This is a genomic window from Kitasatospora sp. NPDC085895 (assembly GCF_040702125.1).
GTDB lineage: Bacteria > Actinomycetota > Actinomycetes > Streptomycetales > Streptomycetaceae > Kitasatospora > Kitasatospora arboriphila.
The window spans coordinates 54,620-108,261 of sequence record NZ_JBFBJY010000021.1 but is presented as its reverse complement, the minus strand read 5'-3'; the positions used below and the strand labels follow the sequence as shown (position 1 = coordinate 108,261).

At 74.7% G+C, this 53,642-nt stretch carries 54 protein-coding genes (1 of these 54 cut by a window edge); 35 read left to right on the top strand and 19 right to left on the bottom strand.

What is annotated here, in order from left to right; translation table 11 throughout:
• Positions 1 to 246 precede the first annotated feature (246 nt).
• The 8 genes from AB0442_RS16355 to AB0442_RS16320 all read left to right on the top strand — a co-directional run bounded on the left by AB0442_RS16355 (position 247) and on the right by AB0442_RS16320 (position 8,903).
• Positions 247 to 813, top strand: coding sequence for a hypothetical protein (locus AB0442_RS16355; RefSeq protein WP_366163386.1), 567 nt, complete (start codon positions 247 to 249; stop codon positions 811 to 813).
• A 183-nt stretch (positions 814 to 996) separates the two neighbouring features.
• A complete protein-coding gene (locus AB0442_RS16350) occupies positions 997 to 1,242 on the top strand; it encodes a hypothetical protein (RefSeq protein ID WP_344621783.1) in 246 nt (81 codons plus the stop codon).
• Positions 1,243 to 1,401: 159 nt separating this feature from the next.
• A complete protein-coding gene (locus AB0442_RS16345; RefSeq protein ID WP_366163385.1) occupies positions 1,402 to 1,935 on the top strand; it encodes a hypothetical protein in 534 nt (177 codons plus the stop codon).
• A 372-nt stretch (positions 1,936 to 2,307) separates the two neighbouring features.
• Positions 2,308 to 3,960 carry an APC family permease gene (locus AB0442_RS16340; RefSeq protein WP_366163383.1) on the top strand — a complete coding sequence of 551 codons (1,653 nt, stop codon included), beginning with the start codon at positions 2,308 to 2,310 and terminating at the stop codon, positions 3,958 to 3,960.
• 371 nt (positions 3,961 to 4,331) lie between these two features.
• Positions 4,332 to 5,360: a phosphotransferase family protein gene (locus AB0442_RS16335; RefSeq protein ID WP_366163382.1), complete on the top strand. Its 1,029-nt coding sequence runs from the start codon at positions 4,332 to 4,334 to the stop codon at positions 5,358 to 5,360.
• A 3-nt stretch (positions 5,361 to 5,363) separates the two neighbouring features.
• Complete coding sequence (locus tag AB0442_RS16330; protein WP_366163381.1) at positions 5,364 to 6,587, top strand: acyl-CoA dehydrogenase family protein; 1,224 nt, start codon at positions 5,364 to 5,366, stop codon at positions 6,585 to 6,587.
• 1 nt (position 6,588) lies between these two features.
• Complete coding sequence (locus AB0442_RS16325; RefSeq protein WP_366163380.1) at positions 6,589 to 7,773, top strand: acyl-CoA dehydrogenase family protein; 1,185 nt, start codon at positions 6,589 to 6,591, stop codon at positions 7,771 to 7,773.
• The gene (locus tag AB0442_RS16320; RefSeq protein ID WP_366163379.1) at positions 7,770 to 8,903 is read left to right on the top strand and encodes an acyl-CoA dehydrogenase family protein; all 1,134 of its coding nucleotides are present in this window, start codon (positions 7,770 to 7,772) and stop codon (positions 8,901 to 8,903) included. The genes AB0442_RS16325 and AB0442_RS16320 overlap by 4 nt, the downstream gene beginning before the upstream one ends.
• A 246-nt stretch (positions 8,904 to 9,149) precedes the next feature.
• On the opposite strand, the gene AB0442_RS16315 is transcribed toward AB0442_RS16320, so the two are convergent.
• The 3 genes from AB0442_RS16315 to AB0442_RS16305 are packed head-to-tail and all read right to left on the bottom strand — an operon-like array spanning position 9,150 to position 11,661.
• Complete coding sequence (locus AB0442_RS16315; protein ID WP_366163394.1) at positions 9,150 to 10,115, bottom strand: NADPH:quinone oxidoreductase family protein; 966 nt, start codon at positions 10,113 to 10,115, stop codon at positions 9,150 to 9,152.
• Positions 10,116 to 10,120: 5 nt separating this feature from the next.
• Positions 10,121 to 10,909, bottom strand: coding sequence for an SDR family oxidoreductase (locus tag AB0442_RS16310; protein ID WP_366163378.1), 789 nt, complete (start codon positions 10,907 to 10,909; stop codon positions 10,121 to 10,123).
• On the bottom strand, positions 10,906 to 11,661 hold the full coding sequence (locus AB0442_RS16305) for an SDR family oxidoreductase (protein WP_344621773.1): 756 nt from the start codon (positions 11,659 to 11,661) through the stop codon (positions 10,906 to 10,908). The genes AB0442_RS16310 and AB0442_RS16305 overlap by 4 nt, the downstream gene beginning before the upstream one ends.
• A 126-nt stretch (positions 11,662 to 11,787) precedes the next feature.
• On the opposite strand from AB0442_RS16305, the gene AB0442_RS16300 reads away from it, so the two are divergent.
• Positions 11,788 to 12,402 carry a TetR/AcrR family transcriptional regulator gene (locus tag AB0442_RS16300; RefSeq protein ID WP_344621772.1) on the top strand — a complete coding sequence of 205 codons (615 nt, stop codon included), beginning with the start codon at positions 11,788 to 11,790 and terminating at the stop codon, positions 12,400 to 12,402.
• 109 nt (positions 12,403 to 12,511) lie between these two features.
• Entirely contained in the window at positions 12,512 to 13,276 is a 765-nt protein-coding gene (locus AB0442_RS16295) for a DUF2470 domain-containing protein (RefSeq protein WP_366163376.1), read from the top strand.
• A 23-nt stretch (positions 13,277 to 13,299) separates the two neighbouring features.
• Here the strand turns inward: AB0442_RS16295 and AB0442_RS16290 are convergent, their stop codons facing one another.
• The gene (locus AB0442_RS16290) at positions 13,300 to 14,085 is read right to left on the bottom strand and encodes a VOC family protein (RefSeq protein WP_366163374.1); all 786 of its coding nucleotides are present in this window, start codon (positions 14,083 to 14,085) and stop codon (positions 13,300 to 13,302) included.
• A gap of 207 nt (positions 14,086 to 14,292) precedes the next feature.
• Between AB0442_RS16290 and AB0442_RS16285 the strand changes: the two genes are divergently transcribed.
• The gene (locus AB0442_RS16285; RefSeq protein ID WP_366163372.1) at positions 14,293 to 15,504 is read left to right on the top strand and encodes an FAD-dependent oxidoreductase; all 1,212 of its coding nucleotides are present in this window, start codon (positions 14,293 to 14,295) and stop codon (positions 15,502 to 15,504) included.
• A 94-nt stretch (positions 15,505 to 15,598) separates the two neighbouring features.
• Complete coding sequence (locus AB0442_RS16280) at positions 15,599 to 16,864, top strand: MFS transporter (RefSeq protein WP_366163370.1); 1,266 nt, start codon at positions 15,599 to 15,601, stop codon at positions 16,862 to 16,864.
• A 17-nt stretch (positions 16,865 to 16,881) separates the two neighbouring features.
• Here the strand turns inward: AB0442_RS16280 and AB0442_RS16275 are convergent, their stop codons facing one another.
• Positions 16,882 to 17,154 carry a DUF1876 domain-containing protein gene (locus AB0442_RS16275; RefSeq protein ID WP_363548236.1) on the bottom strand — a complete coding sequence of 91 codons (273 nt, stop codon included), beginning with the start codon at positions 17,152 to 17,154 and terminating at the stop codon, positions 16,882 to 16,884.
• Between the two features lie 171 nt (positions 17,155 to 17,325).
• Here AB0442_RS16275 and AB0442_RS16270 point away from each other — a divergent pair, with 171 nt between their 5' ends.
• Positions 17,326 to 17,853 carry a DUF1990 domain-containing protein gene (locus AB0442_RS16270; RefSeq protein ID WP_366163369.1) on the top strand — a complete coding sequence of 176 codons (528 nt, stop codon included), beginning with the start codon at positions 17,326 to 17,328 and terminating at the stop codon, positions 17,851 to 17,853.
• A gap of 85 nt (positions 17,854 to 17,938) precedes the next feature.
• Positions 17,939 to 19,570 carry an FAD-dependent monooxygenase gene (locus AB0442_RS16265; RefSeq protein ID WP_366163368.1) on the top strand — a complete coding sequence of 544 codons (1,632 nt, stop codon included), beginning with the start codon at positions 17,939 to 17,941 and terminating at the stop codon, positions 19,568 to 19,570.
• 92 nt (positions 19,571 to 19,662) lie between these two features.
• On the opposite strand, the gene AB0442_RS16260 is transcribed toward AB0442_RS16265, so the two are convergent.
• From AB0442_RS16260 to AB0442_RS16250, 3 genes are all read right to left on the bottom strand, one after another.
• Positions 19,663 to 20,337 carry a zf-HC2 domain-containing protein gene (locus AB0442_RS16260; RefSeq protein ID WP_363548242.1) on the bottom strand — a complete coding sequence of 225 codons (675 nt, stop codon included), beginning with the start codon at positions 20,335 to 20,337 and terminating at the stop codon, positions 19,663 to 19,665.
• The gene (locus AB0442_RS16255) at positions 20,334 to 20,909 is read right to left on the bottom strand and encodes a sigma-70 family RNA polymerase sigma factor (RefSeq protein ID WP_344621760.1); all 576 of its coding nucleotides are present in this window, start codon (positions 20,907 to 20,909) and stop codon (positions 20,334 to 20,336) included. The genes AB0442_RS16260 and AB0442_RS16255 overlap by 4 nt, the downstream gene beginning before the upstream one ends.
• A 305-nt stretch (positions 20,910 to 21,214) precedes the next feature.
• Entirely contained in the window at positions 21,215 to 21,787 is a 573-nt protein-coding gene (locus AB0442_RS16250; protein WP_366163366.1) for a hypothetical protein, read from the bottom strand.
• A gap of 176 nt (positions 21,788 to 21,963) precedes the next feature.
• Here AB0442_RS16250 and trxA point away from each other — a divergent pair, with 176 nt between their 5' ends.
• Positions 21,964 to 22,359 (top strand): thioredoxin, encoded by a 396-nt coding sequence (gene trxA, locus AB0442_RS16245; protein ID WP_363548248.1) that lies wholly within the window; start codon positions 21,964 to 21,966, stop codon positions 22,357 to 22,359.
• An 81-nt stretch (positions 22,360 to 22,440) separates the two neighbouring features.
• Here the strand turns inward: trxA and AB0442_RS16240 are convergent, their stop codons facing one another.
• Positions 22,441 to 23,043, bottom strand: a complete 603-nt coding sequence (locus tag AB0442_RS16240) for a TetR/AcrR family transcriptional regulator C-terminal domain-containing protein (protein ID WP_366163365.1) — start codon at positions 23,041 to 23,043, stop codon at positions 22,441 to 22,443.
• A 160-nt stretch (positions 23,044 to 23,203) separates the two neighbouring features.
• Here AB0442_RS16240 and AB0442_RS16235 point away from each other — a divergent pair, with 160 nt between their 5' ends.
• From AB0442_RS16235 to AB0442_RS16220, 4 genes are all read left to right on the top strand, one after another.
• Positions 23,204 to 24,721: an APC family permease gene (locus tag AB0442_RS16235; RefSeq protein WP_366163364.1), complete on the top strand. Its 1,518-nt coding sequence runs from the start codon at positions 23,204 to 23,206 to the stop codon at positions 24,719 to 24,721.
• Positions 24,722 to 24,844: 123 nt separating this feature from the next.
• Entirely contained in the window at positions 24,845 to 26,293 is a 1,449-nt protein-coding gene (locus AB0442_RS16230) for an NAD(P)/FAD-dependent oxidoreductase (RefSeq protein ID WP_366163363.1), read from the top strand.
• Positions 26,294 to 26,389: 96 nt separating this feature from the next.
• Entirely contained in the window at positions 26,390 to 27,478 is a 1,089-nt protein-coding gene (locus AB0442_RS16225; RefSeq protein ID WP_366163362.1) for a sialidase family protein, read from the top strand.
• A 44-nt stretch (positions 27,479 to 27,522) separates the two neighbouring features.
• The gene (locus AB0442_RS16220; protein WP_366163360.1) at positions 27,523 to 27,945 is read left to right on the top strand and encodes a TOBE domain-containing protein; all 423 of its coding nucleotides are present in this window, start codon (positions 27,523 to 27,525) and stop codon (positions 27,943 to 27,945) included.
• 507 nt (positions 27,946 to 28,452) lie between these two features.
• Here AB0442_RS16220 and AB0442_RS16215 read toward each other — a convergent pair.
• The gene (locus tag AB0442_RS16215) at positions 28,453 to 28,917 is read right to left on the bottom strand and encodes a MarR family transcriptional regulator (protein WP_366163359.1); all 465 of its coding nucleotides are present in this window, start codon (positions 28,915 to 28,917) and stop codon (positions 28,453 to 28,455) included.
• A gap of 104 nt (positions 28,918 to 29,021) precedes the next feature.
• Between AB0442_RS16215 and AB0442_RS16210 the strand changes: the two genes are divergently transcribed.
• Positions 29,022 to 29,804, top strand: coding sequence for a class III extradiol ring-cleavage dioxygenase (locus AB0442_RS16210; protein ID WP_366163357.1), 783 nt, complete (start codon positions 29,022 to 29,024; stop codon positions 29,802 to 29,804).
• Between the two features lie 28 nt (positions 29,805 to 29,832).
• Here the strand turns inward: AB0442_RS16210 and AB0442_RS16205 are convergent, their stop codons facing one another.
• Positions 29,833 to 30,477: an NAD(P)H-binding protein gene (locus tag AB0442_RS16205; protein WP_366163355.1), complete on the bottom strand. Its 645-nt coding sequence runs from the start codon at positions 30,475 to 30,477 to the stop codon at positions 29,833 to 29,835.
• Positions 30,478 to 30,674: 197 nt separating this feature from the next.
• Here AB0442_RS16205 and AB0442_RS16200 point away from each other — a divergent pair, with 197 nt between their 5' ends.
• Positions 30,675 to 32,207, top strand: coding sequence for an AMP-binding protein (locus AB0442_RS16200; RefSeq protein ID WP_366163354.1), 1,533 nt, complete (start codon positions 30,675 to 30,677; stop codon positions 32,205 to 32,207).
• A 21-nt stretch (positions 32,208 to 32,228) separates the two neighbouring features.
• On the opposite strand, the gene AB0442_RS16195 is transcribed toward AB0442_RS16200, so the two are convergent.
• Complete coding sequence (locus AB0442_RS16195) at positions 32,229 to 32,963, bottom strand: LuxR C-terminal-related transcriptional regulator (protein ID WP_366163353.1); 735 nt, start codon at positions 32,961 to 32,963, stop codon at positions 32,229 to 32,231.
• A 107-nt stretch (positions 32,964 to 33,070) separates the two neighbouring features.
• On the opposite strand from AB0442_RS16195, the gene AB0442_RS16190 reads away from it, so the two are divergent.
• Both AB0442_RS16190 and AB0442_RS16185 read left to right on the top strand, forming a co-directional pair.
• Positions 33,071 to 33,856 carry a TIGR03084 family metal-binding protein gene (locus AB0442_RS16190; protein ID WP_366163352.1) on the top strand — a complete coding sequence of 262 codons (786 nt, stop codon included), beginning with the start codon at positions 33,071 to 33,073 and terminating at the stop codon, positions 33,854 to 33,856.
• Between the two features lie 183 nt (positions 33,857 to 34,039).
• Positions 34,040 to 35,737, top strand: coding sequence for a hypothetical protein (locus tag AB0442_RS16185; RefSeq protein WP_366163351.1), 1,698 nt, complete (start codon positions 34,040 to 34,042; stop codon positions 35,735 to 35,737).
• 4 nt (positions 35,738 to 35,741) lie between these two features.
• Here the strand turns inward: AB0442_RS16185 and AB0442_RS16180 are convergent, their stop codons facing one another.
• Complete coding sequence (locus AB0442_RS16180; protein ID WP_366163350.1) at positions 35,742 to 36,323, bottom strand: GNAT family protein; 582 nt, start codon at positions 36,321 to 36,323, stop codon at positions 35,742 to 35,744.
• 70 nt (positions 36,324 to 36,393) lie between these two features.
• On the opposite strand from AB0442_RS16180, the gene AB0442_RS16175 reads away from it, so the two are divergent.
• The 3 genes from AB0442_RS16175 (at position 36,394) to AB0442_RS16165 (ending at position 38,615) form a co-directional block, all read left to right on the top strand.
• Positions 36,394 to 37,191, top strand: coding sequence for a YwqG family protein (locus AB0442_RS16175; protein WP_366163348.1), 798 nt, complete (start codon positions 36,394 to 36,396; stop codon positions 37,189 to 37,191).
• Between the two features lie 55 nt (positions 37,192 to 37,246).
• Positions 37,247 to 37,936 (top strand): aspartate/glutamate racemase family protein, encoded by a 690-nt coding sequence (locus AB0442_RS16170; RefSeq protein ID WP_366163347.1) that lies wholly within the window; start codon positions 37,247 to 37,249, stop codon positions 37,934 to 37,936.
• A gap of 274 nt (positions 37,937 to 38,210) precedes the next feature.
• Positions 38,211 to 38,615, top strand: coding sequence for a VOC family protein (locus AB0442_RS16165; protein WP_366163346.1), 405 nt, complete (start codon positions 38,211 to 38,213; stop codon positions 38,613 to 38,615).
• Between the two features lie 42 nt (positions 38,616 to 38,657).
• On the opposite strand, the gene AB0442_RS16160 is transcribed toward AB0442_RS16165, so the two are convergent.
• A complete protein-coding gene (locus AB0442_RS16160; protein WP_366163393.1) occupies positions 38,658 to 39,722 on the bottom strand; it encodes a PP2C family protein-serine/threonine phosphatase in 1,065 nt (354 codons plus the stop codon).
• Between the two features lie 243 nt (positions 39,723 to 39,965).
• Between AB0442_RS16160 and AB0442_RS16155 the strand changes: the two genes are divergently transcribed.
• Complete coding sequence (locus tag AB0442_RS16155) at positions 39,966 to 40,874, top strand: oxygenase MpaB family protein (RefSeq protein ID WP_366163392.1); 909 nt, start codon at positions 39,966 to 39,968, stop codon at positions 40,872 to 40,874.
• Positions 40,875 to 40,923: 49 nt separating this feature from the next.
• Complete coding sequence (locus AB0442_RS16150) at positions 40,924 to 41,511, top strand: DinB family protein (protein WP_366163344.1); 588 nt, start codon at positions 40,924 to 40,926, stop codon at positions 41,509 to 41,511.
• Here AB0442_RS16150 and AB0442_RS16145 read toward each other — a convergent pair.
• Entirely contained in the window at positions 41,505 to 43,811 is a 2,307-nt protein-coding gene (locus AB0442_RS16145; protein WP_366163342.1) for a transglycosylase domain-containing protein, read from the bottom strand. The genes AB0442_RS16150 and AB0442_RS16145 overlap by 7 nt on opposite strands.
• A gap of 214 nt (positions 43,812 to 44,025) precedes the next feature.
• Here AB0442_RS16145 and AB0442_RS16140 point away from each other — a divergent pair, with 214 nt between their 5' ends.
• From AB0442_RS16140 to AB0442_RS16120, 5 genes are all read left to right on the top strand, one after another.
• On the top strand, positions 44,026 to 45,621 hold the full coding sequence (locus AB0442_RS16140; protein ID WP_366163340.1) for an AMP-binding protein: 1,596 nt from the start codon (positions 44,026 to 44,028) through the stop codon (positions 45,619 to 45,621).
• A gap of 286 nt (positions 45,622 to 45,907) precedes the next feature.
• Positions 45,908 to 46,978, top strand: coding sequence for a 2-oxoglutarate and iron-dependent oxygenase domain-containing protein (locus tag AB0442_RS16135; protein ID WP_366163339.1), 1,071 nt, complete (start codon positions 45,908 to 45,910; stop codon positions 46,976 to 46,978).
• A 179-nt stretch (positions 46,979 to 47,157) separates the two neighbouring features.
• Complete coding sequence (locus AB0442_RS16130; RefSeq protein ID WP_366163338.1) at positions 47,158 to 48,159, top strand: hypothetical protein; 1,002 nt, start codon at positions 47,158 to 47,160, stop codon at positions 48,157 to 48,159.
• Complete coding sequence (locus AB0442_RS16125; protein WP_363540230.1) at positions 48,144 to 48,533, top strand: GntR family transcriptional regulator; 390 nt, start codon at positions 48,144 to 48,146, stop codon at positions 48,531 to 48,533. The genes AB0442_RS16130 and AB0442_RS16125 overlap by 16 nt, the downstream gene beginning before the upstream one ends.
• A 137-nt stretch (positions 48,534 to 48,670) precedes the next feature.
• The gene (locus tag AB0442_RS16120) at positions 48,671 to 49,648 is read left to right on the top strand and encodes an ALF repeat-containing protein (protein ID WP_366163335.1); all 978 of its coding nucleotides are present in this window, start codon (positions 48,671 to 48,673) and stop codon (positions 49,646 to 49,648) included.
• A gap of 107 nt (positions 49,649 to 49,755) precedes the next feature.
• Here AB0442_RS16120 and AB0442_RS16115 read toward each other — a convergent pair whose 3' ends face one another.
• Positions 49,756 to 50,226, bottom strand: a complete 471-nt coding sequence (locus tag AB0442_RS16115) for a PPOX class F420-dependent oxidoreductase (RefSeq protein WP_344626034.1) — start codon at positions 50,224 to 50,226, stop codon at positions 49,756 to 49,758.
• 181 nt (positions 50,227 to 50,407) lie between these two features.
• On the opposite strand from AB0442_RS16115, the gene AB0442_RS16110 reads away from it, so the two are divergent.
• Both AB0442_RS16110 and AB0442_RS16105 read left to right on the top strand, forming a co-directional pair.
• Positions 50,408 to 51,124 (top strand): MerR family transcriptional regulator, encoded by a 717-nt coding sequence (locus tag AB0442_RS16110; RefSeq protein ID WP_366163333.1) that lies wholly within the window; start codon positions 50,408 to 50,410, stop codon positions 51,122 to 51,124.
• 58 nt (positions 51,125 to 51,182) lie between these two features.
• On the top strand, positions 51,183 to 51,731 hold the full coding sequence (locus tag AB0442_RS16105; RefSeq protein ID WP_366163332.1) for a GNAT family N-acetyltransferase: 549 nt from the start codon (positions 51,183 to 51,185) through the stop codon (positions 51,729 to 51,731).
• 55 nt (positions 51,732 to 51,786) lie between these two features.
• Here AB0442_RS16105 and AB0442_RS16100 read toward each other — a convergent pair whose 3' ends face one another.
• The 3 genes from AB0442_RS16100 to AB0442_RS16090 form a co-directional block, all read right to left on the bottom strand.
• On the bottom strand, positions 51,787 to 52,929 hold the full coding sequence (locus AB0442_RS16100) for an ADP-ribosylglycohydrolase family protein (RefSeq protein WP_366163330.1): 1,143 nt from the start codon (positions 52,927 to 52,929) through the stop codon (positions 51,787 to 51,789).
• A 39-nt stretch (positions 52,930 to 52,968) separates the two neighbouring features.
• Positions 52,969 to 53,478 (bottom strand): GNAT family N-acetyltransferase, encoded by a 510-nt coding sequence (locus AB0442_RS16095; RefSeq protein WP_366163391.1) that lies wholly within the window; start codon positions 53,476 to 53,478, stop codon positions 52,969 to 52,971.
• A gap of 137 nt (positions 53,479 to 53,615) precedes the next feature.
• Positions 53,616 to 53,642, bottom strand: the final stretch of a protein-coding gene (locus AB0442_RS16090; RefSeq protein ID WP_366163329.1) for a 3-hydroxyacyl-CoA dehydrogenase NAD-binding domain-containing protein. Its footprint extends 2,139 nt past the window's final position; 27 of the gene's 2,166 nt are visible here — the last part of the coding sequence; the start codon falls outside the window, past its right edge — the gene reads right to left on this strand; the stop codon is at positions 53,616 to 53,618.

Genomic DNA, 53,642 nt, shown 5'->3' with positions numbered 1-53,642 from the left:
AGCCCGCAGTACCTGATCCTCAACAACGGCGTCGACCAGAACAACACCCTGACCGCCGACACCGACATGCAGGTGGACTACGTCAAGGTCTGGCAGCACTGACCCCCTGCCCCACCCTCGCCAGGGCCCGCACGGGCGCCCCGGTCCCGCCCCGCGGCGGCCCGGAGGCCGCCCGGGCGGGCCCTGCGGCGTCGCCGGGGCGGCGGGAGAATGCCGGGAGGGGGCCGCCCGGCCAGGGAGTACGCCATGGCGCAGCACCACGAGAGCTGCCCGCACTGCGGGCACCCCACCGACTGGCGGGCCGGGCTCACCGAGGAGGAGTTGCGCGGCATCGACCGGCGGCGGCGCCGGGGCCTCGGCGTGCTGGTGGTGTGCTGTGCGGCGCTGCTGCCGTGGATCGGCTTCCTGGCGGCGACGCTGCCGGTGCACTTCGAGGCCCGGCAGTGGCGGCTGGCCTGGGTCGGCTTCGACCTCGGGCTGCTGGTGGCGCTGGCGGCGACCGCCTGGTTCGGCTGGCGGCGGCGCCGGCTGTTGGTGCCGTGGGCGCTGGCGGCGGCCGTCCTGCTGATCTGCGACGCCTGGTTCGACGTGATGCTCTCCTGGGGGACGGACGACGTCTGGGTGAGCGTCGGCGCGGCCCTGCTGGTGGAGCTGCCGCTGGCGGCGCTGCTACTGCTGCGGGTGCGAAGGATCCTGCAGGTCATGCTGCGGCACTACTGGTACCTCGCCGACCTGCCCGGTGAGCCGCCGCCGCTTCACCGTGCGCCGCTGCTCACCGAGGGCGCACCGGAGCGACCGCAGCGGCCGGCCTGAGGACACCGTCGCGGCAGCGGCCGGCCCGAGGACACCGTCGCGGCAGCGGCCGGCCCGGGGGACGTCGTCCGGGCGGGGACCGGGCCGGTCGACGGGCCGCGGTGTGGGCCGGTCGGAGCAACGGGGGGTCCGGCCCGGGGCGCGGCCGGGCCACTCGGGTGCGCGGCGGGTGACACTGGGGGTATGGCAGCGTCACCGGAGCAGAGCGGCGGGGACATCTTCACCCCGCCCGTCGTGGTGCGCCCGCCCACCCGGGGCGTCCGCCCGTACCGCCGGGTCGAGATCTACGGCCGGCTGGTGGGCAGGGCGTACGGCGAGGAGGACGTGGCGGAGTTCATCCGCCACGCGGGGGTGTCCGAGCCGGACCTGGACGACCCGGACCTGGTGGGCTGGCGCGGCGGCGACCGCACCGTCTGGACGGCGGACTGACGCGGGCCGCTCGCGAGCGGGCGTCCACCCGGGCGGAGGCGGCCATCCAGGGCAATCGGGCCACTCCATCCGCCGAGGGGCGGGCCGCTGGAGTGGCCGGGCGGGCGGCGCGGGGCGGTAGTGGTAGCTGACCGCTCACGTCGGGTGAAGGAGTCCGCGATGCCCAAGGTCCGTCCGGCCGCCGCTGTCGTTGCCGCCCTGCTGGCCGCCGTCTGCCTCGGCTGCGCCCCGGGCGACCCGAACCCGGCGCCGCTGCCGGGCCGGCCGGCGCAGCAGGAGCCGTCGACGGAGTCCCCCGCCCCGAGCGCCGAGCCCGAGCCGTCCGCGACCCCGACCCCGGGCACCCAGGTGTCGCTGGCCGACGGTGCGGGGTTCGGGCCGATCCTGGTGGACGCCCGGGGCCGCACCCTGTACCTGTTCGCGGGTGACACCTCCACGCAGTCGACCTGCTACGGCGAGTGCGCGACGCAGTGGCCGCCGCTGACCACCACCGGTTTCCCGGTCGCGGGCGCCGGCGTGGACGACGGGCTGCTGGGGGTCGGGAAGCGGACCGACGGGGTCGGCCAGGTCCTCTACAAGGGGCACCCGCTGTACTACTTCGCGGAGGACGCGGCGCCCGGCGACGCGGGCGGCCAGCAGCTGGACCAGCGGTACGTGGTGGACGCGCTCGGCGACCGGGTGACGGCCGGCTGAACCCCGCGCGGGGCCCGGATCGGCAGCGCCCGAACGGCGCTGAATGGTGGTCTGCACCATTTTCGAGGTCTGCATAGTCTTGCACAACGAGCCCCAGGAATCTCCACCGGTCCGCCTCATCATTATGCACTGCGGCGGGTGGCGATGCCCCGACCGTCAATTCCTCAAGAGAAGCTCAAATTTACAAACCTTTGCCCTACCTGCACATACGCCAACTCCCATGAATTCCAAGGGATTTGACGAACGCTCATGATCATTCCCGTTCGAGCCAGATAACTATTCGGATTCATGGGGTTCTGTTCGACAAATCACTCCGCCTAGCCTTGGGCAACTCTCAACCCCTGCCATTTCATCGAGAGGTCAATCCCACCCATGGCTTCTGTCGACCAGCTCGCCCCGTCCTCCGCCCCGCCGACCGGCTCAGGCAGCCGATCACTGCGGCGCGAGGTCGGGCTGATCGGCCTCCTCTGGGCCTCCGTCGGCTCGATCATCGGCTCCGGCTGGCTGTACGGCGCCAAGAACGCCGTCATGGTCGCCGGCCCGGCGGCCCTCGTCTCCTGGGGCATCGGCGCGGTCGCGATCGTCCTGCTCGCGTTCGTCCACGCCGAGCTCGGCGGCCTCTTCCCGGTCGCCGGCGGCACCGCCCGCTACCCGCACTACGCCTTCGGCGGACTCGCCGGCATGTCGTTCGGCTGGTTCTCCTGGCTGCAGGCGGCGACGGTCGCCCCCATCGAGGTCGAAGCCATGATCGGCTACGCCGGTCACTGGGAGTTCGCCAAGGGCTTCCTGAGCGACAACGGCACCCTGACCCCGAGCGGCTTCGTCGTCGCCGTCCTGCTCATGGGCGTCTTCGTCGCGGTCAACTTCCTCGGCGTCCGCGTGCTGGCGCACACCAACTCGGTGGCGACCTGGCTGAAGATCGCCGTCCCGCTGGCCACCATCCTCGTGCTCGCGGTGACCAACTTCCACGGCGGCAACTTCACCTCGCACGGCTTCGCGCCGTTCGGCATCAAGGGCGTGCTCGCCGCGATCAGCACCAGCGGCATCATCTTCGCGCTGCTCGGCTTCGAGCAGGCCATCCAGCTGGCCGGCGAGAGCAAGAACCCCAAGCGCGACATCCCGCGCGCGGTGCTCGGCTCGGTCGCCATCGGCACCCTGATCTACGTCCTGCTGCAGGTCGTCTTCATCGCCGCGCTGCCCGGCACCGCCTTCGCCAAGGGCTGGGAGAACCTGGACTTCCCCGGCATCTCCGGCCCGTTCGCCGGCCTCGCCACGCTGGTCGGCCTCGGCTGGCTGGCCTGGGTGCTGTACTTCGACGCCATCGTCTCCCCCGGCGGCACCGGCCTGATCTACACCACCTCCACCTCGCGCATCTCCTACGGCCTCAGCAAGAACGGCTACGCCCCGCAGCTGTTCGAGCGGGTCGACAAGCGCGGCGTGCCGTGGTTCGGCCTGGCCATCTCCTTCGTCACCGGTGTCATCTGCTTCCTGCCCTTCCCGAGCTGGCAGGAGCTGGTCGGCTTCATCACCTCCGCCTCGGTGCTGATGTACGCCGGCGCCCCGCTCGCCTTCGGCGCCCTGCGCCGCCGCCTGCCGGACCGTGAGCGCTCCTACCGCCTGCCGTTCGGCGAGGTGATCGCCCCGCTGTCCTTCATCGTGGCGAGCCTGATCATCTACTGGACCGGCTGGCACACCCTGGCCCGCCTCGGCATCGCCATCGTCATCGGCTACGTGCTGCTCGGCAGCTACGCCGCGTACGCCGTCCGCAAGGGCCTGCCGAACGCGCCGCGCCTCGACTGGCGTCCGGCGCAGTGGCTGCCGGCGTACCTGCTCGGCCTCGGCCTGATCTCCTGGCTGGGCGGCTTCGGCGACGGCACCGGCACCATCCCGATGTGGTGGGACATGCTGCTCGTCGCGGCCTTCTCGCTCGGCATCTACCACTGGGCGATCCGCGTGGCGCTGCCCGCCGACGCGATCGACCAGAACATCGAGGACGTCGAGGTCGTCGACGAGGGCGGCCACTGATCCAACCCTCCGGGCAGCACCGGTCGGGTCACCGAACGGACCTGCTGCCCGCCCCACCCGAGGAGCCCGGCCGCCCCACAGCGGCCGGGCTCCGCCGGTCTCCGGGCCGCCCGTCCGCCCTGCGGGCCCCGCCCTCCCCACGAGCCGTCCCGGCAGCGCCGCCGCGGACGGCTCGCGGCGTTCCCGGGGCGCAGCCGGAGCGCGGTCGCCGCACACCCCGGGGCCGTGCGGGCCGTTGACAAGGGGAGGGCGTCGCGGCGAAGCTAAGCAAGCGCTTAGTCAGCACTCTCCGTCAGTGCTTCCCGTCAGTGCTTCCCGTCAGTGCTTCCGTCAGTGCTTGATCCGATCAGTCCTTCTCGAGGCGAGGGCCCATGAGCGACACCCCCGAGACCCCACCCGGTCTCGACCTGGACCGGCTGCGCGAGCGGCTCGACGCAGAGCTGCCGGGCACCGTCACCGGCCCGCTGCGGGCGAAGCTGTTCGAGGGCGGCAAGTCCAACCTGACCTACCTGCTGGAGGACGGCACCGGACGGTGGGTGCTGCGCCGGCCGCCGCTCGGCCACGTCCTCGCCACCGCGCACGACATGACCCGCGAGCACACCGTGCTGACCGCGCTGCACCCCACCCGCGTCCCGGTGCCGCGCCCGCTGCTGCTGGTCGGGGACACCGAGGTGATCGGTGCGCCCTTCTACCTCATGGAGTACGTCGAGGGCACCCCGCACCGGGACGCCGAGGCGCTCGGCGCGCTCGGCCCGGAGCGGGTGCACGCGCTCGGCCTCCACCTGGTCGACACCCTGGTCGACCTGCACGCCGTCGAGCCCGCGGCGGTGGGCCTCGACGCCTTCGGCCGGCCCGAGGGCTTCCTGGAGCGCCAGCTGCGCCGCTGGGGCAAGCAGCTGGACGCCTCCCGCAGCCGCGAGGTGCCCGGCATCGACGAGCTGCACGAGCAGCTCGCCCGCACCCTGCCGGTCTCCCCCGCGCCCGCGCTGGTGCACGGCGACTACCGGCTGGACAACGTCCTGGTCGGCCCGGACGACCGGATCCGCGCCGTCCTCGACTGGGAGATGTCCACCCTCGGCGACCCGCTCACCGACCTCGGCCTGCTGGTGATGTACACCGAGCTGGCCCGCCGCTTCAACGGCGTGCTGCCCGGCGCCGCCCTCGCCGAGGGCTTCCCGCAGACCGCCGAACTGGTCGCCCGGTACGCCGACGGCTCCGGCCGGGACGTCTCGGCGCTCGGCTGGTACACCGGCTTCGCCTCGTTCAAGCTGGCGGTCGTGCTGGAGGGCATCCACTACCGCTTCACCCAGGGCGGCACGGTCGGCGCCGGCTTCGACCGGGTCGGCGAACTCGTCCCGCTGTTCGTGCAGTTCGGCCTCACCGCACTCAAGGAGCGCTGACCCGTGGACTTCTCCTTCGACACCCGTACCGAGGAGCTGCGCTCCCGGCTGCTCGACTTCATGGACGAGCACGTGTACCCGGCCGAGCCGGTGCTCGCCGCACAGCTCGCCGACCCGGCCCGCGAGCCGTGGACGATCCCGCCGGTCGTCGCCGAGCTCCAGGCCGCCGCACGGGAACGCGGCCTGTGGAACCTCTTCCTCCCCGGCGAGGCCGGCGCCGGCCTCACCAACCTCCAGTACGCGCCGCTCGCCGAGATCACCGGCCGCTCGGTGCTGCTGGCGCCCGCCGCGCTCAACTGCGCCGCGCCGGACACCGGCAACATGGAGGTGCTCGACCAGTTCGGCAGCGAGGAGCAGCGCAGGCAGTGGCTGGAGCCGCTGCTCGCCGGCGAGATCCGCTCCGCCTTCGCGATGACCGAGCCGGACGTCGCGTCCTCGGACGCCTCCAACATCACCACCCGGATCGAGCGGGACGGCGACGAGTACGTCGTCAACGGCCGCAAGTGGTACATCACCGGCGCGATGAACCCCAACTGCCGGATCTTCATCGTCATGGGCAAGACCGACCCCGCCGCCGCCAAGCACCGGCAGCAGTCGATGATCCTGGTGCCCCGCGACACCCCGGGCGTCACGGTGAAGCGCGGCATGACCGTCTTCGGCTACGAGGACCAGGACCACGGCGGGCACGCCGAGGTGCTCTTCGAGGACGTCCGGGTGCCGGCCGCCAACCTCATCGGCGAGGAGGGCTCCGGCTTCGCCATCGCCCAGGCCCGGCTGGGACCGGGCCGGATCCACCACTGCATGCGGGCCCTGGGCATCGCCGAGCGGGCGCTGGAGCTGATGTGCCGCCGGGCCGTCGACCGGGTCGCCTTCGGCCGGCCGCTGGCCGACCAGGGCGTGGTGCAGGAATGGATCGCCGAGTCCCGGGTGCGGATCGAACAGGCCCGGCTGCTGGTGCTGAAGACCGCCTGGCTGATGGACACCGTCGGCAACCGCGGCGCCCACACCGAGATCCAGGCCATCAAGATCATCGTCCCGCAGACCGTCGAGTGGATCCTCGACAAGGCCGTGCAGACCCACGGCGCCGCCGGCGTCAGCCAGGACACCCCGCTGGCCCAGCTCTGGGCCGGCAACCGCACGCTGCGGCTCGCCGACGGCCCCGACGAGGTGCACCGCCGCTCGCTCGCCCGCCGCGAACTCGGCCGCTACCAGAAGAAGGAGGGCTGACATGGCCGTCCGTGAAGAGGACCTCCGGCAGCGGGTGGCGGACCTGCTCGCCGCACACGACCCGGCGACCACCGACCGGCTCGACTTCCTGCGGGCCCGGTTCGACGCCGGACTCGCCTGGGTGCACTTCCCCGAGGGGCTCGGCGGCCTCGGCGCACCGCGGCCCCTGCAGGCCGTCGTGGACGCCGAGTTGGCCGCCGCCGGAGCACCCGGCAACGACCCGCGGAAGATCGGCATCGGCCTCGGCATGGCCGCCCCCACCATCCTCGCGTACGGCACCGAGGAGCAGAAGCGGCGCTTCCTGCGGCCGCTGTGGACGGGCGAGGAGGTCTGGTGCCAGCTCTTCTCCGAGCCCGGTGCGGGCTCCGACCTCGCCGCGCTCGGCACCCGGGCCGTCCTCGACGGCGACACCTGGACGGTCGACGGCCAGAAGGTGTGGACGTCCAGCGCGCACACCGCCCGCTGGGCGATCCTGATCGCCCGCACCGACCCGGACGTGCCCAAGCACCGGGGCATCACCTACTTCGTCTGCGACATGACCGACCCCGGTGTCGAGGTCCGCCCGCTGCGGCAGATCACCGGCGAGGCCGAGTTCAACGAGGTCTTCCTCACCGGTGTCCGCATCCCCGACGCGCACCGGCTCGGTGCCGTCGGCGACGGCTGGCAGGTCGCCCAGACCACCCTCAACAACGAGCGGGTCGCCATCGGCGGCCAGGCCGCCCCGCGCGAGGCCGGCATGGTCGGCGTCGTCGCCGAGACCTGGCGCGCCCGGCCCGAACTGCGCACCCACGACCTCCACCAGCGGCTCCTCAAGGGCTGGGTGGACGCCGAGGTCGCCCGGCTCACCGGGGAACGGCTGCGCCAGCAGCTCGCACTGGGCCAGCCCGGCCCCGAGGGCGCCGCCATGAAGCTCGCCTTCGCCCGCCTCGCCCAGGAGTTGAGCGGACTGGAGGTCGAACTCCTCGCGGAGGACGGCCTCGCGTACGACGACTGGACGATGGTCCGTCCCGACCACGTCGACTTCACCGGCCGCGAGGCCGGCTACCGCTACCTCCGCGCCAAGGGCAACTCCATCGAGGGCGGCACCTCGGAGATCCTGCGCAACATCGTCGCCGAGCGCGTCCTCGGCCTGCCCGGCGAGCCGCGCGCCGACAAGAACGTGCCCTGGAAGGAGCTGCCGCGATGACCGACCCCACCGGCCCGGCCGACCTGCTGTACTCCGAGATCGAGGAGGAACTGCGCAGCAGCGTAAGGGCGTTGCTCGCCGACCACTGCCCGCCCGAGGCGATCCTCGCGCGCTGCGAGGGCCCCGTGCCGTACGACCCCGCGCTCTGGCGCAAGCTCGCCGCCGACCTCGGCGCGGCCGGCCTCCAGGTGCCGGAGGCGCTCGGCGGAGCCGGTGCCTCGCTGCGCGAGACCGCCGTCGTCCTGGAGGAGGTGGGGCGCAGCGCGGCACCCGTGCCGTTCCTCGGCAGCGCGGTGCTGGCGACGACCGCGCTGCTCGCCTGCGGCGCCGAGGAGTTGCTCTCCGCGCTGGCCGGCGGGGAGCGGACGGCGGCGCTCGCCGTGCCGCTGTCCACCGCGCCCGGCGCCGGGTTCCCGGCGACCGTCCGGGTCGACGGGGCCGGCACGCTGAACGGGCGGATCACCTCGGTCGCGGACGCGCTGGTGGCGGACGTGCTGCTGGTGCCCGCGGCCGGGCCGGACGGCGCCGCGCTCTACGCGGTCGAGGCCGCCGCGGCCGGACTGGCCGTGGCACGGCGCACCTCGCTCGACCTCACCCGCCCGCTGGCCGACCTGGCACTGACCGGCGTGCCGGCACGGGCCGTCATGGTGGGCGCGGGCGCGGAGGAGGCGGTGCGGCAGGCGCTGCTCACGGGCGCCGGACTGCTCGCCTCCGAGCAACTGGGCATCGCCGAGTGGTGTCTGTCGACGACCGTGGCGTACCTGAAGGACCGCACCCAGTTCGCCCGCCCGGTCGGCTCGTTCCAGGCGCTCAAGCACCGGCTGGCCGACTTGTGGCTGGAGATCGTCGGGGCGCGGGCCGCTGCCCGGTACGCGGCGGACGTGCTGACGCGGGGCGACGCCGACGCGGAGGTCGCGGTGGCGGTGGCGCAGGCGCACTGCGGGGCGGTGGCCGTGCGGGCGGCCGAGGAGTGCGTGCAGCTGCACGGCGGCATCGGGATGACCTGGGAACATCCGGCGCACCTCTACCTCAAGCGCGCCAAGGCCGACCAGATCGCCCTGGGCACCCCCGGCGCCCACCGGGCCGCGCTGGCCCGCCTGGTGGACCTGCCGGCGCCGGTCGCCTGCTGAGACGGATCCCGTAGGGGCGCGTGGAGCAGCGCGAGAGGGAACGGCACATGAAGTGCCCTTCCGTCTCGCGTGGTTCCCGCGCCCCTGCTGCACGTCACCGAGCGGGTACGGCGAAAGCCGAAGCAGGGGCGCGTGGGGGCACCTCCCGGCCGAAGGCCGGGGGAGAACGGCGCGGAGTGGGAGGGCACTGCATGTGCCCTCCCACTCCGCGTCGTTCTCCGCGCCCCTTGCGGGTTTCCCGATGCCCTACGGATGCACCGTGAGGCGGCCGATGGAGGTGCCGTCGGCGACGCGTTGGACGGCTTCGGCGGCGCGGTCGAAGGAGAGGCGTTCGCCGATCAGGGGCTTGACGACGCCCTTGGCGGCGAGGTCGGTGAGTTCGGTGTGGCAGTCGCGGACGGCCTGCGGGTCGTGGGCGTTGTAGAGCCCCCAGTGCAGGCCGAGGATCGCGTAGTTCTTGACCAGGGCGTGGTTGAGGCCGGGCGCCGGGATGGTGCCGCCGGCGAAGCCGACGACGAGGATCCGGCCCTCGAAGGCGATGCACCTGGTGGAGCCGGTGTAGGCCTCGCCGCCGACCGGGTCGAAGACGACGTCGGCGCCGCGGCCGCCGGTGGCGTCCTTGACGGCGGCGATGAAGTCCTCGTGGTGGCGGTCGATCACCAGGTCGGCGCCGAGCGCCTCGGCGGCGGCGGCCTTCTCCGGCCCGCCGACCACGCCGATGACCCGGGCGCCGGCGGCCTTGCCGAGCTGGACGGCGGCGCTGCCGACACCGCCCGCGGCGGCGTGCACGAGGAGGGTCTCGCCGGCCCGGATCCGGGCCCGGCGGTGCAGGCCGAACCAGGCGGTCTGGTAGCCGATGTGGAGGGCGGCGGCCTCGGCGTCGTCGAGGGCGGCCGGGGCGGGGAAGGCGGCCGCCGGATCCATCAGGGCGTACTCGGCGAAGGCGCCGGCGGGCAGCAGCGGGGTGCCGACGACGCGTTCGCCCGCGCGGTCGCCGGAGGCGATCTCGCCGCAGAGTTCGACGCCGGGGGTGAAGGGCAGCGGCGGGCGGACCTGGTAGTGGCCGCGGCACATCAGGGCGTCGGGGAAGTTGACGGCGGCGGCGCGGACCTTGACCAGCAGCTTGCCGTCGCCGGCTCCGGGGCGTTCGGTCTCGGTCTGCCGCATCACTGCGGCGGGTTCGCCGAGTTCGGTGACCTGCCAGGCCTTCATGCCGGTCATGCGGGGCTGCCCTCCTTGGTCTCGATGGCCTGCTGGAGGTGGTTCATGCCGCCGATCCAGCGGTCGGGGGTGGTGGCGCGGGCGGCGTAGTAGTCGGCGACCTCGGGGTGCGGCAGGATCAGGAACCGCTCCTCGGTGATCGCGGCGAGGGTGGCGGCGGCGACCTCGTCGGGCTCGATGGCGTTCGGGGCGAGCAGGACCTGGCCGGCGGCGCCGGTGCCCTCCAGCATCGCGGTGCGGACGCCCTGCGGGCAGAGCGCGTGGACCTTGAGGCCGCGGTGCCGGTAGGTGGCGGCGAGCCATTCGGCGAAGGCGAGGGCGCCGTGCTTGGAGACGGCGTACGGGGCGGAGCCGAGCATGGTGAGCAGGCCGGCCGCGGAGACGGTGGCGAGGAAGCGGCCCTCGCCGCGCTCCAGCCAGTCGGGGAGGAGTTGTTCGGCGGCGCGGACGTGGGACATGACGTTGACGTCCCAGGCGCGGGCCCAGACCTCCGGTCCGGCGTCGGCGCCGCCGACGGGGGCGATGCCGGCGTTGGCGCAGTAGACGTCGATCCGGCCGAGGGCGTCGCGGGCGGTGGAGACCAGGGCGGCGACGCCTTCGGGCGAGGCGGCGTCGCCGGGGACGGGGATGCCGCCGATCCGGGCGGCGACGGCCTCGGTGGCCGCGGTGTCGAGGTCGTTGACGACGACGCGGGCGCCTGCGGCGGCGAAGGCGGCCGCGAGCGCCTCGCCGATGCCGCGGCCGGCGCCGGTGACGACGACGCCCTGCCCGGCGAGGCCGGTCACAGCCCGCCGCCCAGGGTGACGCCGCCGTCGACGACGAGGGTCTGGCCGGTGATCCAGGCGGCGTCCTGGGAGAGCAGGAAGGCGACGGCGCCGGCGATGTCCTCGGGCAGGCCGAGGCGGCCGAGCGGGTAGGCGCGGATCACCTTCTCCTCACGGCCCTCGAACAGCGCCTCGGCGAACTTGGTCTTCACCACGGCGGGTGCGACCGCGTTGACCCGGATGTCCGGGCCGAGGTCGGCGGCGAGCTCCATGGTGAGGCGGATCAGGGCGGCCTTGCTGACGCCGTACATGCCGATGTTGGCGGAGGCGCGGATGCCGGCGATGGAGGCGACGTTGACGACCGCGCCGCCGTGCTCGCCCATCCAGGCGGCGTGGGCGCGGCGGGTCCAGGCCAGCGGGGCGAGGACGTTGACCGCGAGGATCTTGGCGGCGACCGCGGGGTCGGTGTCGAGCACCGGGCCGTAGGAGGGGTTGATGCCGGTGTTGTTGACCAGCATGTCGAGCCGGCCGAAGGTCTCCAGGGTGCGGGCGACGGCCTCCTCCTGGTGGGCCGCGTCGTCCGACTTGCCGGCCACGGCGAGGGCGTGGTCGGGGCCGCCGAGGTCGCGGACGGCCTCGGCGAGCGGCTCGGGGTTGCGGGCGGTGATGCAGACCTTGGCGCCGCGCTGGACCAGTTCGCGGGCGATGCCGAGGCCGATGCCCCGACTGGCGCCGGTGACCAGGGCCACCTGGCCCTTGAAGGAGGGTGTCATCGCCGAACCTTTCGCCGTACGTCTCGACAGGGTGCTGACTAAGCGCTTGCTTAGCATGTTGGCGACGGGCCACACTGTCAACAGCCGGGCGCCTCCGGCCTTGATCCGTCTGCGAGGATTGACGCCATGACCGACCAAGCGACCGCCGACCTGTGGCCCGGGGAGCGCACCGAGGCCGCCCGGCGCCTGCTGCTCGCGGCCGTCGAGTCCTTCGCCCGCCGCGGCTACCACGCCACGACGACCCGGGACATCGCCACCGGCGCCGGGATGAGCCCCGCTGCGCTCTACATCCACTATCCGTCCAAGGCGGCGCTGCTCTCCGAGATCAGCCGCACCGGCCACCGGGCCACCCTCGACCTGGTGGAGGGGGCCGAGGCGGCGAGCGGCGAGCCGGTGGAGCAGATGCGGCGGCTCGTGGAGGAGTTCACCGCCTGGCACGCCCGCGGCCACACGGTGGGCCGGATCGTCAACAACGAGCTGCACGCGCTGCCCGAGGACGCCTTCGCCGAGGTCGCCGAGCTGCGGATCCGGATCGAGGACACCGTCCGCCGGATCATCGAGAAGGGCGTCGCCCGGGGCGAGTTCGAGGTGCCGGACTCGCGGACGGCGGCCCGGGCCGTGACCTCGCTCGGCATCGACGTCGCCCGCTGGTACACCGACCGCTCCACCGAGAGCCCCGAGGAGCTCGGCCGCCGTTACGGCGTCCTGGTGCTGCGGATGCTCGGATCGGCGGCCGCCTGACCGCGGCGACGGCCCGCCGGTCGACCTCGGCCCGCCGGACACGTCCGTACATGCCACTGGCGCCCACCGGAAATCAGGCTAGGCTTACCTAACCTGACGAGGAGGGGCGATGTCCGACGCCGTGCCGAGTGCCGCCGAACGAATCCGTACGCTGCTGGAGTTCGCCTCCTCGGTGGTGCTGGACGTACCCGGGATCGACCTGGTCGAGCGGCCCGGGCCGCCGCCACTGGTGGACTGCGCCGTCCTGCCTGACGGCGCGGTGGCGGTGCTGGTCGAGGACGGCTCGCCGGTGCACCGGATCGCGGCGCCGGCCCGCCGCGACGGCCCGGTCACCGCGGAGCTCGACGCCGTCGACGTGGCCCCCGTCGCGCTGCCGCACCGCATCCGCGGCCGGGCCGCGGTGCAGGGCCGGCTGACCGTGATGTCCCGGGCCACCCCCGCCCGGGTCGCCGCGCTCTTCCCGCGCCGCCGCGCCACCGGCCACGTGCTGCTCCGCCTGGAGCCGGAGCACCTCGCGGTCGAGGACCTGTGGGGCTCGGTCTGCTGCGTCGAGCCGGCCGCGTTCGCCGCCGCCTCCGCCGACCCGCTCGCCGCCGAGGAGGCCCGGCTGCTGCAGCACCTCGACTCCTCGCACGCCGACCGGGTGCGGTCCCTCGGACTGCGGGCCGCCGGCCGGCGCTCCGAGCCGAGCGCCGACGGCGTCCGCGCCGTCCGGCCGGTCGCGCTCGACCGTTTCGGCCTGCGGCTGCGGCTGGTCGGCGAGGACGGCCGGGTGCTGGACGCCCGCTTCGAGTTCGGCCGCCCCGTCCGCTCCGCCGAGGACCTCCCGGAGGCGATGCGCCGACTGTTCGCCCACGCCACCGCTGACCGCTGACCGGCCGGTGACCGAAGGGGCCGTCAGCCGTCGCCGAGGGTGTGGCCCGGGCCGATGACCGAGAAGATGCCGCCCTCGGTGTCCTGGAGGCGCGCCGTCCGACCGTACGGGGTGTCCACCGCGGGCTCGGCGACGCCGCCGCCCAGCTCGACCGCGCGCAGGACGGCCGCGTCGGTGTCCGCCACCGAGAAGAACACCTCCCAGTGCGGCGCCTGGCCGCGGGCCGCGCGCAGCGCGGCCACGTTGCGGCCCTCCGAGCGGAGCACCACCCGCTCGTGCTCGTAGCGGACCTCGAAGTGCTCCCTGTCCCGGGAGTCCCAGCGGAACACCTCGCCGTAGAAGAGCGCCGCGGCGAACGGGTCCGGGGAGCGCAGTTCGATCCAGACCGGGGCGCCCGGCTCCTTCATCCAGGTCTCGACGCCGGGCTCGCCCTCCCAGATGCCGAACACGGCGCCCAGCGGGTCTGCGGCCAGCGCCACCCGGCCGGCGTCGAAGGCGAGCGGCCCGACCGCGAGGGTCCCGCCGCGCTCGCGGACGCCCTCGGCCGCGCGGTCCGCGCTCTCGATGCCGAAGTACGTCGTCCAGGCCACCGGGGGCTGCCAGTCACCGGCCATCACGCCGAGCCCGGCCACCTCGACCCCGTCGACGACGGCCCACAGGTACTCGCCCCAGCGGTCCGGTCCGGGTTCGAAGGTCCACCCGAGCAGCGGGCCGTAGAAGGCCTTGGCGACGCCGAGGTCCCGGGCCATCAGGCTGACCCAGCACGGCACCGCCGGTACGCACCGCACCCTGGCCCTCTGCTCACCCATGCGGGCTTCTCCTTCCGGTTCGTGGCCCTCCTCAGCCTAGGGGCTGACCGGTCGCTCGCGTCGGATCAGCGCGCGGCTGTCGGCAGCTGCCCGTCGTCCCGTCCGGTCCCGCCCGGGGTGTCGCCGGTACTGCGGCGGCCGCGGCCGGGCATGCTCCCTGGTGGCGGGCCCGGACGGCGGGCGGAGCAGTCGAACGAGGGAGCGATCATGGAGCAGCCGTACGTCGTCGTCGGGGCGAGCCTCGCCGGGGCGAAGGCCGTCGAGGCCCTGCGCGCCGAGGGGTACCGGGGGCCGGTCGAGCTGATCGGCGAGGAGCCCGACCTGCCGTACGAGCGGCCGCCGCTCTCCAAGGGCTACCTCCAGGGAAAGACGCCGCGGGCCGAGTTCGAGGTGCACTCCGCCGACTGGTACCGCGGGAACGACGTCGCGCTGCGGCTGGGCACCGCGGTCACCGCGATCGACCCGGACGGGCACACGGTGACCCTGGCGGACGGCGAACGGCTGGGCTTCGCCAAGCTGCTGCTGACCACCGGCGCCGCGCCGCGCCGGCTGCCGGTGCCCGGCGGCGACCGGCCCGACGTGTTGACGCTGCGCCGGGTCGGCGACAGCGAGCGGATCCGGGCCCGGCTGGTGCCGGGGGCGCGGATCGTCGTGGTCGGCGCGGGCTGGATCGGCCTGGAGACCGCGGCGGCGGCCCGGCTGGCGGGCGCCGAGGTGACGGTGCTGGAGGTCGCCGAGCTGCCGCTGCTGCGGGTCCTCGGCCGCGAGGTCGCGCAGGTCTTCGCGGACCTGCACCGGGCGAAGGGCGTCGACCTGCGGTTCGGCGTGCAGGTCGCCGCGGTCGAGGACGGCGGGGTGCGGCTGGGCGACGGCTCACTGGTGCCCGCCGACACGGTGGTCGTCGGCGTCGGCATCAAGCCCAACGCGCAGCTGGCCGAGGCCGCCGGGCTGGAGGTGGACAACGGGGTCCGCACCGACGAGCACCTGCGCACCTCGCACCCGGACGTCTTCGCGGCCGGCGACGTGGCCAACGCCTTCCACCCGCTGTTCGGCCGTCCGATCCGGGTCGAACACTGGGCGAACGCGCTCAACCAGCCCGCCACCGCTGCGAAGTCGATGCTCGGCCGGGACGCGGTGTACGACCGGGTGCCGTACTTCTTCACCGACCAGTACGACCTGGGCATGGAGTACACCGGCTACGTGGAGCCCGGCGGCTACGACCGGGTGGTGTTCCGCGGGGACGTGCCGGGGCGGGAGTTCATCGCCTTCTGGACGTCCGGCGGACGGGTGCTCGCCGGCATGAACGTCAACGTCTGGGACGTGACCGACCCGATCCGCGAACTGGTGCGCTCCGGGCGGACGGTGGACGAGGAGCGGCTCGCCGACCCGGCCGTGCCGCTGCCCGACCTCGCCGGCTGACCGGCGGCCCCCGGCCCGGTGGGCCGCGACCGGCCCCGATTGTCGGTGGCATGACCTAGGGTCGGCTCGGACACCGTCGCCGGGAGGGACCGCCATGCCGCACCGAGGACTGCTGCCGCCGCCGGGCCCGGCCCGCGGGCTGGCCGGCGCCCAGCTGACCAACGCGCTCGGCGACGGCGCCTTCCTGGTCACCTCGGCGCTGTACTTCACCCGGGTGGTCGGGCTGTCCGCCGGGCAGATCGGCCTCGGCCTCACCCTCGGCTGGGCGGCCGGCGCCCTGGCCGGCGTGCCGCTCGGCCACCTCGCCGACCGGCGCGGCCCGCGCGGGGTGGCCGCGCTGCTGGCGGTGGCCACCTCGGCCGCGGTGGGGGTGTTCCTGCTGGCCGGATCCTTCCCGGTGTTCCTGGCGGCCGCCGTGCTGTACGGCTGTGCGCAGAGCGGTCTGGGGGCGGCCCGGCAGGCGCTGCTCGCCGGCCTGGTGGAGCCGGCCCGGCGCACCGAGGTCCGGGCCCACCTGCAGTCCACGGTCAACGCGGGCCTGGCGGTCGGGGCGGCGATGGGCGGCGCCGCGCTGCACCTGGACACCCCGCTCGCGTACCGGGCGGTGCTGGGGGTGGACGCGCTGAGCTTCCTCGCCGCGGCGGTGCTGCTCTCCCGGCTGCCCGGGGTCGCGCCGTCGCCGGCGGTGGCGGGGGAGCCGCGGCTGGCGGTGCTGCGGGACCGGCCGTACGCGCTGCTGGCGCTGCTGAACACGGTGATGCTGCTCTACATGCCGCTGCTGTCGCTGATCGTGCCGCTGTGGATCGTCGGGCGGACGGCCGCACCGGACTGGCTGACCGCGGCGCTGCTGGTGCTGAACACGCTGACGGTGGTGCTCTGCCAGGTGCGGGTGGCCCGCGGGGTGGACTCGCTCGCGGCGGCGGCCCGCTACGTCCGGTGGGCCGGGGTGCTGCTGCTGGCCTGCTGCGCGGCCTTCGCGGTCTCGTCCTCGGCCGGACCGGCGTGGGCGGCCGCGGTGGTGCTGCTGGTCGCGGCGGCGCTGCAGGTGGCCGGCGAGATGATGCTCGCGGCCGGCTCGTGGGAGATCGGCTTCGGCCTGGCGCCGGCCGACCGCCAGGGCCAGTACCAGGGCTTCTTCGGCACGGGCGTGGCGGTGGCCCGCATGGTCGGCCCGGTGCTGCTCACCTCGCTGGTGCTGGGCGGCGGGGCCGGGGGCTGGTTGGTGCTGGGCGGGATGTTCGCGCTGGCCGGTGCGGCAGTCGGGCCGGCGGTGCGGCTCGCCGAACGCTCCCGGCCCGCGGTGGCGCCGGCCGCGGGCACGCCGCTGCCCGCGGAGCCGGTGGCCGGCTCCGCGGGGTAGCGCCCTTCGCGGACGGGCTACATCAGCGGGTGGTCGGGGGCCTTGGCGCTCTCCTTGAGTTCGCCGTGCGCCTTGGTCAGCAGTTGCATGGCGAGGTCGTTGAGGGCGCGCGCGCCGGCGACCTCCTCGCCCACCCTGGGCTGCGGGCTGTCGGCGTGGTGGCGGGTGCTGAAGCCGTGCGAGCGGACCTCGGTGCCGTCCGACAGGCGGACCATCGCGACGGCCTTCGTCCGGTCGCCCTCCTCCTGGAACTCCAACTCGATGTGCCATCCGACGAGTGTGTGCATCATGGCGGCCACCTCCGGGGTTTCCCCTCCAGCGTGCGCCGCGCCCCGGAGCCCCGCCAACTCGGGCCGGGCGGCACCGTCCGGGCCTGCGGCACCCCGGATTCGAACGCGTTCACTTCCACCCGTAGGGTCGGCGGTGACGCGTCCGGACCGCTCCCCTCCCACGGAGGCCCGATGACCCTCAGCTACCCGGAGGTCGGCGCCACCGCCGGCCCGGGACCGCTGCCGGCCGGCTACCACCACCTGCGCCACCGCACGGCGGTCGGCCGCGGGCCCGCGGACTTCGCCGCCGCCGGCCTGGCCGTCACCACCTGGCGGATGCACCGCGCGGCCGGCGTCCTGGTCGGCGCGGACGGGCCGCGGGCCGTCCCCGGCACCCGGGTCACCTGCGGGGTCGGCCCGGGCCGGGCCCGGATCACCGGTCGCTGCGAGGTCGTCCTGGCCGTCGACGAACCCCGCCGCACCGGCTTCGCCTACGGCACCCTGGCCGGCCACCCCGAGTGCGGCGAGGAGTCCTTCGTCGTCGAACTCGCCGCCGACGGCACCGTCTGGTTCACCGTCACCGCCTTCAGCCGCCCCGCCACCCGCCTCACCCGCCTCGCCGGCCCCCTCGTCCCGGTCTTCCAGCGGCTCTACGCCCGCCACTGCGCCCGCACCCTGCGCCGCCTCACCGCCCGCGGGGCCCCGACCGCCACCGTCTGAGGCGCCGTCCCGCGAGTGGCAGGGGTCCGTCCGGGGTGCGCACGCTGGTAGTCGAGGAGACGCCCTCGGCGGACGGGAGCCGGTCATGGTGGACACGGACGTGCTGGTGGTCGGGGCCGGGCCGGTCGGGCTCACCGCCGCGGCGGAGCTGCGGCGGCACGGCGCCGAGTGCCGGATCGTCGACCGGCTGGCCTCGCCGCAGCGCTACGCGAAGGCCGTCGGCGTGCAGCCCCGCACCATGGAGGTCTGGGACACCATGGGCCTGGCCCGGCAGGTGCTCGCCGCGGCCGTCCCGATGCACGGCCAGCTGAGCTGGGTCGACGGCGAGGAGAAGCCGCGGATCGAGCTGGCCCTGCCCACCGACGTGCCGTACGCCTTCGCGGCGCTGCCGCAGTACGCCACCGAGGAACTGCTCGCCGGGCACCTGGAGACGTTCGGCACCCGGGTGGAGCGCGGCTGCGAACTGCTCTCCTTCGAGCAGGACCCGGACGGCGTGGAGGCCGTGCTGCGGACGCCGGGCGGCGGCGCCGAGCGCGTCCGCTGCCGGTACCTGGTCGGCTGCGACGGTGCGCACAGCGCGGTGCGCAAGGGCCTCGGCCTGGACTTCGGCGGCGGCGCCTTCACCGAGTCGTACATGCTCGGCGACGTCGAGATCGACTGGGACATGCCCGCCGGGTACGGGGTGCGGGTGGTGCGCCACCGGCCGGACGGCGCCCCCGACGACGTGCTGGTGGCGATCCCGCTGCCGGGCCGCAACCGCTACCGGATGTCCACGGTCGCCGCGCCGGAGCTCGTCGGCGACGCCGCCGGCCGGGACGGGATCGCGCACGGCCTGGACGCCGGCGGTCTGCCCGGCGTCGAGCATCTGCAGGCCGTCGTCGACCGGCTCTCGCCGCAGCCGGCGACCGTCTCCGCCCTGCGCTGGTCCTCCGTCTTCCGGATCAGTCACCGGCTGGCCGACCGCTACCGGCAGGGCCGGGTCTTCATCGCCGGGGACGCCGCCCACATCCACCCGCCGACCGGCGCCCAGGGTATGAACACCGGCATCCAGGACGCCTACAACCTCGCCTGGAAGCTCGCCCTGGTGCTGCGCGGCGCCGCCGGGGACGCCCTGCTCGACAGTTACGGCGCCGAACGCCGCCCGGTCGGCGAGGAGGTCGTGGGGCGGACCGTCCGACACGCCCGCACGGGCATCGGGCCCGGCGGCGACGGCATGGCGACGCTGCTGCGCCGCGAGGCCCAGTTGCTGGTGGGCTACCCGGACGGCCCGCTGATCGACCCGGCCGCCGCGGCCGACGGCGCCGCGGTGCTCCCCGTCCGGCCGGGCGAGCGGGCGCCGGACTGCCGCGGTCTCGTCCAGCCCCTCGCGACCTTCCCGCAGCGGCTGTTCGACCTGCTGCGCAGCCCGCACCACACCCTGTTGCTCTACCTCGGCCCGGACGCGCCGGCCGACCTGCCGGGCGCCTGCGCGGAAGCGGGCCGCGAGGCGGCCCGCGGCGAGCTGGACGTCTACGCCGTGCTCGCGCCCGGCTCCACTGCGGACACGCCCGGGGTCCCGGCCGTCCGTGACGGGCTGGACGAGTTCCGTGCCGCGTACGGGGCCCGCAGCCCGGAGGCCGTGCTCGTCCGTCCCGACGGCTACCTCGCCGGGCGCGTCCACCCGGCCGACCCGGCGGGGATCACGGCCCTGCTGCGCCGCACCTTCAGCGGCGACTGAGCACGACCACCGGGCCCTGAGCGGCGGCGGGCACGCAGGGACCCGCCTCGGCCGGGTGGGCGCGGTGCCGGCCGGGGCGGGGGACGGGTGGTTCAGGCGGTCTTCGCCGGGACGGAGACCAGCAGGTGGTTGCCGTCGAGGGTGCGGACCTCGAAGTGGTCGATGTCGCCGGGGGCGAGTGCGGCTCCGCCGGTGGTCTGCAGCGCGTCGGTGCCGTAACCGGTCGGCGGCACCGACCAGGTGGTGACGGTCTGGCGCTCGCCGGTGCGGGAGACCGCGACCAGGTCGCAGACCTGCGGCCCGCTGACGTGCGAGAGCGACAGGCTGATGCTGCTGCCCCACTTCTTCGGCTCGACGCCGACCTGGGCGAAGACGCCCGTGCCCGGGTCGGTGGCGGCGAACTGGGCGGTCGCGGCGGGCGGCGTGTGGGTCTCACCGCTGGTCGCGGCCAGGGTGGCCAGCGGGCCGCCGACCACCAGCACCGCCGCGGCGGCGACCAGCGCCAGTCGGCGCACGCGGTTGCGCCTCCGGGTCGCGGAGACCTCGCCGACCAGCCGGTCGAGCAGTTGCGGCGAGGGCGGCGCGGCGACCGGACCGGCCTCCGCGAGTTCGGCGAGCAGCGGTGCCACCCCGGAGAGTTCGTCGATCTCGGCGGCGCAGACCGCGCAGCCGGCCAGGTGCTGCTCGAAGGCTTCGAGGTCCTCCGGGTCCAGGACGCCGAGGATGTACGCGCCGACGTCGACGTGCTGCCCGTGGTGCGACGTCACGATGTCACTCCTCGCTCCTCCAGCGCGATCTTCAGGGCACGCAGCCCGTAGAAGATGCGCGACCTGACCGTACCCGCGGGGATGCCGAGCTCCGCGGCGGCCTCGTTGACGGTACGCCCCTTGAGGTACGTCTCGACGATGACCTCGCGGTGCGCTTCGGTCAGGTCGTCGAGCGCATCGGAGATGGTCATCAGCCGCAGTGCCTTCTCGAGTTCGTCCTCGGCGGGCAGCAGCTCCAGCGGCGCGGGGTCGACCTCGCGCGGCCGGGCCATGCTGCTGCGGTGGCCGTCGATCACGATCCGCCGCGCGACGGTGACCAGCCAGGGGCGCAGCGACCCGGTGGCGGTCTCGTCGAGGCGGTGGATGTTGCGCCAGGCGCGGACCAGCGTCTCCTGCACCACGTCCTCGGCGCGCTGCCGGTCGCCGCCGACCAGGCGCAGCACGAAGCCGAACAGCGGGCCGGCGTGGTCCCGGTAGAGGGCACGCATCAGCTCTTCGTCGGGCGCCGGGGCCGGGCCGCCGGTGGGCGGACCTCCCGCGTCCGCCCTCCGTCGGTACGGATGCTCGGTCACGGCGCCATCCTTGCGCACGTGCACCTCCAGGTCGAGACGTTGCCGGGGTCGGACGGGTGCTGGGACGGGGTCGCGACCGGGCCGGGACGGGTTCGGGACAGTCGGGCCCGGGGCGGGGTGTCCGCCGCGGTGTCCGGGCCTCAAGTCGGGGCCGGATCCTGTCGATATGGGTGGTGGGTGCGGCGCGGGCGCCCGCGCCGCACCCGACCTGCGGGCCGCACCGCCCCCGGTCGGCGCGGCGGTGCCGCCGGGCGGGGCCGCCGACGGGAGCCGGTGTCGGCGACCCCTCGACGGCTCCGGACGGTTCAGTAGCCGTAGCCGCCGGTGGCGGGCGAGGCGGCGGCCGCCGCCTTGCCGCCGGTCGGGGTGACGGCCCACCAGGTGCCCTTGACGCCCTGGCCCTTGGTGTCGCCGGGCTTGGTGTCCGGCGTGTAGCGGTAGAGCGGCCAGCCGTTCAGGGTGACCTGCTTGCTCCCGTCGGCGCGGGTGACGGTGGAGACCAGCTTGGCGTCGATGCCCTTGAGCTGCGGGTTGTCGCTCGCCATCACGGGCGGCCAGAGCTTGGCGCAGTCGCCGTTGCAGTTGGACACCGGCGGCTTGGCGGTGTCCTTGTCGAAGCGGTACAGCGTGTAGCCGCTGCCGTCGGTGACGATGGTGCCGAGCGTCGAGGAGTTCGCGGTCTGCAGCCCGGTGCCGCCGCCCGCGGGCGCCGACGGGGCGGACGAGGCCGGCGCCGACGGGTTGGCGGGCGCGCTCGCGGCGGGGGCGGTGGTGCCGCCCGCGGTGTCGGTGGTGCCGCTCGGGTCGCAGGCGGTGACCAGGGCGATCGCGGCGGCGGCCGAGGCGGCGAGCAGGGCGGTACGGCGGAAGTCGGGCATGGCTGTTTCCCCCACGGTGTGAGTCAGGTTTCGTCGGGCGCTCTCCCCGCGCCCACACCGAGGAGTACGGGCGCGGCGCCGGATCGACTCAACGGGTCGCGAAACTTTTTTGGAATACCTCGGGGCCGGGCGGGGTTGACGCCACCGGACCACTCCCGAAGGGCAGGTAGGACACCATGAGCACGGTCGAGCTGACCACGGCGAACTTCGACGAGATCGTCCCCGGCGCGGAGGGCAAGGACTTCGTGCTGATCGACTTCTGGGCGGCCTGGTGCGGTCCGTGCCGGATGTTCGGTCCGGTCTTCGAGAAGGCCTCCGAGCGTCACCCGGACCTCGTCTTCGCCAAGGTCGACACCGAGGCGCAGCAGGAGCTCGCGGCGGCGTTCGACGTGCAGTCGATCCCCACGCTGGCGATCATCCGCGAGGGCGTGCTGGTGTTCGCGCAGCCGGGCGCGCTGCCCGAGCCGGCGCTGGAGGACCTGATCGGCCAGGCCCGCGGGCTGGACATGGCCGAGGTGCACGCGAAGGTCGCGAAGGCCCGCGCGGAGGCGGAGGCCGCCTCCCGGGCCTGAGCCCCGCCGCTTCCCCGTACGACGGCTGCGCCCCCGGACCGGTGGTCCGGGGGCGCAGCCGTGTCCGTCCGGGGCGGGTGCTCAGCGGGCGGTGCGGGCGGCGAGGCCGTCCAGCAGCAGGCGCAGGGCGAGGTCGAAGCCGCGGTCGTCGAGGCCCGGGCCGCGGGCGGCGGAGGCTTCGAGGGCGCCGGCGAGGGCGGGGTGGCGGGGGCGGTACTCGGCGGCGCCGCGGGTGAAGCCGGCGGTGAAGGTCTCCAGGGCGGAGCCGAGCACCAGGTAGTCGAGGGCGGCGGCGGCCTCGGCGGCGTCCGCCGGGTCGAGGCCGGCCCGGCCGAGGGCCGCGAGCAGGGCGTCGTAGGTGAGCAGCTGGCGGTCGGCCTCGACCCGGCGGCGGGCGAGCAGCGCGATGGTGTTGGGGTGGCGCAGGAAGACGGCCCGGTAGCCGTGGGCGTAGCGGGCGAGGCCGCGGCGCCAGTCGGGGTCGTCGAGCGGGGCGAGGTCGATCTCGGCGTTGACGAGGGCGGCGAGGTCGTCCAGCAGGTCGTCCTTGCCGGAGACGTGATTGTAGAGCGAGGCGGCCTTCACGCCGAGGCGGTCGGCGAGGGCGCGCATGGTGAGGCCGTCGGGGCCGGCGGTGTCGACGACGTCCAGGGCGGCCTCGGCGATCGCCTGCCTGCTGAGCATCGGCCTGGTCGGTCGCCCCACGTGTTCCGTCCCCTGTTCGCGCGTGCCGGTCGAGCGGCCACGTTACAGCCTGGTGTCGAGGCCTTCCGTTACCGCCGGGTCGGGGCTACGGTCCATAACTAACTAAGTTAGTTTTCGGATCGCGAGGCAAGGCGGACGCATGACGACCACTCCCCCACGGGCCGGCAGACCCACCGGAACGAACCGGCCGGACGGGCCGGCGGACGCCGACCGGCTGGCGGCGCTCGGCTACCGGCAGGAGCTGCGGCGCAGCCTCGGCGTGCTCGGCAACATCTCGATGGGCTTCGCCGTGGTCTCCCCCGTGGTCGGCCTGTACGCGGTCGCCCAGGTGGGCATGGGCGTGGCCGGCGGCGCCTGGGTGTGGGCCCTGCCGGTCTGCCTGCTCGGCCAGCTGCTGGTGGTCTGCGTGTACTCCGAGCTCGCCTCGCAGTGGCCGCTCGCCGGCGGCGCCTACCAGTGGAGCCGCCGGCTGGCCGGCCCCACCTTCGCCTGGCTGACCGGCTGGCTCTGGCAGTTCGCGGTGATGTTCGCCAACACCACCGTCGCCTACCTCGCCGCGCCCTGGTTCTTCGCGCTGTTCGGCGCCACCCCGACGCCCCCGCAGCTGGTGCTGACCGCGCTCGGCTTCATGCTCTGCTGCACCCTGGTCAACGCGTACGGGATCAACCTGCTGCGACGGTTCGTCGCGCTGGGCATCGCCGCGGAGGCGATCGCCTCGGTGCTGGTCGGCCTCGCCCTGCTGCTGTTCTTCCGCGAGCACGGGCTCGGACTGCTCACCGACACCCTGGGCGCACCGGCGGCCACCGGCACCGGCACGCTGATGTCCTTCCTCGCGGTGGTCGCCGTCGGCGGCTGGGCGTTCATCGGCTTCGACGCCTGCGTCTCCACCGCCGAGGAGACCAAGGACGCCGCCCGGCAGGTGCCGCGGGCGATGCGGTGGTCGCTGCTCGGCGTCGGACTGGTGGTGATCCTCAACGCCGTCGCCGTGCCGCTGGCCCACCCCGACCCGGCCGCCGTCGTCGCCGGGACCGACCTCGACCCGGTGACCACCGCGGTCACCACCGGCTTCGGCGACTGGTCGGCCAAGCCGTTCGTCGTGGTGGTGCTGGTCAGCTTCACCGCCTGCCTGATGGCCTCGCAGGGCGGCGCCGCCCGCGGACTGTACTCGCTGGCCCGCGACGGCGTCTTCCCGTTCTCGGCCCAGGTCCGCAAGGTCAACCGGCACCAGGCACCGATCGGCGGCCTGGTCGCGGCCACCCTGGTCAGCTGCGCGGCGCTGCCGCTCGGCCTGGAGTCGACGGCGATCGGCTCACTGATCGCCTTCGGCACCGCCGCGACCTTCCTGCCGTTCTTCCTGCTCACGGCGGTGGCGCTGGTCGCCCGGCTGCGCGGCACCTGGCGCCCGGCCGGCGAGGTCTCGTACGGGCGCTGGGGCACCGCGCTCAACGCGCTCGCCGTGCTGTGGACGGGCCTGGAGGTGGTCAACATCTGCTGGCCGCGGGCCCTGCTCGCCCCGCCCGGAGCGCCCTGGTACCAGGTGTGGGCGGCCGTGCTCGGGACGGGCGTGGTGACGCTCACCGGGCTCGGCTACCTGCTGGTGCGCCGCCCGCAGCGGCTGATGCGGGAGCCCGCGGAGCCGGCAGCGGCCGTGCGCTGAGTCGCCCGGAGGTGTGGGAGCGGCGGGCGGGGGCAGGCTCGGGTGCACCTGGCGCCCCTGCCCGCCGCTGCGAGCGGTCCGCGGTCGCGTTGGTCCCGGCCCGGGCGGTCGGCAGGGGGCAGGATGGGCCGGGACCGACGGCAGCGGCGAGAGCGAGGGGTACGGGTGACGACGGCGGACGAGTACGACGTGGTGGTGGTCGGCGGAGGCTCCACCGGCGAGAACGTGGCCGACCGGACGGCTGCGGCCGGGCTGCGGACGGTCGTGGTGGAGGGCGGCCTGGTCGGCGGCGAGTGCTCGTACTACGCGTGCATGCCCAGCAAGGCGCTGCTGCGCCCGGGCGCGGCGGCCGCGCACGCCTGGGCGGTCGCCGGGGTGTCGGTCGGCGCGGGGCTGGACGCCGCGGCGGTGCTGGCCCGCCGGGACTCCTTCGCCGACCACTGGAAGGACGAGGACCAGGTGGCCTGGCTGGACGGGGTCGGCATCGACCTCGTCCGCGGCCACGGCCGGCTGATCGGCGAGCGGACGGTGCAGGTCGACGGCGGGCGGGTGCTGACGGCCCGCCACGCGGTCGCGCTGTGCACCGGCAGCCTGCCCGCGCTGCCCGACCTGCCGGGGCTCGCCGAGGCCCGGCCGTGGACCAGCAGGGAGGCGACCTCGGCCCAGCAGGTGCCGCCGCGGCTCGCGGTGGTCGGCGGCGGGGTGGTCGCGGTCGAGATGGCCGCCGCCTGGCGGTCCCTGGGCAGCGAGGTCGTGCTGCTGGCCCGCGGGCCGCTGCTCGGCCGGATGGAGCCGTTCGCCGGGGAGCTGGTCGCGGACGGGCTGTCCGCCGCGGGCGTCGAAGTCCGGCAGGCCGAGGTCACCGGGGTGCACCGGGACGGCGAGGTCCGGATCGACCTCGCGGACGGCTCCACCGTGACGGCGGACGAGGTGCTGTTCGCCACCGGCCGTCGGCCGAACACCGCCGAACTGGGCCTGGAGAGCGTCGGTCTGACGCCCGGCTCGTGGCCCGAGGTGGACGACAGCTGCACGGTGACCGGGGTGCCCGGCGGCTGGCTGTACGCAGCGGGCGACCTCAACCACCGGGCACTGCTGACCCACCAGGGCAAGTACCAGGCGCGGATCGCCGGGGCGGCGATCGCGGCCAGGGCCCGCGGCGAGCGGATCGACGGCGGCCGCTGGGGTGCGCACAGCGCGACCGCCGACACCGCCGGGGCGCCGCAGGTGGTGTTCACCGAGCCGGAGGCCGCGTCCGTCGGGCTGAGCCTGGCCGCGGCCGAGGAGGCCGGGCTGCGGGTCCGGGCCGTCGACCACGACCTCGGTGCGGTGGCCGGCGCCAAGCTGTACGCCGACGGGTACACCGGCCGGGCCCGGATCGTGGTCGACCTCGACCGGGAGGTGCTGGTCGGCGCGACCTTCGTCGGGCCGGGCGTCGCCGAACTGCTGCACGCAGCAACGGTCGCGGTGGTCGGCGAGGTGCCGGTCGCCCGGCTCTGGCACGCGGTGCCCTCCTATCCGACGGTGAGCGAGGTCTGGCTGCGGCTGCTGGAGTCCTGGCGCGACGGCGAGTAGCCGGGACGGGCACCGGCACCGGCGCGGTGACGTGCGCCGGTGCCGGGCCCGGAGGAGACTGGCGCGGGGGCAGCGATCGTTCACCGGGTGGTGCGCATGACCGAGGTGCTGTTGGCCGTCGGAACGCAGAAGGGCCTTTTCCTGGGCCGCAGTTCCGACCGCGAGAAGTGGGAGTTCAGCGGGCCCCACTTCCCGATGAACGCCGTCTACTCGGTCTCCGTCGACCGCCGCGGCGGCCGGGTGCGGCTGCTGGCGGGCGCCGACTCCAGCCACTGGGGCCCGTCCGTCTGGTGGTCCGACGACCTCGGCGCGACCTGGCAGGAGCCGACCCGGCCCGCCGTGCGCTTCCCCGAGGACACCGGCACCTCACTGGAACGGGTCTGGCAGTTGCAGCCGGCCGGCGAGGAGGCGCCCGACGTCGTGTACGCCGGGACGCAGCCCGCCGCGCTGTTCCGCTCCACCGACCGCGGCGAGACCTTCGAACTCGTCCGCGCGCTCTGGGACCACCCGCAGCGCACCGAATGGAACGCCGGCTTCGGCGGCCAGGGCATGCACACCGTGCTCACCGACCCGCGCGACGCCCGGGCCGTCACCGTCGCCGTCTCCACCGGCGGCGTCTACCGGACGAAGGACGGCGGGGCCAGTTGGTCCCCGTCCAACACCGGCATCCGCGCCGAGTTCCTGCCCGACCACTACCCGGAGTACGGGCAGTGCGTGCACAAGGTCGCCCGGGACGCCGGCGAACCCGGCCGGCTCTACCTGCAGAACCACGGCGGCGTCTACCGCAGCGAGGACGACGGCGGCAGCTGGACGGACATCGGGGGCGGCCTGCCCGCGGTGTTCGGCTTCGGCCTGGCCACGCACCCGCGCACCGCCGGCACCGCCTACCTCTTCCCGCTCAACGCCGACTACTCCCGGCTGCCCGTGGACAACCGCTGCCGGGTCTTCCGCACCCGCGACGCCGGCGGGACCTGGCAGCCGCTCTCGGACGGCCTCCCGGACGAACCCCACTACGGCGTGGTGCTGCGCGACGCCCTGTGCACCGACGACGCCGACCCCGCCGGAGTGTACTTCGGCAACCGCAACGGCGAGGTCTACGGCAGCGCGGACGAGGGCGACCACTGGTCGCTGCTCGCCTCCCACCTGCCGGACGTGCTCTGCGTCCGCGCCGCGGCCCTCGGCTGACATCCCTCCGCCCACGACTCCCGACCGCCGAGGAAGCCCCGTCCATGAGCCTGAGCATCCGCAACCGCATCCCCGGCACCGTCGCCGGCATCACCACCGGCGCGGTGATGGCCACCGTCCGGGTCGCCGTCTCCGGCGGCCGCGAACTCACCGCGGCCGTCACCGCCGAGGCCGTCCGCGAACTCGGCCTGGAGACCGGCAGCCAGGTGAACGCCCTGGTGAAGGCAACCGAGGTGGCACTGGCCACCGGACCGGTCAGCGGACTCAGCATCCGCAACCGGCTGCCCGGCACGGTCTCCGAGGTCACGGCGGGCCCGGCCATGGCGAGCGTGCGGATCGCGGTCGAGGGGGGCGTGGAGCTGACCGCCGCGATCACCGCGGACGCCGCCGACGAACTGCGACTGACCGCCGGCACCCCGGTGATCGCCCTGATCAAGTCGACCGAGGTCTCCCTCGACGCCGCCTGACTGGCATCGCCCCCCTGGTGGACGGGTTCGCCGAGCCAGACTTCGGTGGTGCCGCTGACGTAGCGGGCGCCGCAGACGTCCGCCGGGACGATCAGTTGCGGACCGCCGGGGCGGTGCCTGCGCGCTCACCGCCGCCGCACCGGCCGAGACCATCCGCGCGCTGCGGGCCGCGCTGCCACGGTTGCAGTCCCGGCTGACCGGACGGCGGACCCTGCGGGCGGGCGCCGGACCGGCGGCGCCGGTGGCGGTGCGGACGCGCTGCGCGGGGCACTGGTGCAGGCCGCGTACGCGCTGGAGTCCGCCCCGGCCGGCGCGGTGGCCGGCAGTGCGGAGACCGATTCGCTGGCGGCGCTGCTGCTCGGCACCCCGCCGGAGGTCCGGGCCGCGTTCCCCCACCGGCCGCAGGACCGCCTCGACCTCCGCGCCGCCCTCCTCTGCGCGCCCGCGGGCGGTCCGGACCGGGCCCCGGCCGCCCGCCCCCGGGCCGCCGGGACGGCCGGGGCCGCGTCAGTCGGTGCGGGGGCGCAGCCGGGCGGCGACGGTGCCGAGGCTGTCGGCGAGGCCGGTGAGCTGGGCGGGGGTGAGGACGTCGATGAGCGCCTCGCGGACGGCGGCGACGTGGCCGGGGGCGGCGGCGCGCAGCGCCTCCCAGCCCCGGTCGGTGATCTCGGCGAAGACGCCGCGGACGTCGCTGGGGCAGGAGCGCCGGGAGACCAGGCCGCTGCGTTCGAGTTGGCCGACCTGGTAGGTGAGGCCGCTCTTGGAGGTGAGGAGGCGGTCGGCGAGGTCGGTCATCCGCAGCGAGCCGTCGGGGGCGGCGGAGAGCTGGACGAGGATCTCGTACTGGGTGTGGGAGAGGCCGGCGTCCTCCTTGAGCTGGCGTTCGAGGTGACGGGCGACGAGGTTGGTGGCGGCGACGAAGCCGCGCCAGGCGGCCATCTCGTTCTCGTTCAGCCAACGGGGTTCGTCCATGGGTCGATCGTACCGTGGTTGTTCAAATTTGAATGAGGGTGTACCGTCGACACCAGGTGGTTAAAATTTGAACCACTGGTGACAGGCCACGGAGGACGACCACCATGAGCACCGCAGCCCCCGGGCGCATGCCCACCCTCTACCTCTCGCACGGCGCGCCGCCGCTCGCCGACGACCCGGTCTGGCCCGGTCAGCTCGCCGCGTGGTCCGCCGACCTGCCCAGGCCCACCGCGATCCTCATGGTCTCCGCGCACTGGGAGGAGGCCCCGCTCGCGCTGGGCGCCACCACCGCCGTCCCGCTGGTCTACGACTTCTGGGGCTTCCCCGAGCACTACTACCGGGTGCAGTACGCGGCGCCCGGCGCGCCCGCCCTCGCGGACGGCGTGCGCAAGCTGCTGCGCACCGCCGGCATGCCGGTGCAGGACATCCCGGACCGCGGCCTCGACCACGGCGCGTACGTGCCGCTGGTGGAGATGTTCCCGGACGCGGACGTCCCGGTGCTGCAGGTGTCGCTGCCCACCCTCGACCCGCAGCGGCTGATGGAGATCGGCCGCAGGCTCGCCCCGCTGCGCGACGAGGGCGTGCTGATCGTGGGCAGCGGCTTCTTCACCCACAACCTGCGGGCGCTCAGCACCGACGGCCGGGTCTCCTCGGTGATGGCCGAGTTCGACGACTGGGGCCGCCGCGCCTTGGAGGCGAAGGACGTGGACGCGCTGCTCGACTTCGAGCACAAGGCGCCGGCCGGCCGCTTCGCCCATCCGCGCACCGAGCACTTCGCACCGCTCTTCGTCACCCTGGGCGCGGGCGAGGCGGAGCTCGGCACCCAGCGCAGCGTGATCGACGGATTCTGGATGGGCCTGGCCAAGCGCTCGGTGCAGATCGGCTGAACCGTCCAGCGGCCTTCGGCAGCGGCCGTCAGTGGGCGCAGGTGAAGCGCTCGCCGACGTGCCGGGGCTGCTCGATCTCGTCGACCAGGGCGACGGCGAAGTCGGGGATGCTGATGGCGCTGCGGCCCTCGGCGTCGATCACCAGGCGGTCGGCGTCGGTGCGGTAGTGCCCGGTGCGTTCGCCCGGGAGGAGGTCGGCAGGCGGGCTCAGCACCGTCCACTGCAGATCGACGACGGTGCGCAGGTAGGCGAGCGCCTCGCCGTGCGCGTGCATCATCTGCCGCACGTCGGCGCTCAGCCCCGGAGTGTCCCAGACGCAGACGCCGGGTGCGGTCTCCAGGCTGCCGGCGCCGCCGACGACGATCAGCCGCGGAGCAGCCGAGCCGAGCGCCCGCAGACCCCCGACCAGGGCCCGGGCGGCCGGTTCGATCAGCCGCCGCGCACCCGGGCCGTCCCCGCCGCCGACCGCGCTGACCAGCACGTCCTGCCCCTCGGCGACCCGGGTGACGTCCTCGGCGGCGAGCACGTCGCCGCGGGCGACCTCCGGGGTCAGCCCCTGGTAGCGGGCCGGGTCGCGGACGGCCGCGGTGACCCGATGCCCCCGCGCGAGCGCCTCGGTGACGAGGCACCGGCCGATCGACCCGTTGGCGCCGAAGACCGCGATCCTCGCCATGCTGTGCCCGCCTCTCCGTCCGGCAGCGTGTCACCCCCAGCATGGGTCCGGTCCGTCCGCCGCGGCGGTGCGACGCGCGGCGCCGTCGCACGCGGCGGTGCGGCCGCCCGGGGCGGGCCGGCGACGGGGTACGCCGTTGTGCGTAACACCCCCGATCGGGGGTGTCCGGGCGCCGGGACCGCGGGCACAGTGGCCCCATGCAGACTCCACTCTCCGTGATGGACTTCCTCGACCGGGCCGAGCAGGTGTACGGCGACCGGATCGGGATCGTCGACGAGCCGCTGCAGCCGGCCGGGTCCTGGGGCGAGGTGACCTACCGCAGGATGGCCGAACTGGCCCGCGCCCAGGCCGCCGGCCTCGACCGGCTCGGGGTCGGACCCGGAGCGCGGGTGGCCCTCGTCTCGCAGAACTCCGCCCGCCTGATGACCTCCTTCTTCGGTGTGAGCGGCTTCGGCCGGGTGCTGGTGCCGGTGAACTTCCGGCTGAAGGCCGAGGAGGTCGCCTACATCGTCGAGCAGAGCGGCGCCTCGGTGCTGCTGATGGACCCGGAGGTGGCGGACGCGCTGGCCGGGGTGCCGGTCGAGCACCGCTTCGTCCTCGGCACGGAGAGCGACCGGGAGCTGTACGCCTTCGACCGCGAGCCGGTGCGGCACCCCGTCGCCGAGTCGGACACCGCGACGATCAACTACACCAGCGGAACGACCGCGCGCCCCAAGGGGGTCCGGCTCACCCACCGCAACCTGTGGCTGAACGCCACGCTGATGGGCCTGCACTTCGGGGCGAACGACCGGGACGTCTACCTGCACACCCTGCCGATGTTCCACGCCAACGGCTGGGGCCTGCCCTACGTGATCACCGGCGTCGGCGGCAAGCACGTGGTGCTGCGCAAGGTCGACGGCACCGAGATCCTGCGCCGCGTCGAGCAGCACGGGGTGACCTTCCTGTGCGGCGCGCCCGCGGTGGTCGCCGCCGTGCTCGCCGCCGCCGAGACCTGGGACGGGCCGGTGCCCGGCCGGGACCGGGTGCGGATGGTGGTGGCCGGCGCTCCCCCGCCGACCTCCGTGGTGCAGCGCGTCGAGGCCGAACTGGGCTGGGAGTTCATGCAGCTCTACGGACTGACCGAGACCTCGCCCGCGGTCACCGTGAACCGCACCCGCGCCGAGTGGGACGCCCTGCCGCCCGCCGAACGCGCCGAGAAGCTGGTGCAGGCCGGTGCGCCCGCGCTCGGCACCACCGTGCGGGTGGACGGGCAGGGCGAGGTCCTCGTCCGCTCCAACACCGTGCTGGACGGCTACTGGGAGCGCCCCGACGAGACGGCGGCCGCGCTGCAGGACGGCTGGTTCCACACCGGGGACGGCGGCACCCTCACCGACGGCTACCTCACCATCTCCGACCGCAAGAAGGACGTCATCATCACCGGCGGCGAGAACGTCTCCTCGATCGAGGTCGAGGACTGCCTGTACGGGCACCCGGCGGTCGAGGAGGTCGCGGTGATCGGCGTGCCCGACGAGAAGTGGGGCGAGACCATCAAGGCGCTGGTGGTGCTCCGCGAGGGCGCCGAGGCCGACGAGGCCGAGCTGATCGCGCACTGCAAGCAGCGGCTGGCCGGCTACAAGTCGCCCACCTCGGTGGAGTTCCGCACCGCGCTGGCCCGCACCGCCACCGGCAAGCTGCAGAAGTTCCGGCTGCGCGAGCCGTACTGGTCCGGCCGGGAGCGCGACGTCAACTGACTGTTCGTCACCTCATGCCGGTCAGCCGAGGATGCCCCACTCACGGGCGGCGACGGCCAGTTCGACCCGGTTGCGGGCGCCGAGCTTGTGCATCGCGCTCTTCAGGTAGCCCGTCACGGTGTGGCTGCTGAGGCCGAGGCGGGCGGCGATCTCCGGGTTCGTCCGACCGGTCGCCGCCCACCGCAGCACCTCGTGCTCGCGCGGGGTGAGCCCCGCCTCCGCGCAGCGGCCGGCCGCCCGGCCGCCCCAGGCCGCGGCGCCGGCCAGCGCCCTGGTGGCCGTCCGGGCCAGCTCGGCGACCGCGCCGATCCGCACGTCGCCGAACGGCACCACGGTGCGCAGCGCCGCGTACACCACGCCGTGCACCGCGCCGTCGTGGACGAGGGGCACGCCGAGCATCGCGTACAGGTCGTCGGCGCCGACCGCCGCGTCGTAGTGGTGGGAGATGGTGGTCGCGGCCCGGTAGTCGGGCACCCAGGCGGGCGCGCGTTCGGCGAGGGCCCGGCCGCCGAGGCCGGTGCCGGCCGGCACCCGGAGGTTGTGCAGCAGGTCGGCGCGGGTGCCGGCCCAGTGGCGCAGCACCATGGCGTCCTCGGCGCCCTCGGCGTCCCGGGCGCCCCGGGCGTCGGGCACGCCGACCAGGCCGACGTCCGCGCCGCAGTCGGCGACCACCCGGCGGGCCAGGTCCGCGAGCACCGCGGAGCGGACCAGTTCGGCGGCGCGGGTGTCCGGGGGTTCGGGGGCTGCGCTCCTCACCGGGCGATTCTCACACGGGCCCCCTGGTTAGGGGAGACGTGCGGCAGCAGGATGGGGCCTGCCCGCACCACGGGGCCACCACTGGAATGGACGAGAAGGGGAGACGGATGGCCGACATCACCGCGCTGCTCGCGGACCTCGCGGCGGAGAGCGACGCACTGGACGCCCTGGTGGCGGACCTGGACGCCGCGGGACTGGCGAAGGCCACCCCCGCCGAGGGGTGGACGATCGCCCACCAGCTGGCCCACCTGGCCTGGACGGACCGCTGGTCGCTGCTCGCGGCGAGCGACCCGGAGCGGTTCACCGCCGAGGCGCAGCAGGCCTTCGAGGCGGGGTTCGACGTGGTGGAGCGCGGCGCGGCGGAGGGCGCCGGAGAACCGCCGGAGGTGCTGCTCGGCCGCTGGCGGGCCGGCCGGGCGGAGCTCGCGGCGGCGTTGGCGGCCGTCGCGCCGAAGACCCGGCTGCCGTGGTTCGGGCCGCCGATGAAGGCGCCGTCGATGGCCACCGCCCGGCTGATGGAGACCTGGGCGCACGGGCAGGACGTGGCCGACGCGCTGGGCGCCGTCCGGCCGCCGACCGCCCGGCTGCGGCACATCGCGCACCTGGGGGTGCGGACCATGGGGTTCGCGTTCTCGGTGCACGGCCTGCCCGCGCCACAGGTGCCGGTGCGGGTCGAACTCACCGGACCGGCGGGCGAGTCGTGGACGTGGGGTGCCGAGGACGCGGCCGACCGGATCACCGGCCCCGCACTGGACTTCTGCCTGCTCGCCACCCGGCGGCGGCACCTCGACGACCTCGCGCTGACCGCGGTCGGGGACACGGCGCGGGCCTGGCTGCCGATCGTGCAGGCCTTCGCCGGCCCGCCCGGCAAGGGCCGCGAACCGCTGGGCTGACCGCGCCGCGGGCCTGCCGGACTGCCGGCCGGCAGGCCCCGCCGTGCGGCCCGTCGGCGTGTCCGGTTGACGGTGCGTCACCGACCGGATGCGGTTACGGCGGTGAAACCGCGGCGCGCCGGTGCACTTAACCCCTCGTCCCTACCCTCGCCGCACAACCCGAGGACAGACGGGAGCGGTGACATGACCGACACGACCAGCCCGCACACCCCGACCCGGCCCGACGACGGCGGGCGGCCGCAGACCGGGCCGCGCCGCTCGTACCGCGGCAGCGCGGCGGACGAGTCCCTGGAGGACTACTCGCTGCGGTACGCGCCGCACTCCTTCCGCCGCTGGTCGCCGACGGCGGTGGCGTCGACCGCGCTCGGCGGCATCGCCTACCTCGCGGACTACGCGATCGGTGCGGGCATCGTGATGTCGTACGGCTTCACCAATGCGCTGGCGGCGATCCTGACGGCCGCCGTGGTGATCTTCCTGACCGGCATCCCGATCGCCCGGGCGTGTGCGGCGAACGGCGTCGACATGGATCTGCTGACCCGCGGGTCGGGCTTCGGCTACCTGGGCTCGACGCTGACCTCGCTGGTGTACGCGAGCTTCACGTTCATCTTCTTCGCCCTCGAGGGCTCGATCATGGCGCAGGCCCTCCACGAGGTGCTGCACGTCCCGCTGCCGGTCGGCTACCTGCTGACCACACTGGTCGTGATCCCGATCGTGTTCAAGGGGATGAGCTGGATCGCCCGGATACAGGCGTGGACGCAGCCGGTGTGGATCGTCGGGCTGGTCGCGCCCTTCGTGGTGCTGGCGTTCCACTCCCCCGGTGTCTTCAGCGGGTTCACGCACTTCGGCGGCACCGCCGGGGTCGGCTCCGGGTTCACCCTGCTCGGCTTCGGGCTCGGCACGGGCGTGGCGCTGTCGCTGATCGCCCAGATCGGCGAGCAGGCGGACTACCTGCGGTTCATGCCGAGGCGCACGCCGGAGAACGCCCGCCGCTGGGACCTCGCGGTGCTGGCCGCCGGCCCGGGCTGGGTGGTGATCGGCGCGCTGAAGCAACTCGGCGGCGCGCTGCTGGCTTTCGCCGCACTGGACGCGGTCGGCGAGACCAGGGCGCTGGAGCCCATCGCGCCGTACGTGGAGTCGCTGCGGCCCTGGCTGGGCGCGGCGGCGCTGCCGCTGGCCGGACTGTTCGTCGTCGTCTCGCAGATCAAGATCAACTCGACCAACGCCTACTCCGGTTCGCTGTCCTGGTCGAACTTCTTCTCCCGGCTGACGCACCGCCACCCCGGCCGGGTCTGGTACATCTTCCTCAACTGCGGCATCGCTCTGCTGCTGATGGAGCTCGACATGTTCAGCGCCCTGGGCAGCCTGCTCGGCTTCTACTCCAACGTGGCGATCGCCTGGATCGGCGCCGTCACCGCCGACCTGGTGGTCAACAAGCCGCTGGGGCTGAGCCCGAAGCACATCGAGTTCAAGCGGGCCCACCTGTACGCCGTCAACCCGGCCGGCTTCGGGGCGATGTGCGTGGCCGCCGCCGTTTCGATCGCCGCGTTCTTCGGCTGGTTCGGCACGTACGCCAAGGCCTTCAGCCCGTTCATCGCCCTGGTGCTGGCCATGGCGCTCAGCCCGCTGATCGCCAAGGCCACCGGGGGCCGCTACTACCTGGCCCGGCCCAACCCGGACGCCGGCAACGCGGATGCCACCGACACCCGGGTGTGCACGGTCTGCGAGACCGCGTACGAGGTACCGGACACCGCGCACTGCCCGTTCCACGAGGGCACCGTCTGCTCGCTCTGCTGCAGCCTGGACGCCGACTGCCACGACGCCTGCACCCGCGCCCCGGCCGGCGGACCGGTGCTGATCGGCATGCCGACCGCCCGGGGGTGAACCCTCAGCGGGCCGCGCCGAGGGCCACCGGCTCCGGGTCGCCGGCGAGGCGGGCGTGCAGGTGCTCGTCGTGGTGGCGGCCGTCGCCGTAGCGGTGCGAGGCCCGCAGGGTGCCCTCCAGCGGGAAGCCGCAGCGGTCGGCGACCCGGCAGGAGGCGGTGTTGCCGACGGCGTGGCACAGCTCGATCCGGCGGGCACCCGCGGTGGCGAACGCCCAGCGGGCGGCCGCCGCGGTGCCCCGGGTCGCCACGCCGCGGCCGCGGGCCTCCGGCAGCAGCCGGTAGCCGATGGCGGCCTGCCCGTCGGCACGGTTCGGCCAGTACAGGCCGACCGTGCCGAGCAGGGCCGCGGTGGCCGCGTCCAGCACGGCGAAGCCCGCCACGTCCCCGCTGCCGCCGTCCGCGTGGCCGAGGATCCAGGCCTCGGGGTCGGTCTCGCGGATCGGGTTCCACAGGGCGACCTCCTCGTCCGCGGTGATCCGGGCGACGCCCGGCGCGTACCGCAGCAGACCGGCACCCCAGGGCAGCAGGAGGACGTCCCCGAGGTCGAGCGGGACGGGGGCGAAACCGGGCGCGGTGAGGGTCATGGCCACCAGTCGTACCCGCCGAAGCGACCCCCTGCCAACCGGTTTCCCCGGCCCTGGGACGATCACGGGCATGGAGTTCGAGGACGACGCCGCCCTGCACCTGATCTGCACCGAACGGCTCGGCGAGGAGGCCGGCGGGCAGTTCGCCGCGATGGCCCGCCGGGGCTTCCGGCTGGAGCGACCTGCCGGCGGCACCCCGGCCACCGGCCGCTGCCGGCTCGGCGGCCCCGCCCTGCTGGAGCCCGGCACCCCGTGGCCCGTCCACGACGGCATGCCGCTCTCCCTGCTCGCCGTCCTCGACACCGACGCGCTCGCCCCCTGGCTCGGCGGCCACCTGCCCGTCCGGCCCGGCCTGCTGAACTTCTTCCAACTCGACCCGGACGTCCCGTACGAGCAGTACGCGAAGCTCGACACCTCCTCCCCCGCGATGTACCGGGTGCTCCCCGCCGACCCGGCGCGGGCCGTGGAGACGGACGCGCCCGGACCGGCGACGCGCTACCCCGCGGTGCCCGTCCGAGCCGAAGGGGTCGTCATGCTCCCGGACTGCTGGGACGTCGAGGACGAGGACCTCCCCTTCGACCGGGACGCGCACTGGGGCGCCCCCTCGCTGCTCCTCGACACCATGGAGGGCCTGAACGGCAACACCGCCGACCGCCACCGCGCCTTCGGCTGGCCGGACACCTCCTACGGCTCCCCGGTGACCGTCCGGGACGCCGACGGGCCCGCCGTCCACCTGCTGCAGCTCGCCGGTGACGCCGAACTGAACTGGGGCTGGGGCGACGCCGGCTCGCTCTACTTCACGATCCCCGCCGGGGCGCTCGCGGCCGGCGACTTCACCCGGGCCTGCGCCGAGGGCCGGTGCTGCTGAACCCCCGGCCGAACCCCCGGCGGGGCCCGGCCGGGCGGTGTGCGACAGTGGCGCGATGAGGACGATCGGACTGATCGGCGGAATGAGCTGGGAGTCGACCGCCGAGTACTACCGGCTGCTGAACGAGCTCACCAAGGAACGGCTCGGCGGGCTGCACTCGGCGAAGTGCGTGCTGTACTCGGTCGACTTCGCCGAGATCGAGCGGCTGCAGACCGCCGGCCGCTGGGACGAGGCGGGCGAGGTCCTGGCCGGGGCCGCGCGCTCGCTGGCCGCGGCCGGCGCCGACCTGCTGCTGATCTGCACCAACACCATGCACAAGGTGGCCGACCGGGTCGAGGCGGCGGTGGACGTGCCGCTGCTGCACCTCGCCGACACCACGGCCGGGGCCGTCCGGGCCGCGGGGCTGCGCCGGATCGGCCTGCTCGGCACCGCCTTCACCATGGAGCAGGACTTCTACCGGGGCCGCCTCGCCGGACACGGCCTGGAGGTGCTGGTCCCGGACGCCGCCGGGCGGGCCGAGGTGCACCGGGTGATCTACGAGGAGCTGTGCCTCGGCGTGGTCCGCGAGGAGTCCCGGGCCGCGTACCGCGAGGTGATCGCCGGCCTGGTGGCCCGCGGCGCCGAGGGCGTGGTGCTGGGCTGCACCGAGATCGAGCTGCTGGTCGGGCCCGCGGACAGCCCGGTGCCGGTCTTCCCGACCACCCGGCTGCACGCCGAAGCGGCCGTGGCGGCGGCCCTGGCCTGACCCCCGGCCGGGTCACAGGCCGAGCCGCAGCGGGTCGGGAGCGGGTGGCGACCGGGTTGGTGGCGGCCCGACGGGCCGGCAACGGCGATCCCCCAGCATCGAACATCTGTTCGCCACTCTTGGAGTCCGAATCGTCTGGCCGAGCTGCAGGAACACGCGGCCCGCGACCCTGCGTGTCGGCCGGGACGCCGAGTGGCCCGTCCAGCACAGTGGGTGGAGGCGGGCCGGCGGCCGGGCCGCAGCAGGCGGGAGCGACGAGCGGAGGCGGGGAAGCGTGGACTGGAAGCTCGAAGTGGTGGTCGTCCCGGTCTCCGACGTGGACCGGGCCAAGCACTTCTACGCCGACCGGGTCGGTTTCGTGGTCGACACCGACACCCGGATCGGCGCGGAGGCCCGGATCGTCCAGCTGACCCCGCCGGGCTCGGCCTGCTCGATCATCATCGGCACCGGGGTCAGCGACTCCCGGCCCGGTTCGATGCAGGGTCTGCAGCTGGTGGTGGACGACGTCGAGGCGGCCAGGGCGGCCCTGGTCGAGGGCGGCGTCGAGGTCAGCCCGGTGCAGCACTTCGAGGACGGGGTGAAGGCCGAGGGCAGGGGCGGGGAATGGAACTCCTTCGTGTTCTTCGCCGACCCGGACGGCAACGGCTGGGCCGTCCAGGAGCGCCCGGCCCGCCCCTGAGCCTCCGCCTGCCCGGTCTCCGGCTGCCGGGCCTCCGCCCGGTCAGGCGCGTTCGATGGCCACCGCCGCGGCGTCGTCCTTCAGCCGCCCGCCGACGTGCGCCAGCAGGTCGCGGCGGAGCCGGTCGACCAGCGCGGACGGCTCGACGCCGCCCCAGTCCGCGGCGCGTTCGGCGAGCGGGTAGAAGGCGCGTTCGCCGTCGCGGGCCTCGGTGACGCCGTCGGTGTAGAGCAGCAGGGTCTCGCCGGAGTGCACGTCGTAGGCCTCCTGCCGGTAGTGCGCGCCGGGCAGGGTGCCGAGTCCGATCGGCGGGGCGGAATGGACCGCTTCCAGGGTGCGGACGGCCTTGCCCTCGGCCAGCAACAGGGGCGGCGGATGCCCGCAGTTGGCGATCCGGACCGGCTCCACCGGGTCGTCGGGCAGGTCGGCGAGCAGCACGGTGACGAAGCGCTCGACGGCGTCGTCCCCGTCCGCGCTCCCGGTGGCGTTCCCGGCGGTCTCGGCCAGGTGGCGGGCGAAGCCGGCGTCGAGGGCGGCGGCGAGGCCCGGCAGCCCGGTGTGGTGGTGGGCGAGTTCGCGGAAGGCGCCGAGCACCTGGGCGGCGTCCTCGATCGCGGTGAGGCCCTTGCCGCGGACGTCGCCGATCAGCACCCGGGTGGCGCCGGGCACCCGGGTGGCCGCGTACAGGTCGCCGCCGAGCAGGGCCTCGTCCTCGGCGGGCAGGTAGAGGGCGGCGAGCCGCAGCGGCCCCAGCCGGTCGGGCAGCGGCCGCAGCAGCACCCGCTGCACCGTCTCGGAGACGGACCGCACCCGGGTGAGTTCGCGCCCGCGTCTCTCCCGGACGCGGCAGTACAGCACGATCAGCGTGGAGACCAGGATCAGCGCGATGATCTGGGTCTCGTGGTTGGTGGTGAACAGGCCGCCGTGGAAGATCCCGATGACCAGCTGCGCGGTCACCGCCAGGGCGCCGATCAGGCCGGTGAGCCAGGGGCCGCCGAAGGAGGCGGTGATCGCGGGGGCGACCACCAGCAGCGGGCCGAGGTGCACGTCGGTCGGGGAGGCGAGGTCGACCACCGAGATCAGCACGATGAAGCCCAGCGGGATCATCACCAGCGCATGGGCTCGCTGCCACGCCCCGCGCAGGGCAGCCGGGCGCCGCCGTCCGTGCACCGTCACCCCTCCACCCTGCACCCGCGGCGGTCCGCACACCTCCGCGACACGGCCCGCGGCCCGGCGGGCAGCACGGCGCTCCACCGGGCGGACGGCAGGGCGTCCGGCGCCGTTGACCGTGATCTTGGACAGCCCCTACAGTCGGGACCGCTCCCGCACCAGCCCGCCGGAAGGTCCATGATGAAGCGTCACGACTGGCTGGACCGCATCCGGCAGCTCGATCCGGAGACCGACTACGCGGAGATCTACCGGATCAGCAGCTGGTACGAGTTCCCCTGGGACACCAACCAGTCACTCGGCTTCGCGCTCTACCGCACCTACGCGGTGCCCTCCATCGGCCGGCTGCTGGCCCGGACGGGAGAGTTCACCGGGCGCGCCCAGAAGCGGTACGACGACACCGTGCTGATCCTGGAGGCCGTGCTGGAGCACGGCTTCGGCTCGGAGCAGGGCCGTGAGGCGATCCGCCGGATGAACGGGATGCACCGGCGGTACGAGATCTCGAACGAGGACTTCGTCTACGTCCTCGCCACCTTCGTGGTGGTGCCCAAGCGCTGGCTCGACGACTACGGCTGGCGGCCGTACTCCGCGCACGAGGTCCGCGCCGCCGTCAACTACTACCGCGAGCTCGGCCGGCACATGGGCCTGCGGGACGTCCCGGAGACGTACGAGGAGTTCGAGCGGCTGCTGGACGCCTACGAGCGGGCGAACTTCGCCTTCGACGAGGGCGGCCGGGCGGTCTCCGACGCGACCCTGGACCTCACCGCGAGCTGGTACCCGCGCCCGCTCGGCGCCCAGATGCGGCGCTCCTCGATCTGCCTGCTGGACGACCCGCTGCGGGAGGCGTTCGGCTACCCGAGGCCGCCGGCCGTCCTCACCGCGGTGGTCCGCGGCGGGATGCGGCTGCGCGGCCGGCTGGTCCGGCTGCTGCCGCCGCGCCGCGAGCCCCACCTGGCCCGGGACGGCCGGCAGGTCCGCGGCTACCCCGAGGGGTACCGCATCTGCGAGCTCGGCACGTTCGAGGCACCGGCCGGCGGGCCCGCCGACGGGAGGACCGGCGGCGGCTGCCCCTTCGGCGCGGGGGCGTCCTGACGCACCGCCGATCCCGGGCGCTGTCGGCGGCCCGTGCCAGGCTGGCGGGATGACCGAGAATCCCGAGAACCCCGCGACGGCGAACCCCGTTCCCGAGATCCCGCCGCAGAACTACTCCCAGGCGTGGGACGACGGCGGCGCCCGGCCCGCCCTCCCGCTGGTCGGCGACGAGCGGGAGATCCTCACCGCCTACCTGGAGCACCACCGCGAGACGCTGGCCCTCAAGTGCGCCGGGTTGACGGCCGCGCAGCTGTCCGAGCACGCGGTGCCGCCGTCCCGGCTGACCCTGCACGGGCTGCTGCGGCACCTCGCCGGGGTCGAGCGGTGGTGGTTGCACCTGCAGTTCGCCGGGCTGCCGGTGGAGATGCTCTACTACTCCGACGACGACCCCGACCAGGACTTCGAGACCCTCGACGGCGACCCGGTGCAGGCGCTCGCCGTCTGGCGGGCCCAGTGCGAGCGCTCGCGGGAGATCGTCGCCGCCGCCCCCTCGCTGGACGTCACCGGCGTGCACCGGGCCACCGGGCAGCCGGTGTCACTGCGCCGCATCCTGGTCCACATGATCGCCGAGTACGCCCGCCACGACGGCCACGCGGACCTGCTGCGCGAGCGCCTCGACGGCGCGACCGGTTACTGACCGCCGCTCGGGCTCGGCTGCCCCGCGCCCGGGCCGGGCTGCTCGGCACCCGGGGTGGTCCCGCCGGTGCCGTGGGTCGGACGCCCGCTGCCGCCCGGGACGGGCCGGCCCGTGGCAGGGGCCGTCTGGTCGCCGCCCCGGGTGGGCCGCCCGCCCTGGGTCGGCTGCCCGGTGGCCGGCTGCCCGCCGCCCCGGGTCGGCCGGCCCGTCCCCGGGGTCTGCTGCTCGGAGCCGGACGGCTCCGCGGCGGACGGCAGCCGCACCGCGGTGAACTCGCCGGCCGGGACGCCGTCCAGGGCGTCCTCGACGGCCTGGCGCCAGATCGGACCGGCGACCGCACCGCCGAAGGCGGCGTCGATCCGCTCGCCGCCCATCCGCTGGCCCTCCAGAGGGGCCGGGTTCATGGTGTCGCTGACGACCGTCGCGGCGGCCATCTCCGGGGTGTAGCCGACGAACCAGACCTGCCGGCCCTCGTTGGTGGTACCGGTCTTGCCGGCCGTCTCCCGGTCGGACAGGCCGGCGGTGGCGCCGGTGCCGCCGTCCTCGACCACGCCGCGGAGCATCGCCGTGACGGTGTCCGCGGTGGTCCGCGACAGCGCCTCGGTGCAGGAGGCCTTCGGCACCGCGAGGGCCTTGCCGTCCGGGCCGGTCACCGAGGTGATCGCGGTCGGCGCGCAGTAGGTGCCGTGGGCGGCGAACGCCGCGTACACGCCCGCCATCTCCAGCGGCGTCAGGTCGTTGCTGCCGAGGGTCATCGACGGCACCACGCTGAGCTTCTCGCCGCCGGCCTGCTGGGTGATGCCCAGCTTGGCGGCCGTCTTCGACACCTCGCACAGGCCGGTCTCGGCCTCCAGGTTGGCGAAGTAGGTGTTGACCGACTGCTTCATCGCGGCCGGCATGGCGAAGCTGCCGACGAGGGTGCGGCTGTCGTTGTGCACCTCGCCGCTCTCCGGGAAGCGGCCGCCCGAGCAGTCCTGCATCGCCGGCCACGGCATGCTGTAGCCCGAGGTGTAGGTGCGGCTGACCGGGACGCCGTTCTCCAGCGCCGCCGCCGCCACGATCGGCTTGAAGGTGGAGCCGGTCGGGAAGCCGAGGCCGCCGCCCATCTTCTTCGGCACGTTCAGGTTGATCGTGGTCTGGTCCTTGCCGAGCCCGTACGGGCGGCTCTGCGCCATCGCCAGCACCTTGCCGGTGCCCGGCTGGACGACCGACATCACCGCGGCCGGCCGGTCGGACGGCGCGGCGTGCGCGGTGACGGCCTGCTGCACCGCCTTCTGCGCCTTGGGGTCGAGGGTGGTGCGGATCTGGAGGCCGCCGCGCTTCCACAGCGCCTTCCGCTCCTCCGGGGTCCTGCCGAAGGCCGGGTCGGAGAGCACCACCCGCTGCACGTAGTCGCAGAAGAAGCCCTCGCCCGTCCCCGCGGTGATGCAGCCCTGGTGGGCCCGGGTCACCTTCAGCTCCACCGGGGTGGCGATCGCCTCCGCGGCCTGCGCCGCGGTGATGTGCCCGAGCTCGGCCATCCGGCGCAGCACGGTGTCGCGCCGGGTCTTGGCCGCGGCCGGGTTGACGATCGGGTCGTAGGCGGACGGCGACTGCACCAGGCCGGCCAGCAGCGCGGCCTGAGGGAGCGACAGGTCCTTGGCGTGCACGCTGAAGTACCGCTGGGCGGCGGTCTCTATGCCGTACGCCTTCTCGCCGAAGAAGGTGATGTTGAGGTAGTTGGCGAGGATCTGGTCCTTGGTCAGGGTCTCCTCGACCTTGATGGCGTACTTGAGCTCGCGGATCTTGCGGTCCAGGGTCTGCCGCTGCGCCTCCTGGACCTTCTGCACGTCGTCGCCCGCCTGGTCGACGAAGACGTTCTTGACGTACTGCTGGGTGAGGGTGGACGCGCCCTGCGCGGTGGTGCCGGAGGCGGCGTTGGAGTTGAGCGCGCGCAGCACGCCCTTCAGGTCGACGGCGCCGTGCTGGTAGTAGCGGCTGTCCTCGATGTCCACCAGGGCGGTCTTGACCAGCGGCGACACGGCGTCGGCGCCGACGACCGTGCGGTCCCGGCTGTAGATGGTGGCGATCGTGCCGCCGGCCGCGTCGTAGACGGTGGACGCCTGCGAGAGCGGTGGCGTCCTGAAGTCGTCCGGCAGGCTGTCGAAGTCCTCCACCGCCGACTGCGCGCCGAGCCCGGCGGCCCCCACGGCGGGCAGGGCCAGGCCCGCGACGAGGACGCCGCCCAGGGCGCTCGCGCCGACCAGACGAGCAGCCAGAAGGACCTTCTTGCGGTAACCGATGGAGTTGTGACGCGCCATGGGATCGACCCTAGGCGAACCATCGCCCCGCCACGAACCGGTTTTCTTCCCGCTTTCGTCACAACTCCGTGACAGCGCTCGCCGGTCCTCCCCGCTACTCCCCCACGGGGCGGTCGGCGGCGCGCCGGGCCGGGTGCCCTTGACGCGGCGGCGTCCGGTGGCAAGCCTTGGTCCCGGCCGGTCCCCCGGCCGCGACCGGCCCAGGAGGTCAACGGTGACCGCACAGGCGTCCCACACGCACGGCCGCACCGACGTGCCGCTGCTGGACGAGACGATCGGACAGTGCCTGGACCGGGCGGTCGCCGCCCACCCGGAGCGCGAGGCGCTGGTGGACGTGCCGAGCGGCCGCCGCTGGACGTACGCCGAACTCGGCCGGGACGTCGACCGGGTGGCCCGCGGCCTGCGGGCGCGCGGGGTCGGCCGCGGCGACCGGGTCGGCATCTGGGCGCTCAACTGCCCGGAGTGGGTGCTGGTGCAGTACGCCACCGCCCGGCTCGGCGCGATCCTGGTGAACATCAACCCCGCCTACCGGACGCACGAGTTGGCGTACGCGCTGAACCAGTCCGGGGTGGGCCTGCTGGTCGCCCAGCCCGAGTACCGCACCAGCGACTACCGGGCGATGGTGGCCGAGGTCCGCGAGGAGTGCCCGGGCCTGCGGGAGACGCTGTGGATCGGCGACCCGGAGTTCCTGGAGCTCGACGGGGAGGGGGGGTTCCCCGCCGACCTGGCGCCGGACGACCCGATCAACATCCAGTACACCTCGGGCACCACCGGCTTCCCGAAGGGCGCCACCCTCTCGCACCGCAACATCCTCAACAACGGCTTCTGGGTGGGCGAGCTGGTCGGGTACACCGAGCAGGACCGGATCTGCCTGCCGGTGCCCTTCTACCACTGCTTCGGCATGGTGATGGGCAACCTCGCGGCGCTCAGCCACGGCGCCTGCGTGGTGATCCCCGGCCAGGGCTTCGACCCGGCCGCCACCCTGCACGCGGTCCAGGCCGAGCGGGCGACCTCGCTGTACGGCGTGCCGACGATGTTCATCGCCGAGCTGGGCCTCGCCGACTTCGCGGCCCACGACCTCACCTCGCTGCGCACCGGCATCATGGCCGGCTCGCCCTGCCCGGTGGAGGTGATGAAGCGGGTCCAGACCGAGATGCACATGGCCGAGGTGGCCATCGCGTACGGGATGACCGAGACCTCGCCGGTCTCCACCCAGACCCGCCGCGACGACGACCTGGAGCACCGCACCGGCACGGTCGGCCGGGTGCTGCCGCACCTGGAGGTGAAGGTCGTCGAGCCGGAGACCGGGCGGACGGTCGGCCGCGGCGAGCCCGGCGAGCTGTGCACCCGCGGCTACTCGGTGATGATCGGGTACTGGAACGAGCCGGAGCGCACCGCCGAGGCGATCGACGACGAGGGCTGGATGCACACCGGCGACCTCGCGGTGATGCACGAGGACGGCTACCTGGCGGTCGTCGGCCGGATCAAGGACATGATCATCCGCGGCGGCGAGAACGTGTACCCGCGCGAGATCGAGGAGTTCCTGCACACCCACCCGGCGATCGCCGACGTCCAGGTGGTCGGCGTGCCCGACGAGCGCTACGGCGAGGAGATCTGCGCCTTCGTGGTGCTGCGCGACCCGGCCGGCACGCTCGGGGCCGAGGAGGTGGCCGAGTTCTGCCGCGGCCGGCTCGCGCACTACAAGACCCCCCGCCACGTGCACGTGGTCGAGGGCTTCCCGATGACGGTCAGCGGCAAGGTGAGAAAGAACGAGCTGAGGGAACGGGCGGCCCGCGCACTCGCCGGGTGAGCCCCCGCCCCGGGCGGCGGGAGTGCCGGGGGAGGGCCCGGCCACCACCGGGTCGCGGTCCGTTACGCTGGTGGCGTGATCCTTCTCGTCAGCCGTCGCCACGTGGACCTGCTCCGCGTCACGAGCATGTCCTGTCGACGCTCCGGCTGATCCCGCTCGTCCTCCGCCCTTCGGGCACACACCCTTCCCCGGCCCCGCTGCACCGGCCACACCCGGCGCGGCAGCGGCAGCGTCCCCGGCGACCGCCGGGCCCGCCGGGGCATTCGACACCCAGGTGATGTCACCCATGACCCAGCAGTCCCGTCCCACCGGTTCCACCGGACCCCTCGACGACCGCGCCGACGACCGCGCCGAGAACCTCCCGGTCATCGACCTCTCGCTGGCCGACGGCAGCGCCCAGGACCGCGCGCGGCTCCACGCGGCACTCCGCTCCGCCGCCACCGACGTCGGCTTCTTCCAGCTCGTCGGCCACGGCGTGACCCCGGCCGAGACCGCCGCGCTCACCGACGCGATGCACGCCTTCTTCGGCCTCCCCGAGGCCGACCGGCTGGCCGTGAGCAACCTGAACTCCCCGCACTTCCGCGGCTACACCCGGACCGGTGACGAGCGCACCGGCGGCAGCCGGGACTGGCGCGACCAGCTCGACATCGGCGCCGAACTGCCCCCGCACGTGCCCGGCTCCGGCGAGCCGCCGTACTGGTGGCTGGAGGGCCCCAACCAGTGGCCCGACGCGCTGCCCGAGCTGCGCGAGGCCTCGCTGCACTGGATCGACCGGCTCGGCGGCGTCGCCCGCAGGCTGCTGCACGAACTGCTCACCGCGATCGGTGCCCGGCCGGACTTCTACGACGACGCATTCGCCGGCCACCCGCACCTGCGGCTGAAGCTGGTCCGCTACCCCGGGACGGCACCGGACGGCGCCGGGCAGGGCGTCGGCTCGCACAAGGACTACGGCTTCATCACCCTGCTGCTGCAGGACACCGTCGGCGGCCTGCAGGTGGAGCGCTCCGACGGCTCCTTCCTGGAGGTGCCGCCGATGGAGGGCGCCTTCGTGGTCAACCTCGGCGAGCTGCTGGAGGTCGCCACCGACGGCTACCTGAAGGCCACCAGCCACCGGGTGGTCAGCCCGCCCGGTGCCCGCGAGCGGTTCTCGGTGCCGTTCTTCTACAACCCGCGGCTGGACGCGCACATCGAGCCGCTCGAGTTCCCGCAGGCCCACCACGCGCCCGGTGCCACCCAGGACCCGGCGAACCCGCTGTTCGCCGAGTTCGGCCGGAACGAGCTGAAGGGCTACCTGCGGGCGCACCCCGAGGTCACCCGCCGCCACCACGCCGACCTGCTGCCGCTCACGGCCGCCTGACGGCACGGCCCGGGCGGCCCGGGGGCCGTTCCCGGGCGGAGGCACCGGAGGTTCGCAGCGACGATCGCGGATCGTTCCGTCACCGCGCCGACATTGTTCTAGCATGGTACGAACAATCCGCGATCGTCCGCGTCCCCGGAGGGATCCCCGTGCCCGCACTGCCGTTAACCCGACCGTCCTTGCCGCCCCGGCCGCGCCTTTCGCCCCGGCCGTCCCGTGCCGCGGTCGCCGTCACCGTCCTGCCGACCGCGGCCGCAGCCGCGGCCGTCCTGCTGGTGTACGCCAAGCTGCGGCCCCGGCTGCCCGATCCGCTCGCCGTGCACTTCTCCGGCGACGGCGCCGACGGCGCCCTGCCCGGGTGGCGCTTCCTCGCCGCCTCGCTCGGGCTGATCGCGCTCATCGGCGGCGCCCTCGCCCGCCTGGCGCTCGCCGACCCGCTGCCGGCCCGGGCCCGCCGCACCCTGACCGCGGGCACCTGGGCGGCGGCCGCCCTGCTCGGCACGCTGTGCTGCCTGGTGCCCGCCGCGAACGCGCACGCCGGCCGCGCCGCCGACGCCCGCCTGCCGGGCACCGTCGTGGCCCTCTGCGGCGGCGGCGCCGTCCTCGCGGCGGCCGTCGGCCTGCTGCTGAGCGGCGCGGTCGTCCGCCCGGCACCGGCCGCCGCGGCCGCTCCCCCGGCGCCCGCCCCGATCGAGCTCGCCGCCGGGGAGTCCGCCTCCTGGTCCCGTACGGTCGGCTCGCCGCTGCTGGGTACCCTCGGCCCCGCCCTGCTGGGGCTCGCCGCCGTCCTGCTGCTCGCCGGGGCCGGCGCCGGGGCCCTGCCCGCCGCCCTGATCGGCGCGCTCACCACGGCCACCGGCCGGGTCCGGGTCACCGTCGACCGGAACGGCCTGACCGTCCGGCTGCCGCTGGTCCGCCGGCCCTGGGTGCAGCTGCCGCTGGAGCGGATCGCCGCCGCCGACCGCCGTGAGGTCCGGTGGACGGGGGTCTTCGGCGACGAGGGGTACCGCTCCGGGCCCGGGCGCAGCGGCCTGGTGCTACGGCCCGGCGAGGCCGTCGCCGTACGGCTCACCGACGGACGGGAGTTCACCGTCTCCGCCCCCGACGCCGGCACGGCCGTCGGGCTGCTCGACGCCCTCGTCCGGCGCTCCCGGGAGGACCGCCCGTGCTCTTCCGCGTGAATCCCGCCTCCCCGCAGCCGCTGGCCGAGCAGATCGCCGCCTGCGTCCGCCGTGCCGTCGCCGAGGGCTCCGCGGGGCCCGGCGACCGGCTGCCGCCCGCCCGCACCCTCGCCGGCTCGCTCGACGTCAACATGCACACCGTGCTGCGCGGTTACCAGATCCTCCGCGAGGAGGGGCTGATCGACCTGCGCCGCGGCCGCGGGGCGCAGATCACCGACGCCGCGTCACCGGGCCGGGCCCGTCTCGGCGCGGCCGCCGACGCCCTGGTCGCCGAGGCGCGGACTTCGGGTCTGACCGACCAGGAGGTGCTGGACCTCGTGCGGGCCGCCCTCGGTCCGCCTCCGCGGCCCGCCCGAGGGGCTCCGGACGGGTAAGTTCGCTGACATACAAGATGATTGATGTACGATCACATCCGCTGTCGCGCGTGAAGATCCGCGAAGACGGTGTGACGTCTGATCATCATTCCGGGGGATTCGCGAACATCCGTCGTTCGCTGGCCGCTGCCGCGCTCGTGGCAGCGGTTTCCGCACCTGTCGCCCTCGCCGCCGCACCCGCGTCGGCCGAGGAACTGCCGGCCGGCCGGTCCCGGTCGGACGCGCCGCCGGCCTCGGACCAGGCTCCCGCGCCGGCCGGCGGCCCCGCCTCCGACGACGCGGCCGAGCAGGACGCGGCCGACCGCGCCGAGATCGAGCGGATCCTGGCCGACCCGCGGACCGGCCGCGGCGTCCGCGAGGCCGCCACCAAGGCGCTCGCCGGCACCCCGCAGGACCGCCGGCACTTCCTCACCGTCGAGCTGCCGAAGCTGCGGGCGCAGGACAACCGGGTCCGGCTGATGCAGCTGGTCGCCGACCCGGCCACCGGACGCGGCGTGCGCGAGGCCGCCCGGAAGGCGATGAGCGGCACCGACGCCGAGATCGAGCGCTTCCTCACCGTCGAGCTGAAGAAGATCGTCGCCGACGACAACCGGATCAAGGTTGGCCCGGATCCTCGGCGAGAAGGGCATCGGCCGGATCCTGCGCGAGGCGGCCGAGAAGGCGATGCACGGCACCGACGCGGACGTGCTGAGTTCCTCGCCGACCTGCCCTCGATCCGGGCCGCCGACGACCGGCTCAGGGTCTCCCAGCTCGCCGAGACCGGCGGCCCCGAGGTGCGGAAGGCCGCCCTCGCCGCGCTGGCCGCCGGCACCCCCGAGGCGCTCCGGGCCGGCCGGACCACCACCGGTCAGGGCACCACGGGCCAGGGCGGCACCGGCACGCAGGGCAAGGGCGGCAGCACCGTCACCCCGACCTCCGCCACCACCGGGACCACCACGGCCACCACCGGCACGACCACCGCCTGGACGACCGGCACCGGGGCGACCACCGGCGCCGACCGGCTGGCCTCCACCGGCACCGACGCGCCGCTCGCCGGCATCGCCGCGGCCGGTGGCACGGCCGTCGCGCTCGGTGCCGCCGCCCTGGTCGCGGCCCGCCGCCGCTCGCGGGCCTGACCGCAGGGGTACACCCGTCGGCCCGAGGGGCCGGTGCCGAGGGACGTCCCGGCACCGGCCCCTCGGGCAGTCCGGCTCTCCGGCAGTCAGGCAGTCCGGACGGCCTCCTACCGGTCCTGCACCAGGCGGGCCGGGAAGCCGCCGGTGGCGACCGGGCCCCAGCGCCGCGGGGTGATCCGGATCAGCGACTTGCCCTGCCGGCGCATCGCCTCGCGGTACTCGTCCCAGTCCGGGTGCTCGCCGGCGATGTTCCGGTAGTACTCCACCAGCGGCTCCACGGCCTCCGGACCGTCCAGCACCTCGGCCTCGCCGTCCACCTGCACCCAGGGGCCGTCCCACTCGTCGGAGAGCACCACCACGCTGACCGCGGAGTCCCGCCGGGCGTTGCGGGTCTTCGCCCGCTCGGGGTACGTGGAGATCACGATCCGGCCGGAGTCGTCCACCCCGCAGGTCAGCGGGGAGGCCTGCGGGGTGCCGTCGGCACGGCGGGTGAGCAGCAGCGCCCGGTGGCGCGGACGGACGAAGTCCAGCAACTCGGCCAGCTCCACCCGGGTGTTGGTGGCGATCGAAGGGCTCATGACCGCCAGCCTAGGCCGTGCCGGCCGATGCGTGCGGGTGCCGCATCGAAGCGCGCGGAACGGGACGGCCCCCGGCCGGGCGGACGTGGTGGACCGGCAGGTCGCGGCACTGTCACACTGGTGCTGTCACAGCAGGACTGCCGCACCCGGCGGGGCGAACGGGCGGAAGAGGTTGCACCGGATGACAGCAGACACACCGCAGCTCACCGTCGACGAACTGGCGGCCCGGGCCGGGGTGACCGTCCGCACGCTGCGCTTCTACGCCGCCAAGGGCCTGCTCCCGCCACCCGAGCTCGGCCCGCGCCGGGTCGGCCTGTACGGGCCGGAGCACCTCGGCCGGCTGGAACTCATCGAGGAACTCCAGCGGCAGGGCCTCACACTGGCGGCGATCGAACGCTACCTCGCCCAACTCCCCGAGGACATCGGCTCGCTGGACCTCGCCATCCACCGCGCCCTGGTCGCCTCCTGGACGCCGGAGGCCGCCGAGGAGACCGACCGCGAGCAGCTCGCCCGGCGGATCGGCCGCGACCCCTCCGACGCCGACCTGGACCGGCTCGCCGCCATGGGTGCCCTGCACCGCACCGAGGACCCCGACGTCTTCAAGACCGACCCCGGGCTGCTGCCGCTCGGCGTGCGGATCCTGGACGTGCCGATCCCGCTGGAGACCCTGCTGGCGGCCCGCGCCGTCGTCCGGCTGCACAGCCAGGCCACCGCGCACGACCTGCACCGGCTCTTCCGCGACACCGTGTGGAAGCCCTACCGGGAGAGCGCCCCCGCCCCGGCCGACCTGGACCGGATGAAGAGCCTCACCGACCGCATCCAGCCCCTGGTGGTGCAGGCCATCGTCACCGCCTTCCAGCGCTCGCTCGCCGAGGAACTGACCGGCAGCACCGACTAGCCCACCGGCCCCGGGAAACCCGGTCGACACGGCGGGCCGCCCGGGGTTGGCTCGGGCCATGACCGAACTGCACACCGCACGCCTCACCCTGCGCCCCTGGCGGGAGTCCGACCTCGCCCCCTGGGCGGCGATGAACGCCGACCCCGCGGTGCGCGAGCACCTCGGGGACCTGCTCACCCGCGAGCAGTGCGACGCCGGGGTGGCCGCCTTCCGCGCCGACCTGGCGCGGCGCGGCTACGGCTGGTGGGCGGTCGAGGCCGCTGCCACCGGGGAGTTCGTCGGCTTCGCCGGGCTGGACGACGTCGACGAGGACATGCCCTTCACCGGGGTCGAGGTCGGCTGGCGGCTCGCCCGCGACGCCTGGGGCCACGGCTACGCCACCGAGGCCGGCCGGGCCTGCCTCGACTTCGCCTTCGACACCCTCGGCCTGCCCGAGGTCCTCGCCGTCACCACCGCCGCCAACCGCCGCTCGCAGGCGGTGATGCAGCGCCTCGGCATGGTCCGCGACCCGGCCGAGGACTTCGACGACCCGTACGCCCCCGAGGGCAGCCCACTGCGCCCGAGCGTCGTCCACCGCCTCTCCCGGCCCGCCGGGGGTCAGCGCTAGCGCGGATCTCCACAGGGCGTACGGGCACCTCGCCGGGGAGGCATCCGTACGCCCGTCAGGCCGAGTACACCCAGGGGCGCTTCTCGCCCGGGTGGACGATCGCGGCGAAGTCGTCGGCGACGGTGGCGATCACCGCACGGCCCTCGATCCGGGTGAGCCACTCCGGCGGCAGCATGGCGTCGCCGTGGTGGGCACCGAGCAGGTTGCCGCAGATCGAGCCGGTGGAGTCGCTGTCGCCGGAGTGGTTGACCGCCAGCAGCAGGGCCGACTCGACCGGGGTGCGGTGTTCCCAGAACTCGGTGCGGGCGAGGGCGGCGTACACGCCGATGGCGAGCGCCTCCTCGGCCGTCCAGCCGCCGCCGAGGCTCTCCACCGTCCGCGGGGTGGCCGGGCCGGCCGCGGCGAGGGCGACCGCCCGCTCCAGCGCGGCGTGGGTCTCCTGGTGGTTGGGGTAGCGGGTGAGCAGGTCCATGGCGTTGCGGACGGCGTCCGGCAGCGACTCGCCGTCGACCAGGCGGCTGATCATGGCCGCGAAGGCGCCGGAGGCGAGCTGGGCGGTCGGGTGGCCGTGGGTGATCCGGGAGCAGCGGGCGGCGAGTTCGAAGGCGTGCAGGTCGCCCCCGCCGGTGATGCCCCGGCCGGTGAAGCCGAAGGGGGCGGAACGCATGACGGAGCCGCAGCCCTTGGAGTCCGGGTTCACCGGGCCCGGGCTGCCGTCGACCGGGGCGTGCGCGTCGGGGGTGTGGTCCTCCTGGAGGCCGAACTCGCAGGCGCGGCCGGGGGCGCGGCGGGCGTACAGCCACTGCTGCTCGCGCAGGTCGCCCCAGCGGTGCCGGAGGCCCTCGTGGGGCAGCGGGCCGGGGTGCCGCTGGGTCTCCAGCCAGCGCAGGTAGGCGTCCTTGACGAGGGCGGTCTCGGCGCCGCTGATGCCCCTGGCCTGGATGCGGCGGTAGCCCTGCATCCAGCCCTCGGCGGAGAACAGTGTCATCTGGGTGTCGTCGGTGATCCGGCCGATCACGCCCTCGCGGTCCGGCACGAGCCCGGTGATGCCGGTGGGCCCGTGCTCGGCCTCGACGGTGACCATGGACTTCATCTCGATGGGGTTGCCGAGGGCGTCCCCGATCGCCCCGCCGAGCAGGCAGCCCCGCACCCTCGCCCGGTACGCCGCCAGTTCCTGCCAGGTCAGTCGCAGACCCATCCCGTCCCCCTCCGCCGGATGATCATCACCGCCCCCAGGCTACCGGTACCCCCCGACCCCGGCCCCGGGGCCTACCGCGGAGGGCGCTCGGCCGATCCGGCGGGCCAGCACCTGCCCGGGCCGACTGCCGTCCAGGAAGCGGTCGGTGCGGGTGAAGCCGTTGCGCTCGTAGAAGGCGACCAGCGCACCGCCGCCGCCCGCCCAGCAGTCGACCCGCAGCAGCGCGGCGCCGGCCCGCCGGGTCTCCTCGGCGGCGTGGGCGAGCAGCGCCGCGCCGATGCCGAGACCGGCGTGCCGGCGGTCGGAGACCAACAGCCGGACGTAGCGCTCGGGTTCGCCGGCCGGGGCGATCGGCAGCTGCGGGCTGGGCCCGGAGTCGAGCACCAGGGCGCCGACCGGTGTGCCGTCGTACTCGGCGATGTGGGGCTCGTTCTCGGTGGTGTACCGCTCGACGCGGTCCGGTCCGCCGGGCCGTTGCGAGTACGGGACGGTGCCCCACTGCTCGGTGTTGCCGCGCTCGTTCATCCAGCGCACGGCCGCGTCCAGCATCCCGAGGACGGCTGCCGCGTCACCCGGACCACCGGGTCTGATCCGCAGGCCGGGTACGAAGTCGTTCACGGGGGAAGCCTACGCACCCGCGCCGCCCCCGCCCGGGGTGGGCGGGGGCGGCGCGGGTGTCGCGGGTGTCAGTCCCGGAAGGTGCGGCCGTCGGC

What these genes read in the sequence shown, in the direction of transcription:
- AB0442_RS16355 (WP_366163386.1), top strand. Translation starts at nt 247, where the DNA reads ATGGCGCAGCACCACGAGAGCTGCCCGCACTGCGGGCACCCCACCGAC.
- AB0442_RS16350 (WP_344621783.1), top strand. Translation starts at nt 997, where the DNA reads ATGGCAGCGTCACCGGAGCAGAGCGGCGGGGACATCTTCACCCCGCCC.
- AB0442_RS16345 (WP_366163385.1), top strand. Translation starts at nt 1,402, where the DNA reads ATGCCCAAGGTCCGTCCGGCCGCCGCTGTCGTTGCCGCCCTGCTGGCC.
- AB0442_RS16340 (WP_366163383.1), top strand. Translation starts at nt 2,308, where the DNA reads ATGGCTTCTGTCGACCAGCTCGCCCCGTCCTCCGCCCCGCCGACCGGC.
- AB0442_RS16335 (WP_366163382.1), top strand. Translation starts at nt 4,332, where the DNA reads ATGAGCGACACCCCCGAGACCCCACCCGGTCTCGACCTGGACCGGCTG.
- AB0442_RS16325 (WP_366163380.1), top strand. Translation starts at nt 6,589, where the DNA reads ATGGCCGTCCGTGAAGAGGACCTCCGGCAGCGGGTGGCGGACCTGCTC.
- AB0442_RS16320 (WP_366163379.1), top strand. Translation starts at nt 7,770, where the DNA reads ATGACCGACCCCACCGGCCCGGCCGACCTGCTGTACTCCGAGATCGAG.
- AB0442_RS16315 (WP_366163394.1), bottom strand. Translation starts at nt 10,115, where the DNA reads ATGAAGGCCTGGCAGGTCACCGAACTCGGCGAACCCGCCGCAGTGATG.
- AB0442_RS16305 (WP_344621773.1), bottom strand. Translation starts at nt 11,661, where the DNA reads ATGACACCCTCCTTCAAGGGCCAGGTGGCCCTGGTCACCGGCGCCAGT.
- AB0442_RS16300 (WP_344621772.1), top strand. Translation starts at nt 11,788, where the DNA reads ATGACCGACCAAGCGACCGCCGACCTGTGGCCCGGGGAGCGCACCGAG.
- AB0442_RS16295 (WP_366163376.1), top strand. Translation starts at nt 12,512, where the DNA reads ATGTCCGACGCCGTGCCGAGTGCCGCCGAACGAATCCGTACGCTGCTG.
- AB0442_RS16290 (WP_366163374.1), bottom strand. Translation starts at nt 14,085, where the DNA reads ATGGGTGAGCAGAGGGCCAGGGTGCGGTGCGTACCGGCGGTGCCGTGC.
- AB0442_RS16285 (WP_366163372.1), top strand. Translation starts at nt 14,293, where the DNA reads ATGGAGCAGCCGTACGTCGTCGTCGGGGCGAGCCTCGCCGGGGCGAAG.
- AB0442_RS16280 (WP_366163370.1), top strand. Translation starts at nt 15,599, where the DNA reads ATGCCGCACCGAGGACTGCTGCCGCCGCCGGGCCCGGCCCGCGGGCTG.
- AB0442_RS16275 (WP_363548236.1), bottom strand. Translation starts at nt 17,154, where the DNA reads ATGATGCACACACTCGTCGGATGGCACATCGAGTTGGAGTTCCAGGAG.
- AB0442_RS16270 (WP_366163369.1), top strand. Translation starts at nt 17,326, where the DNA reads ATGACCCTCAGCTACCCGGAGGTCGGCGCCACCGCCGGCCCGGGACCG.
- AB0442_RS16265 (WP_366163368.1), top strand. Translation starts at nt 17,939, where the DNA reads ATGGTGGACACGGACGTGCTGGTGGTCGGGGCCGGGCCGGTCGGGCTC.
- AB0442_RS16250 (WP_366163366.1), bottom strand. Translation starts at nt 21,787, where the DNA reads ATGCCCGACTTCCGCCGTACCGCCCTGCTCGCCGCCTCGGCCGCCGCC.
- trxA (WP_363548248.1), top strand. Translation starts at nt 21,964, where the DNA reads ATGAGCACGGTCGAGCTGACCACGGCGAACTTCGACGAGATCGTCCCC.
- AB0442_RS16240 (WP_366163365.1), bottom strand. Translation starts at nt 23,043, where the DNA reads ATGCTCAGCAGGCAGGCGATCGCCGAGGCCGCCCTGGACGTCGTCGAC.
- AB0442_RS16235 (WP_366163364.1), top strand. Translation starts at nt 23,204, where the DNA reads ATGACGACCACTCCCCCACGGGCCGGCAGACCCACCGGAACGAACCGG.
- AB0442_RS16230 (WP_366163363.1), top strand. Translation starts at nt 24,845, where the DNA reads ATGGGCCGGGACCGACGGCAGCGGCGAGAGCGAGGGGTACGGGTGACG.
- AB0442_RS16225 (WP_366163362.1), top strand. Translation starts at nt 26,390, where the DNA reads ATGACCGAGGTGCTGTTGGCCGTCGGAACGCAGAAGGGCCTTTTCCTG.
- AB0442_RS16220 (WP_366163360.1), top strand. Translation starts at nt 27,523, where the DNA reads ATGAGCCTGAGCATCCGCAACCGCATCCCCGGCACCGTCGCCGGCATC.
- AB0442_RS16215 (WP_366163359.1), bottom strand. Translation starts at nt 28,917, where the DNA reads ATGGACGAACCCCGTTGGCTGAACGAGAACGAGATGGCCGCCTGGCGC.
- AB0442_RS16210 (WP_366163357.1), top strand. Translation starts at nt 29,022, where the DNA reads ATGAGCACCGCAGCCCCCGGGCGCATGCCCACCCTCTACCTCTCGCAC.
- AB0442_RS16205 (WP_366163355.1), bottom strand. Translation starts at nt 30,477, where the DNA reads ATGGCGAGGATCGCGGTCTTCGGCGCCAACGGGTCGATCGGCCGGTGC.
- AB0442_RS16200 (WP_366163354.1), top strand. Translation starts at nt 30,675, where the DNA reads ATGCAGACTCCACTCTCCGTGATGGACTTCCTCGACCGGGCCGAGCAG.
- AB0442_RS16190 (WP_366163352.1), top strand. Translation starts at nt 33,071, where the DNA reads ATGGCCGACATCACCGCGCTGCTCGCGGACCTCGCGGCGGAGAGCGAC.
- AB0442_RS16185 (WP_366163351.1), top strand. Translation starts at nt 34,040, where the DNA reads ATGACCGACACGACCAGCCCGCACACCCCGACCCGGCCCGACGACGGC.
- AB0442_RS16180 (WP_366163350.1), bottom strand. Translation starts at nt 36,323, where the DNA reads ATGACCCTCACCGCGCCCGGTTTCGCCCCCGTCCCGCTCGACCTCGGG.
- AB0442_RS16175 (WP_366163348.1), top strand. Translation starts at nt 36,394, where the DNA reads ATGGAGTTCGAGGACGACGCCGCCCTGCACCTGATCTGCACCGAACGG.
- AB0442_RS16170 (WP_366163347.1), top strand. Translation starts at nt 37,247, where the DNA reads ATGAGGACGATCGGACTGATCGGCGGAATGAGCTGGGAGTCGACCGCC.
- AB0442_RS16160 (WP_366163393.1), bottom strand. Translation starts at nt 39,722, where the DNA reads ATGATCCCGCTGGGCTTCATCGTGCTGATCTCGGTGGTCGACCTCGCC.
- AB0442_RS16155 (WP_366163392.1), top strand. Translation starts at nt 39,966, where the DNA reads ATGAAGCGTCACGACTGGCTGGACCGCATCCGGCAGCTCGATCCGGAG.
- AB0442_RS16150 (WP_366163344.1), top strand. Translation starts at nt 40,924, where the DNA reads ATGACCGAGAATCCCGAGAACCCCGCGACGGCGAACCCCGTTCCCGAG.
- AB0442_RS16145 (WP_366163342.1), bottom strand. Translation starts at nt 43,811, where the DNA reads ATGGCGCGTCACAACTCCATCGGTTACCGCAAGAAGGTCCTTCTGGCT.
- AB0442_RS16135 (WP_366163339.1), top strand. Translation starts at nt 45,908, where the DNA reads ATGACCCAGCAGTCCCGTCCCACCGGTTCCACCGGACCCCTCGACGAC.
- AB0442_RS16115 (WP_344626034.1), bottom strand. Translation starts at nt 50,226, where the DNA reads ATGAGCCCTTCGATCGCCACCAACACCCGGGTGGAGCTGGCCGAGTTG.
- AB0442_RS16110 (WP_366163333.1), top strand. Translation starts at nt 50,408, where the DNA reads ATGACAGCAGACACACCGCAGCTCACCGTCGACGAACTGGCGGCCCGG.
- AB0442_RS16105 (WP_366163332.1), top strand. Translation starts at nt 51,183, where the DNA reads ATGACCGAACTGCACACCGCACGCCTCACCCTGCGCCCCTGGCGGGAG.
- AB0442_RS16100 (WP_366163330.1), bottom strand. Translation starts at nt 52,929, where the DNA reads ATGGGTCTGCGACTGACCTGGCAGGAACTGGCGGCGTACCGGGCGAGG.
- AB0442_RS16095 (WP_366163391.1), bottom strand. Translation starts at nt 53,478, where the DNA reads ATGCTGGACGCGGCCGTGCGCTGGATGAACGAGCGCGGCAACACCGAG.